Raw genomic sequence first — 57,671 nt, 5'->3', positions numbered from 1 at the left:
GTCGATATGCGGCGTGGCGTACTCTGTCTGGCCGGTAAAGCTCAGGTCCGCATAACCAAGATCGTCAGCCATAATAAAGATGATGTTGGGCTGCCTGAGCGGGGCAGCGTGGGCCCTCTCAGCACCGAATGATACGGTGGCGGCAGCCGTGCTTACAAAGGTACGCCGGGTGAACATGCCCCCTCCAAAACAGAATCATACTCGCATTATGTTTTGTGGCTTTTGTGATCTGCTCGGTTGTATGTCAACTGTCCCATGAATGGAGCGCTCACTTGTCAGAAGATTTGGACGAACGGCTTGATAGAGCGGGCGCGTTTCCCGCGCAGCAGGAACGCAGCAAGCAAATGCGGGACATGCTTATTGAAAGCGGCCTTTCGCTCGCCAAGCGGCTGAGCTACGATCAATTGTCGGTCGCGCGGATTTGCGCTGAAGCGGGTTGCTCCACCGGCGCCTTTTACGCGCGTTTTCCAGATAAAAAGGCTTTTTTCAAAGCGCTTATCGTCAAGCACGCAATAAGCAGCCGCGCGCAATCGCGCCAACGTCTCGGTCAGGTTCCGTTCGACGATCTGTTGAATGAGATGATAGCCAGCTTGGTCCGCGCTTACATGGGCAACGCCGTTTTTCTGCGCAGTGCCATCCAGGTATCGCTCGAAGAACCAGAAGCTTGGGAGCCCTTTCGGCGGAACAGCCATGAGCTTGCAGATTTTTTGATAGAGAGGATCAAGGTCGAACCCAGCATTGTCCAAAGCTCGGTTCACGAGCCGACAATCAGATTCGCGGTTCAGGTCCTTTTAGGCACTCTCAACAATGCTTTGATCAATCGTCCAGGGCCGATTTTTCTGGAAGATCCCGATTTTCCCATCTTGCTGAGAAACGCAGTGCAGACAACCATGTCCCTAGAGCGATTGTAGATGATCCTAAGAAGCCGAAATTAAAGCACGGCAAGGGCGTTGTCCGAAAGGCTGGACGGTCGCTTGGGGGCCCTGCCCGATCATTTCTTCTCCCGCGAATGGTAGCCAGTGTGCTTTTAGCGGACATGCTTGGCGATCAAGCGCTGGCTTTATCCGACCTGGCCATTCCGGCGCTGCGTATTGCGCGGCCACCTTTACTCGCACGGCCCGGTAGCGTGGCAGACGGCTTCCGTACAGCGTGCAAGAGGATTTGTCCGTGTGAGGGAGCCGTCCCATAGGCCGCCGCCCTCGTCAGAATGCCTTGCTGACGCGGAAGCGCATGTGGCCCATATTCTCCCGTGCAGCGCCCCGAACCCCCAGCTCCAGATCCACGGTCCAGAACTGTGGCAGCAGTAGCCGGTTACCGATCAGAAGCTGATACTGCTCCCGCTGCCAGCCGGTGCTGCGAATTCTGTAGGTCGCGGCGCCGGTATAGTCGGCATAATCCAGACTCTGCACGCCAGCGCCCTGGAACTCATGAAGCCACTCGGCACCCACGCGCGGGATCATCCGACCGAAACGCACCTTCGTCGGCAGTTCCAGACGCGCGCCGAGTGCGCCGGTGAGCGAACGGATGTTCCGCTGGTCGAAGCGGAGCGCATAGCGATCGGCTCCGGTTTCACTATAGGCGTCGAGCTTACCGGCAAGCCATTCGAAACGGCCATAGCCCGACCAGCGCAGGGCACCCTTCTGCCGTCGATCCCGGCCGAGACAGCGCCGGACGTCATTGTACCGTCGCGGCTACCGAGCGCGACCCGATCGATCGTCGTCACCAGCCGGCTGGTGCGATAATCGAGGCTGCCATAGCCGATCATGGCGTCGATGAAGGTGCCGTCGACGGGGGCGAAGCTGCCATAAGCGGCAACGACGGCCGTCTCGCTCTCCACCCGCGCGGCCCCGCCATCGATCAGGCTGACGTCGCTTCCATAGCCGAGACCCAGGCCAACCGTCGCCCATGTCGCAACCCGCACGTCCGCCCCACCGGAAAGGCCACCGCTGGAGACGGTGATCTTGGCGCGACCGGACTGGCGATCAAGCGTACCGACTTCAATCGAACCGCCGGTCCACAGCGCCAGCGAGCCGATGGCGCGTTCGCCGGAGCCGGTGTCGTCCCCTTCATCCTCCGATTCAGCCTCTGCGGCCTCACCGCTCTGGCCGGCAGCCTGCTGCGCGGCGCGATGGTTCAGCTGAGCCTGGGTCGGATCGCCATAGGTGCCATCGACGCTGCGGCCGAGGATCGACTGGTGCCGGCCATCGAACGACGTCGCGGCATCATGCACGGTATTGTCGGGCGCACGCTGGTTGAACGCCAGGTCCCGCAGGCTAAGCCCGACGCCAAGCGCGTTGGTCGCCCCATCCCCATTATGCAGTTGTTGGGTGCGCGCCATGAAGTTGGACACCTGCGTACGCGCAAATCGCCGTGCCGTTTCCACCTGCGTGTCCAAAATCGCGCGAACGACCGGGTCGGCAGCGGGGTCGGGACGCGCCGCGCCGATAACCAACGATTCGTTATGCCCCATGGACGCAGCACCGCTTTAGCGGCCCACGCCGGGCCAGCGGCCCCTCGGTTCCGGTCGACTGTCCCGTCTAGTCCGACCGCAACTATGCAGGCCGAAAGAGTCGAAGGCGGCGATCGGCTACGGCGTCATAAACTACCACTCAAGAGCCCGATTGCCGGATCGCCCGAGCCGCGAGGAAGAAGTGGAGCGCAGACCAAAGCGGCAGCAGAACGCTTGTCATAAGCGCATAACGAATGCCGCTTGTGGAGGCAGCGGTGCAGGCGCTTTGCACGGCGGCGACCGTGGAGACGGTTTTGCTGCCGCACAAGGCAGCATAATTTCCATCCGCAAAGAGCGCGTTGGCATAGAGATCGCTGATAAAGCCGATGAGCGCGGGCCCCAAGCCGACCCCGACCAAGGTGGTGACAAAGAAGAAGACGAACGCCGCCGTCGCGCGCATTCTCGGCCCTACCATATTCTGGAAGGCGACAAGCGTCGGCACATTGTGAAAGAAGGCCAGAACGGCGCCGCTGATGAGCAAAACAAGCGCCAGCATGGGATGCGCCACGCTGTAGCCTGCCAGGGTAAACGGCGCGCCGATCAGCACGCCGAGCGCGGGGAGCAGCGCATACCATTGGGCGCCCCATCTCGAAATCAGATCCACGCCGAATCCTGCGATGGCGAGGCCCAGCGTCGCCGCGATGCCGCTCTGGACGGCATAGAACACGCCAACCTGGCTCAAACTCAAATCATGCACACGCATGAAGAAGGGCGCATAAAAGGCACCGGAGCCATACATGCCGAGCGTGACAAGGGCCAACCCGATCAGCATGTGGCGAAACTCGGGCCGGGCGGCCATCATCTTGAGCACCGCCCGCAGCGGTGGCGGTTCGCTCTTTGCCTCTGCAAGATCCGGATCGGACAGGCCGCGTGGCGGCTCGCGCAGTGTCAGTCGGAAGAGAAGCGCCACGATGAGCCCGGGCGCTGCGATGCAGATGATCGCCGCGCGCCAGCCATAGGTCGATCCTATCCACCCCGCCGTGAGCGCACCGATCACGGAACCGACCGGGTTGCCGAGCTTCATGACGGTCATCACGGCCCCTCGCCGCTCCTTGGGAAAATGGTCCGCAAGGAGCGAAACCGCGGGCGCCTGCACGCCGGCCTCGCCGATGCCGACCCCCACGCGCAGCAAAAAGAGTTGCCAGAAATTTGCAGCCATGCCGCAGGCCACCGTCGCGGCCGAAAACAGGGCGACCGATATGGAGATGATATTGATCCGGCTGCGGCGCTCGGCCAGTCGCGCGATCGGCAATCCCATCGTGCTGTAGAGAATGGCGAAGCTGAGGCCGCTCAGGATGCCGAGTTGGAAATCGGAGAGACCCAGGTCGTCCTTGATCGCCTGGCCCAGCGTGGCAACGATGACCCGGTCAATGAAGCCGAACGCACTGACAGCCATGGTGAGGGCGAGTAGCCACGCGCGATAACCAGGCCCGAACTGTGGCTTGCCTGCAGGCTTTGGAAGGCCTTCAGCCTGCATGATATCACCCTCTCGATCTGGCGTGGTCGACGGACCGGACATGGCCTTGCTTCCCCTCGCGCGCGCTTATGCTTTCCAACAGCCGATGTTTTGCGGCTGCCTCGATCATGGCCGCAGACGGATGCCGCGTGCAAGATGCGCTCTCAGCAGCACGACAGGTTCAGACGGTTATGCTGAACCGGATGAATCCCGCCGCATGAGCGGGCGGCGATAGGAAATATCGTCCCTGTCCCACCGCCCATTGCCCGGCGGGTTCGCGAGTTCGCGACGAGGGCCCGTCGGAACGGTCACGCCCATTTCCGGCAGGAATTCCCGCAGGGCAATCCGCCACTCACCATTGCGGCGCTCGAACTGGTCTATGTACCGGCCGCTGCCGATGTTCTGCAGATCCTGTTTCTGGCGCAGCATGTAGATCACATAGCTGCTGACATGCGCCCGATCCCCGTCGAGATCGATGTTCACATTGGTGATGTGATGTTGGTGGCAGACATAACGCTCTTCGTGCCGCTGGTTGCCCCAGTCTACGAACGCGTCTGTCGGCCCCGAAAAATCGTCGAGATAATTGATCTCCGCGTCCGGCCAGAAAGCACTGGCGATGACCGCATCGTCATGACGGTCGAGACCGCGAGTATAGCGGCGGAGGACTTCGCGAATGTCTTCCATGTCGAGCAAGCGCTCGAGGCGCGCCTGAAGATCGGGGGAATCGATATTGGCCATCACGGCATCCTCTCTTGTCACATCGGCACCAGCGCTCGTCGTGTCGCGAGCATCCTGAAAGGCAGCCAAGCCAAGGCTACCTTCTGAAATTTAGTTATCACGTTAATTCAATGTGTCGCTGAGGCCCTCAGGTGTCAAGCGGATATCGCGCGTGGCAGTGCGGAAGCCTGGGCCCGCCTCGCATGGACAGACAGGCTTCGACCAACAGAACGAGAATCTGATAATTATAACCAAATATATCAATATTTTAATTAGCAATCTCGCAATTGTCCGGGCGCGATGACATCTCGACGGTTACAGCTTTGGGGACGCTAAGATCACATCGGCCGGCGATCCTGCCTCCCGGACAATGGCGATCAATCATATTGCCGTCTATCAGTTATCATGTTAACTCAACACCAAGCCCGCAAAGCGAGTCGAGCATGAGGGCTGTGGATGAGGGAGGATGTAAGGCCGTGCGACGGTCCGCTCTGAGCGCGCAGACGCAAGGCCAGCTGTGTGGCCCTGTGACAGGCGGTGAGAACCGGAAAGGCAAGTGTCGACATCATTGATCATTCGTTGCTGCGCGGCTTCAGGCGAAGGCGCGAAAGCGATGGGGCGTGCGCGCGACGCCGGATTTCTGGCCCGCGCTTTCTAGAAATGGAGTGGTTGCGTGAATTCTGAATCCAGTCTGCAGGAGATGATCGATGAGCGTCTCATCACCAAGGTGCTCAGCCGCTATTGGCGCGGTGTCGATCGCTGCGACGTCGACCTCATCATGTCGGCCTTCCATTCCGACGCCATCGATCATCATGCCGGGCACGACCGGCTGGCGCATGATTTCGCAAAAGCCGCGGTCGAGCGCATGCCGCAGGTCGCACCGGGCGGCACCCAGCACCATGTGACGAATATCTCGATCGAAGTGGATGGGGACACCGCCTGGTGCGAGGCCTATTACCATGCCATCCACAATGCCGACGCCCAGCTCAACCAGATGTTCGGGCGCTATGTCCACCGCTTCGAGCGCCGCGAGGGAGAATGGAAGATCGCGGAACGCTGGGCCGTTCTCGACTTTACCCACACCGGACCGCGCACGCCGTTCGGTTCCGAAAATAACCCGGCAACGCTGCGTGGGCGGGCCGACAAAACCGACATTTCCTACCAGCGGTTCAGCTGAGCCGGGGCCGAACCCGCGCCTGAGAACGACTTTGGGCGGTCGCGCTGAGAAAGACGACCGCCCAAAGGACCGCCCGATCAAAGGGCGGCCGCACCGAAAAGAAAAACGAGAGGAGAGATGAGCATGACCAAGAAAGGAAAGGGCATCGTCTGCCGGACCAGTCTGTTCGCGATGGGGATCGCCTTGTCGAGCGCCGCTGGCGCGCAGACACCGCAGGCTTCGACCAGCGGTCAGGCCGAGAGCGCGTCGACGGCCCGAGACGTCGAGACGATCATGGTGACCGCGCAGTTTCGTGAGCAGAACCTGCAGGACACGCCGCTGGCCATCACCGCTGTATCCGGGGCGATGCTCGAAGCGCGCAGCCAGACCAGCATCGCCGATGTCGCCAATCAGGCGCCCTCGGTCACCCTCAAGCCGCAGGGCGCATCCTATGGCTCCTCGCTCGTCGGGAACATCCGTGGCGTCGGCCAGCAAGACTTCAGCGCCGCGCTGGAACCCGGCGTGGGCCTGTATGTCGACGACGTCTATTATGCGACGCTGACTGGTTCCATCCTCGACCTGCTCGATCTTGACCGGGTCGAGATCCTGCGTGGCCCGCAGGGCACGCTGGCCGGCAAGAACTCGATCGGCGGCGCGGTAAAGCTCTACTCGAGGCGGCCGACCGGATCGAACACCGGCTATGTGGCCGCGACCTATGGCAGCCGCAACCGGATCGACCTGCGTGGATCGGCCGACTTCAAGCTGACCGATACCATCAGCGCGCGGATCGCCGGCGTTTCCAAGAAGCAAGACGGCTATATCAAGCGGCTGGATTTTGGCTGCCTGTTCCCCGCTGGCGGCCCGACGACGGTCGTCAATAATGCTGGCGCGACGGTTCCGATCAATCCTGCAGGCGGCATCCCGCGCATGACGGCGTCCGACAACTGCGAACTCGGCCGCGAGGGCGGTGTGGGATACACGGCGGCGCGCGGCCAGCTGCGCTTTCAGCCGAGCAGCGACCTCGATATCAATATCGCCGTCGATTATACCAATGAGGACCGCGTCAATGCCGGCAACGTCCTGCTGGACCGGAGCATCGCCGGGGTTCGGCGCAGCCCGAATTTCACGGATCGGCTCCCCGGCAATCCGCGGGGCGCGACGGATATCAACCCCTTTGGCGGGGTCATTCCTTATGACGCCCGCTTCGTCTGCGGCAACTATTGCAATTACGCCACCTATATCGGCGCGCCGGACAGTTCGACGGGCCCTCAGGGCGCCTTCGCGAACACCGGGGGCGTGAGGGCCGGAACTTATTATGATGGCCGGCTCACCTACGAGGGTTGGGGCATCTCCGGGCAGATCGAATATGATCTGTCGGACGATCTGCAACTGGTCTCGATCACGGCCTACCGGGCCTATCATTCCAAATGGGATGCGGACGACGACCTCTCGCCGCTCGCACATCAGAACAATACCAGCAAGCTGCGTTACTGGCAGTTCACCCAAGAGCTGCGCCTCAACGGATCGTTCTTCGAGGATGCCCTCCAATATACAGTCGGCGGCTTCTACATGAAGCAGTTCTCGAGCATTCTCGCCGGTTCCGATATTCGCTACACGACCGATCCGGCCTTCTTCAACAACGATCCTACCGATGCCAACACCAAGGCGGCGTTTCTCCACCTTGCATGGAAGCCAGTCGATCGGCTGACCCTGTCGGCGGGCCTGCGCTATACCGATGAGTATAAGCGCTATGAATTCGGTCGCCGTCTGCCGGATGGCAGCCCCCTGCCCGCTGGCTCGGCGGTCGGTGCGCTGGATGGCCGCGTGGGCATCTATGATGGCCCGATCAGCACCAATTTCGATTACCGCCTGAATGCGCAATATGAGATCACGCCTGACATTTCGATTTATGGTCAGGTGGCGACAGGCATCAAGGGCGGCGGCATCAATCCCCGCCCCTTCAACTTCGCGCAGGTGCTGCCCTTCGGACCGGAGAAGCAGACGACATACGAACTCGGCTTCAAGAGCGACCTGTTCGACCGGCGGGTACGGCTCAACGCGGCCTTCTTCTTCTCCAAATATTCCGACATCCAGCTCAGCCTGTCGAACTGCATCGCCATCGTGGGCGCTACACTGGGCTCGCCTTGCAACCTCATCACCAACTCGGGCGACGCCGATGTGAAGGGCTTCGAGGTCGAGGCGTCGGTACGGCCGGTCGAGGGCATGATGATCGACGGCGCCGTCAGCTTCGTCGATTTCGGTTACACCAGTTTCCGCACCTTCGGCACGGCGACGGTCGGTGGCCCGGGCAACCCGGCCGGGCCGCAGTTCGGCGATTATCCGCTCTATACGCCACGCTGGAAGTGGAGCATCGGAGCGCAATATGAGATCGATCTTGGCGATGCGGGGTCACTGACGCCGCGCATCGACACCTCGTTCCAGGACGAGATCTACTTCGGCGTCAATCTGCCGACGAGCCTGATCGACAGCTACGTCGTCTCCAATGCCCGACTGACGTGGAGCAACGCAGATGGAGACCTGGACGTCTCGGCTGAAGTCACGAACCTGTTCGACAAATATTATCTGCTGACCGGCTTCGACCGGTCGAGCGGTGCGGCGGGCTTCTCCATCGCGCAGCCCGGCCGTCCGCGGGAATGGGCCGTGACCGTGAAGAAGAGGTTCTGAGCCTCATCGGTACGGGCAGAATGCGGGTGCGGCAGCCATGTCGCACCCGCATCCGCTCGCAGCGAGCCAGCCTGTAGAGGACGCCATTGTCCCGAGCCATCGCGTCGATGGCAAACTGGAGTTGAAGAATGACCGTTGATGTTTCGCCTCTTTATGCGCCCTTGCAGGTGAACGGGCTGACCCTGCCCAATCGTCTGGTCATGGCGCCGATGACCCGCGCCAAAAGCCCCGGTGGCATCCCGACCGATGAGGTCGCAGCCTATTATCGGCGGCGCGCGAAAGGCGGAACAGGTCTTCTGATCAGCGAGGGAACGGTCATCGACCGCCCCCTCTCGCGCAACAATGCCGACCTTCCCAGCATCCATGGCGATGGGCTGGCGGGCTGGCGGAAGGTGCTGGCAGAGGTGCATGACGCGGGCGGGCGGATGTGGAGCCAGTTGTGGCATGTCGGCGCCCTGCCGGACCCACGCGCGCCCGACTGGCCGAACAATTTCGAGGGGCCTTCCGGCCTCACCGCGCCAGACCAGCCGCTCGGCCACGCGATGACCGAGTCCGACATCGCCGATACGATCGCCTCTTTCGCGCGCGCCGCCGCGGATGCAAAGGCCGTTGGCTTCGACGGCATCGAGCTGCATGCCGCGCATGGCTATCTGATCGACCAGTTCTTCTGGGCCGGCACCAACCGCCGGGACGATCGTTGGGGTGGCCCCACGCTGGCCGAACGCGCGCGCTTTGCCGTGGAGATCGTCCAGGCCGTCCGCTCGGCTATTCCTGCAGATATGCCGCTCGGCATGCGCGTCTCTCAGTACAAGATCCAGGATTATGACACGCTGCTGGTCTCCAGCCCGTCCGAGGTCACGGACTGGCTGGGACCGCTCGCGGATGCAGGCGTCGATATCTTCCATTGCTCCCAGCGCAATTTCACCGCGCCAGCGTTCCCCGACAGCGATCTCAATCTGGCGGGATGGGCCAAAAAGGCGACAGGCAAGCCCAGCATCACGGTCGGGTCGATCGGGCTGGAAGAGAGTTTCTACGGGGACACTGCCGAGGCCGGCGTGGCGACTTTGCGGGAACTGGTCGAACGCCTTGAGCGCGATGAGTTCGACCTTGTGGCCATCGGCCGGGCGATCCTGAGCGAACCGCAAATTTCAGAAAAGGTCCGCGAAGGGCGGTTCGGCGAGATTGCCCCGTTCACCCGCGAGGCAATTCTTCAGCTACGTTAAGTCAGCGCGCCGGGAGCGATCCGCCAAACCGTGGGCGGATCGCTTCGGGTGAGCCATGGCAAGGGGCTACTCGACGCCACTGATCGTCGCGGTCAATGCCCGAAGTTCGTTGATGAGACGCTCCAACCTTTCCGCTCCAAAGCGCTCTGAATATTCTGCCATCACCCGCCTGACATCATAGGTCAGCGTCTTGACGAGTTCATGCCCGTCGGGCGTGAGTGCCACCAGAACGCGGCGCCGGTTGTCCGTCTCGCGCGCCACAAGATTGCGCGCCTCGAGTTCCTTCAGGATGCGGGTGACGCTGGGCTTGTGCAACTGACCAATTTCAGCGACCCGGCTCGCATCCGTGGGGCCGTGATCGTTAATGACCCGCATGACCCGACATTGCGGCTCGGTAATGTCATGCTCCCGCATCTTCGGCCGCATCGGCAGTATCACGGCTTCCTTGGCGCTCAACAGAACTGCTGAAAGCGTCTGCTCGTACTTCGGCAATTTAGGAGGCTTGCTCACATATTATCCCGGAATTGGTGAAATTGGATGGAGTCATCGAACGCGACAAATATATCGTGACGTTCCAGCCAACGATAACGAGAACAGTAGTACATGACCGGGGTGCCCGCCAGACCTCAAGGCCCGAGCATCAAAACATCGCTTCGCGACAGAGCTGATGTCGAGAGCCGCGCTGCTGAGCTAATGTTTGATATGCTGCATGACCGCGACCATGAGGAATGGCCCGACGCCCTTGGCATGACCAGACTCCGATTTAGGCGCATCGTTCGGCGGGAAGCCGGCATGAATTTCACGCAGCGTCGCCAACAGGCGCCTTTCCGTTCCGCCTTCCAAGCTGGCGGCGGGCGAGCCTATCACATCCGTGGCGCTGGATCTGGGCGGTGACGCGCGCGCAATTTCTCTACGACGTTAAAGCGCGCTCTAGGCGTGCCAGTCATCCCCTTGTCCAGAACAAGGCGTATGAACGCTGGTGCGCAGTTTCCACATGTGGCGCTCTCCCGCCGACCCCATACCCTGTTCAGTCCACTAGGGGGCCCTAGGATAGTGATATGAGTGGTACCAAATCCGGTCTTCAAATCCTTCTTTTCGAAACCGATACGCATTTCGCCGAGTGGCTGTCGCGTCAGGGACCCGATGCCAAGGGTGCATGGCTTCGGTTTGCGAAGCGGGGGTCGAGCCTTGTCACCTTAACCAAGGCAGAAGCGATCGACACCGCCATCTGCCACGGTTGGATCGACGGACAACTGGATAAGTATGACGAGCACAGTTGGCTGATCCGTTTCACGCCGCGCAAGCCTCGGAGCAAATGGTCTCAGGCAAATCGAACACGTGCACTTAGCCTCATCGCGGAGGGCCTCATGGCTGCGCGCGGGATAGAAGAAGTAGAAGCGGCGAGAGCCGACGGACGATGGGATGCCGCCTATGCCTCTGCCAGCAAGGCTGAGGTGCCGCCCGACCTGCAAGACGCTCTCAACGCGAACACGAAGGCTGCTGCCTTTTTCGCGACGCTCGCGGGCGCGAACCGATACGCCATCCTCTATAGAATCAGCACGGCTAAGCGGGCACAAACGCGTATGCGCAAAATCGCAGAATTCATCGCCATGCTGGAACGTGGTGAGACAATTTACGGATAGCTTGCCGGCTGCACACGGCAAGCTTTGGTGGGCAGAAATCGGACCGCAAAGGTCGGCTGTTGAACCGACCTCATGTAAAATACAGCACGCCGCTATGAACCGGGTGTCACGCTCGCCGCGCCAGGCGCCCTATTTCAGTAACGCTTGCCTCGCTTTTCGAGAATGGCCTTGGTCGTAGTGTGGGTATTGCGCGGTGTCGGCGCAGGCATCTGCTGGATGCGCCGCACGTTGAGGCCGTGGCCCATCGCGCTCGTCACCAACTCTCCGTCACGCATCACGAAGCGTCCGCGCACCAGTGTATGGATCGGGGCACCCTTGGTCTCGTAACCCTGGAAGGGCGTCGAGGAGCCCTTGGACTTGAGCAACGCGGAGTCGACCTTGACCGCCTTCTCCATGTCGACGACGACGATGTCCGCATCGGAGCCCGGCAGCAAGGCGCCTTTGCGCGGATAGAGGCCGAATGCCTTTGCTGGCGCCAGCGAGGTCATGCGGACATATTGCGTCAGCGTCATCCGACCATTGGCGATCTGGGTGAGCATCAGCGGCATCTGTGTCTGCACACCGGTAAAGCCGCAGTCGGCCCTCCAGATGTCATCGTTATGCTTTTCTGCATGGCTGTGCGGCGCATGGTCGGTGGCGATCATGTCGATCGTGCCGTCCGCAACGCCCTGCCAGAGCTGCTCTTGATGGACCTTCTCGCGCACCGGCGGATTGACGCGGATGAGCGACTTCTTCTCGGTATAAGCGCGCTCGTCGAGCAGCAGATAATGGGGGCAGGTCTCGGCCGTGATGTCGACACCGCGGGCTTTCGCCTCGCGCAGCGGACGCAGTTCGTCGCCGGATGAGACGTGCAGGATGTGGATGCGCGCTCCGGTCCATTCCGCGAGAATGGCCGCACGCGAGACCGCTTCCACTGCAACGACCGGCGGGCGGGCGTCGAGATGCGCCAGCGGGTCGCAGCAATCCTGCTCGCGCAGCTTCTTCGAGCGACGCGCCATGATCGAGGCATTCTCGGCGTGCAGCGCGACGCGATAGCCGTGCTTTGCGACGATCTCGAACCCTTCGAGGATCGCACCGCTCGGCGGGGATGGGAGGTTGCCGAAGGTGTTGCCCATGAAGCATTTGAAGCCGGCGACGCCGCCCTCGATCAGCGCCTCGAGCTGGTCGAGATTATCCTCGCCGAGCAGGCCGTAGATGCCGAAGTCGACATAGGCCTTCTTGGCCGATTCCAGCTTCATGTTGAGTGCTTCCACCGTGCCCGTCGGCGGATTGGTGTTTGGCATCTCGAACACGGTGGTGACGCCGCCCATCGCAGCGCTGGCCGTACCGGTTTCCCAGGTTTCCTTGTGCGTGTAGCCGGGATCGCGGAAATGCACATGCGCGTCGATGGCGCCGGGGAGAATGTGCTTGCCGGTCGCATCGACCACCTCGGCGGCCTCGGGCATCGCCTCCCGCGCTCCGATGGCCAGGATGAGGCCGTCCTTGATCGCGATCGAGGCGGGGAACATGGCGCTGTCGGTGACGATTGTGGCGCCGTTGATGACGATATCGGCTTTCATGGCGGGTTCCATGGTTATGAGAGGATCAGAGAGCGGCCCAGCCACCATCGACGGGCAGGTCGATGCCGGTGATCTGGCGCGAAACGTCGGAGGCGAGGAACAGGCAGGCATTGGCCACGTCCTGCGCGCTGCTGATGCGGCGCAGCGCATATTCGGCAGCGTGCTCGGCGATGATTTCCTCTTCGCTGCGCCCGGCTGCCTCGGCCATACCCGGCATCACCTTGGTGCGGAAGCGCGGACCATCAACCATGCCGGGCGCGACGATATTCACGTTGATATTGTAAGGCCCAGCCTCGATCGCCGTCGACTTGGTGATGCCGCGCAAACCCCATTTGGAGGCGGAATAGGCCATGCGGCCGGCGCGTCCATGCATGCCGAAGGTGCCGCCGACATTCACGATCTTGCCATAGCGCCGCGCGATCATGCCGGGCAGGACGGCCTTCATCATCAAAAAGCAGCCGCCCATGTTGAGCTTGATGATTTCATCGAAACCTTCCGGCGTGGTCTCCCAGGCGGTGTCGCCGACAGGCCCGGTGCCGCCAGCGACGTTGACCAGCACATCGACACGACCATGCGCCGTCTCGGCCTGGCTCACCGCGGCTTCGCAGTCGGAGGCACTGGTGACGTCACAGCGGATGACGGTAACGGAGGCCTTTGGCCCGATCTCTTCCTTCAGGGTCTCCAGCGCAGTCATATCACGGCCAAGGATGACGATCTTGGCGCCTTCACTAGAAAAGGCCTGTGAAATTGCAGGCCCCATACCTTTCCCGGCGCCTGTAATCATCACAACTTTACTATCGAGATCGAGATTCATTGCCCGCCCGTGACGTTATTGTTCGAAAATAGACCAGAATCAAAATTGATATTGACTTCTGATATTCGATTCGACTTTAAAGAGGTGCGTTTCGACCGAAGCCGACTTCAAAGACGATATTCGATACATCGGTGCATAAGGGATGTGCCGGTGACCAAGTGGTGCTAAACCAGGGGCATGGTGTAGCCGAAAATCGAACGGAGTCGCTGATGGCGCTACGCAACCAGAGGATCTGGCAGTATATCGATGAGGTCGCGCGCGTGGGTTCGGTCCGTCAGGCGGCCGAGCGGTTGAACGTGACGCCCTCCGCCCTGCTCCGCCGCATTCAGGATGTCGAGCATGACCTGAACGCCGTTATTTTCGAGCGACATACCTCTGGCGTCCGCCTCACTGCCGCCGGCGAAGTGCTGATCAGCTGGATACGGATGCAGACCTCCGAATTGCGGCGCGTCTACTCGCAGATCGAGGAGCTGGAAGGTTTGCAGCGGGGCGAGGTGCGCATTGCCTGCAGCCAGGCAGTCGCCCGCAGTTTCGTCCTGCGTCACATCGTCAGCTTTCGCGAAAAGCATCCCAATGTGAAGTTCAAGCTCTCCGTGACCGATCACAGCACGGCGGTGCGCGCATTGATCGATTATGAAATGGATATCGTGCTGATCTTCCGTCCGCTTCGCTCGTCGGAGCTTCACCCGATCATGTCGATCGGTCAGGGCTTGGTGGCCGTCATGGCGGCGGACCATCCGCTCGCCCAGCATGAGGTGCTGCGTCTGCGGCAATGCGCAGAATATGACGTCGCCATGCCGGACATGGCCTTTGGCGGGCGCGAAATCGTCGAGAACCGGCTGCTCTCAAGCTCGGCCAAGCTCAATGTAGCGGTGGAAGCCAACAGCTTCGACTTTCTGGGCGAACTGGTTGCCGGCGGCGATCTCATCACCTTTCAGATCGACATTGGTGCCGATGTCTGGCGCCATGATCCCCGGTTCGCGGTGCGCCGGATCAGCGACATCGACCGGACCTACGGGCCGCTGGTGCTGGGGCAGCTCAAGGGCCGCCCGTTGCCATTGGTCGCTGCGAAGTTTGCCGAGCAGATGGCGCGCGATCTTCATGAGTGCCGGTCCCTGCCGACCCTGCCGGGGGCGGCGGAATGGTCCATGGATGAGGACGATGACGATGCCGCCCACGGGTTCACGCTCGACGCCTGACCGGCATGGCCGACCAGGCCGTTACTAGAGGGCCTGGCCGTAGATCGCCTTCGCGCTCTCGCGGGAAATCATGCCTTCATCCAGGTCGGCACGGACGCTGTCCGGCCTGCGCTGGGCTGGGTCGCCCAGGCCCGCGCCGCCGGGGATCTGCAGCACCAGCCGCTCGCCGGCGGGTATCACCTGCAGGCCCTTGGCGCGCATCATTTTGCCGCCGGAGGTCGACACCGTGCCCGCCGCGCCGTCATGCCCGCCATCGCGCCCCCTGGCCGGGCGGTCGACCCGTTCGAACATCGCGAGTACTTCGAAGCCGCTGCCATCACGCATCCCGACTTCCACGGTCTGCCCCAGGCCGCCGCGCAACGCGCCGGCCCCGCCGCTATCGGTACGCAATTCCTTGCGCCAGATGACGATGGGCGCACCGCTCTCGGTCACCTCGACCGGCATGGCGCGTACACCGCTGGGGAAGGCAGTGCCAGAGAGGCCATCCTGCCCGGGTCGCGCGCCAGAGCCGCCGGAATTGAAGAAGATCGCATCAAATGGATCGCCCTGTCGGCCATTGCCTTCCGCCGGCAGCCGACCGCGCAATTGCACGGACCACAAACAGGACGAGCCCTCGGCCGGCACCCGGTCGGGGATGGCCTGCGAGAGGCAACCGAACACCACATCCGGCAGCATCTGCCCGATGACATGCCGCGCCGCGACCGGCCAGGGGCGCTGGACATTGAGGATGGAGCCTTCCGGTGCGGTGACCTCAAACGGCTCCAGCGCGCCGAAATTGTTCGGCACTTCCGGCGAGATCACGCAGCGCAGGCCGAAAACGGTGTAAGCGCGGCAATAATTCAGCACGACGTTGATGCCGCGCGGCAGGCAGCCGTCCGTGCCCTCATAATCCATCGAGAGGGTGTCGCCATCGATGGTGAGCGTCCCGACGATGGTCACCGGCGCATCATAGCCATCGATCACCAGCGTGCTGGACCACTGGCCATCCGGCAGCTTGGCGATTTCCGCGCGCGTCGCCGCCAGCGAGCGCTCGATGATGTAGTCCGCGACCTGTGAAAGATCCGCCATGCCGAATTCCCCGAGCATGGCGCTCAGGCGACGGGCGGCTGCCTCGTTGCTGGTGATGTAGGAGAGCACGTCGCCCTTCACCTGCAGCGGCATCCGCACATTCTGGCAGAGAATGTCGATGAGATCCTGGTTGATACGCCCCGCGTCGGCCAGCTTCATCAACGGAATCTGCAAGCCTTCCTCGTAGATCGAGCGGCCATCCGGCCCCTGCCCAAGGCCGCCGATATCGACCTGATGGCAGCACACGCCGAACAGCCCGACGACCCGCCCCTCATGGAAAGCCGGGGAGACCACGGTGACGTCGTGGAGATGTCCCGCCGTCAGCCAGGGATCGTTGGTGATGAAATGGTCGCCCTGCTTCATCGTCGCGACCGGGAATTTGGCAAGGAAGTGCCGCACGCCTTCGGCCATGGAGTTCACATGCCCTGGCGTGCCCGTGACCGCTTCTGCCACCAGTCGTCCGTCCAGATCGAACAGCGCGGCGGAAAGATCGCCGGCGTCGCGCACCGTGGTCGAGAAGGCTGTGCGCATCAGCGTCTGGGCCTGCTCTTCGACAATCGAGATCAGCCGCGTCCAGATCACCTGCATCCGCAGTTCGGTCAGCGCATCGCTCATCGGGCGTCTCCTGTCTCGCGGCGCGTCAGCACCAGATAGCCGCGTTCATCCATCTGGCCATCGAAGCGGGGCGAGACCACGGTGGTCGTCTCACGCTCTGCGACCAGCGCCGGGCCGGAGAACCGCTCGCCGGGCTGCATCGTCTCGCGGGCGTAGAGCGCGAAATCCATCGCCTGACCGGTGGTGGGATCGACCACGCGCCGGCTGCCGACCGTCGTGGCGGTGCGGGTTGCGACCGCCGTGCCGGATGCTTCCGCGCGGAAGCCGCTCGCGCTCACATTGACGCGCCAGGTCAGCATTTCGATGGGAAGGTCGAGCACCATGCCGCCATATTGCGCGCGATATGCCTGCTCGAAGCTGGATTGCAGCACGACGATGTCGGCCTCGCCGAGCCGGCGGGCCGGAATCTCGAACGGGATTTCATAGCCCTGTCCCTGATAGCGGGCGAAGCAGACGCGGCGTTCGCTCTGGTCCGCTCCTGTCGCGCCGGCGCTGACCAGGCCGCGCGCTTCCGCCGCCATTTCATCCAGCAGAGCATTGAGGCGGGTCAGATCGGCCTGATCGAGCCGCATGGTGAGGCTGCGGGCAATCTCATAGGAAACCGGCGCGCGCAGGAAGCCCACAGCCGATCCCACGCCGGCGCCCGACGGGATGATCACGCGCCCGATGCCGAGCTTTTCGGCAAAGCTCACCGCATGGAGCGGCGCAGCGCCGCCGAAGGCGATCAGCGTGCGCTCGTCCAGCGTCATGCCCTGCTCGACGGCGTGGACACGCGCTGCGCTCGCCATTGTCTCATCGACAATCTCGCTGACGCCCACTGCCAGCGTCTCCGCCTTGCCATCCCACAGACCGAGCCCGGCCAGCGCGGCGTTCGATTTTTCGGGGTGCAGCGTTACCTTGCCGCCGGCAAAGCGGCTGGGGTCGATGCGGCCGAGCGTGATATCCGCGTCGGTCACGGTCGGGCGCTCGCCGCCACGTCCATAAGCGGCCGGGCCGGGCTCCGATCCCGCGCTATGCGGCCCTACCGTCAGGCGCCCGGCGCTATCCACCGCGGCAATCGATCCACCGCCGGCACCGATCTCGACCATTTCCACCACGGGGATGCGCAACGGCAAGCCGCTTCCCTTGCGGAAGCGGTGGGCGCGTCCGACCTCGAACACCTGCGATGTCTGCGGCGCACCATCGTTGATGAGGCAGATCTTGGCGGTCGTGCCGCCCACGTCGAGTGCCAGCACGCGGTCCTCACCGCATTCGCTGGCCACGGACGCGGCGAAGATTGCGCCGCCCGCCGGGCCGCTCTCCACCAGCCGCACGGGAAACCGCGCGGCGATATCCACGGTGGTCAGGCCGCCGGAAGACAGCATCAGGTAGAGCGGGCAGGCAAAGCCCATCTCCGTCAACCGCGTTTGCAGCCGGCGCAGATAGGCATCGACCAGCGGCTGCACATAGGCATTGGCCGTGGTGGTGGAGAAGCGCTCATATTCGCGCATCTCCGGCGAGACCTCGCTGGAGAGCGAGAGAGCCACACCCGGCATTTCCTCGCGCAGAATTTCCGCCGCGCGCAGCTCGTGCGCCGGGTTCACATAGCTGTGCAGGAACGCGACGGCGACGCTCTCCACACCCTCGGCGCGGAACTGGGTAGCGGCGGCGCGCACGGCCTCTTCATCGAGCGGCAGCAGCACGTTGCCAAGCGCATCCATCCGCTCCGCCACGCCGAGCCGCCACTTGCGCGGCACCAGCGGATCGGGCTTCTCCATGCCGATGTCATATTGGTCGAACCGGCTTTCAGTGCCGAGCGCCAGCACGTCGCGGAACCCGTCGGTAGTCAGCAGCGCAAGTTTGACGCCGCGTCGTTCGATCAGGGCGTTGGTCGCCAGCGTCGTGCCGTGAACGACCAGCGAGACATCCGCCGGCCCAATGCCGGCCTCGTCCAGCAGCAGGCTCACCCCGTCAAGAAGAGCGCGCTCGGGCGCGTCATAGGTGGTCAGCAGCTTGGTCGAATGGCGACGATCGCCAACCTCCAGAACGACATCGGTGAAGGTTCCGCCGATATCGGCACCGATCTTCGCGCCGATCCCCGCAGCGGCGGGGGAGGCAGCCTCAGTTATAGACGTCATGGGGGTTCTTGGAGAGCTGGCTGTAGAAACGGGCGAGGTGATCGGCAACGCGCACCGGCTGGTAGCTGGGGCCGTCTGCGCCAACGAGTTCCGGCAGCGGCGCTACCGTCACATTGCGGTCGGGATTGGCGAAATAGGGCACAGAAAAGCGCTCCACATCCGTGCGATTGCGCACGCGGTGATAGTTGGAGATGAAGCGGCCGTTCGACCACCACATCATCATGTCGCCCACATTGATCGTGAACGCGCCACGCAGCGGCGGCGCCTGAATCCATGCGCCGTCGCGCCGCTTGACCTCAAGGCCGCCGACCTCGCCCTGCGCCAGGATCGTGAACGGCCCTTCGTCGGTGTGCGAAATCATGTTGGACACGTCGCTGTCCGCCGCGTTCGGCAACACCGGATAATAGTTCATGCTCAACTGCGAGGGTGGATGCTTGAACCAGCCATCGAACCGATGCTCGTCCAGACCCAGACCGATCGCAAAGGCACGCAACAACTCGCGGCCAAGGGTCACCATGGCATCGAGATAGGCCTCACCCGCCGCCTGGAACTCCGGCATGTCAGCGGGCCAGCGATTGATTTGATCGAAGATGCGCGCATGCTCCATGTCGTCCGGATCGGCCGGCCACTCATGCTGCATCCGATATTGCTCGAACATGCGGGTGTTGCGAGAGAGCGGCTGTTGCGGGGGCATGGGAATGTAACCGCGATACCAGTCCGGTGTGGCGAATGCCTCAGCCCGCTCCGCCATGGGCTTGGCGAAGAAATCCGCAGCAGCTTTGAACACGGCGTCGATCACCGCCTGCGGGACCCCATGGCCAGTCAGATAGAAGAAGCCGATATTCTCGCAGGCAAAGGCGATTTCTTCGGCGACAGCCTTGCGAGCGGCCGGGTCGCCGGACAGGAAAGGCGCGAAATCCACGATGGGAATCTCGTCCAGCGACACGGCAGCTGCTGCTGCAATATCGTCCTCGCTTCTTTCGCTACGGCTCATATCTGAACACTCCAATGGCTGTCCGTGACTCGTTTAGGACAACGCGGATGGGGCTAGCGGTGCTTTTTAGGTACGGGCCTGTCGCCGAATGATCAACTTCCCGCGCAGCCGATTTGCGGTAGGCATGTAAAAGAAGTCCCCCTGCGGATGATGCCACGAATGACTAACATGAAGAATGCCCCCGATCTGACCGGAAAGACCGCGCTGGTGACCGGCGGCACGCGTGGCCTCGGCCTTGGCCTGGCACGGGCGCTGGGGCGGCAAGGTGCAAAGCTGGTTCTGGTCGGTCGCGATCCTGACACCGGAGCGAAGGCCGTCGCCGCGCTCGCCGCGGAAGGCATCGATGCACAGGCCGTTGCGGCAGATGTCTCCGACGGAGCCGGTTTGCGCGATGCCGTCGCACCACTTGGCGCCATAGATCTTCTGGTCTGCGTGGCCGGTGTGGGCGTGCCGCGCCGTCCCGTGTGGGAGGCGACACCGGAAGACTATCGCGCTTGCTTCGATATCAATGTGCTGGGCGTGATGAATGCCATGGCTGCCGTGATGCCCAGCATGGTGGAACGAGGCGAGGGCCGCGTGGTCACCATTGGCGGGACCTATGGCCATAAGGGCAACGCCGGCTTTGCCATATATTCGGCGTCCAAATGGGCTCTGCGCGGCCTCGTCAAATCCGCCGCGCTCGATGCCGCGCCTTATGGCGTGCGGGTCAACCTCATCTCTCCGGGCGGCGTGGAGGGCGAGCGCCTGTCGCGCATGTTCCGTGAATCCGCGCAGCGCAATGGCGAGCCGGAGGACGCGCCGCTCAAGCGCTTCCTCGCCACCACGGTGCTGGGCCGTCTCGTCACCGAGGAAGATGTCGCAGCGGCGCTCTTCCATCTTGTCGGGCCGGCAGGCAACATGATCACCGGGCAGGACATCGTCGTGGATGCCGGCACCGTCATCTAAAACAGGGGAACGCAAGAGCATGGCCGATCTCAAGGGCTTCCATCGCGATACGCAGGCGCTGCACGCCGGGCGCAATCCGGAAGCCAATTTTGGCGTCGTCAATCCGCCGGTCTACCACTGCTCCACGGTCCTGTTCGAGTCCGTGGATGCGCTGCTGGAAACGCGGCGGGACCGGGCTTCGGGCGCGTTCGAGGGCTTTACCTACGGACGCGAAGGCACCGCGACCACACGCGCGTTCGAGGATGCGATCACCCTGCTGGAAGGCGGCTATCGCGGCATCACGACGAGTTGCGGCCTCGGCGCGATCTGTGCTTCGCTCACGGCCTTCCTCTCTGCTGGAGATCATCTGCTGATCGTGGACAGCCTTTACGGCCCGGCACGCGATTTCTGCGAAAGCTTTCTGCGAAAGTTCGGGGTCGAGGTGACCTATTATCGCCCCGACGTCGGCCCCGCCATTGTCGATCTCTTCCAGCCAAACACTCGCGTCGTCTATATGGAGAGCCCCGGCTCGCTCACCTTCGAGATGACGGATGTGCCCGCCATTACCAGAGAATGCCGTGCGCGCGGCATCTGGACGATCTTCGACAACACGTGGGGATCGCCGATCAATTTCCGGCCGCTCGAACATGGCGTGGACGTGTCGATCAACGCCGCGACCAAATATATTTCCGGCCATTCCGATCTGATGCTCGGCATCGCCGTGACGACCGAAGCGGCCTTCATTCCGGTCAAGAAAACGGCCTCTGCCTCGGGCTATTGCGGCGGGCCGGACGATATCTACATGGCGATGCGCGGCCTGCGCACCCTGCCACTGCGGATGAAGCAGCATCACGCCTCCGGTCTTGCCATCGCGCAATGGCTGCAGGCTCGGCCGGAGGTTCACCGGGTGATGCATCCCGCGCTCCCGGATGATCCCGGTCATGCGATCTGGAAGCGCGACTATGACGGCGCTTCGGGCCTGTTCGGCTTCGTCCTGGAAGCATGCAGCGAGGCACAGTTCGCGGCTTTCATGGACCATATGGATCTCTTCAAGCTCGGCTATTCCTGGGGCGGCTATGAGAGCCTCGTGGTGCCGACCTATCCCAACACGCTGCGCTCGGCGACCGAGTGGTCCGCGCCTGGCCCGGCCGTGCGCATCCATGTCGGGCTAGAGGCGGTCGACGATCTCATCGCCGATCTCGAGAGCGGCTTCGCCCGGCTTCATGCCGCAGCCTGATTTTGATGGAACACCCCATGACCCTGATCGACATTACCGCCGGCCCGTTCAGCTTCGTCGCCAAGCTGGAAGAAGAGCTGGCGCCCGTGACCGCCGCGCGCTTCAAGGCAATGCTGCCTTATGACGAAAGGCTGATTCACGTCCGCTGGAGCGGTGAGGGCGTGTGGATTCCGCTTGGCGATGCCACATACGATCTGCCCTGGGAGAACCCCACGCGCTATCCGGCGCCGGGCCAGTTCATCTTCTACCCCGGCGGCTACAGCGAATGCGAGATCCTGCTCGCTTATGGTGGCGTGGCCTTTGCCAGCAAGCTGGGGCCGCTGGCGGGCATCCATTTCCTCACGATCATCGAAGGACTGGAGCATCTGCCCGAACTCGGCCGCACCGTCTTGTGGGAAGGCGCCCAATCCGTCAGCTTCCGGGTGAGGGGCTGATCGCATGGCGCCGCGCATCGAAAAGCTCCTGATCGACGGCCAGTGGACGGAAGCGAGCGGCGGCGAGACGTTCGAGACGATCAACCCCGCCGACGGCAGCCTGCTGGCTCATATCGCGCGCGCTACGGCGCAGGATGTCGACCGCGCTGTCGCCGCTGCGCGCGCGGCGTTCGAGCAGGGGCCATGGTCGCGCTTCTCTCCTGTCGACCGACAGGCGTTATTGATGCGCCTTGCGGACCTGCTTGAGCGCGACGCCGAGCATTTCGCGCGGCTCGATACACTGGAAATGGGCTCCCCCATCCGCCACACGCGCGGATCGGTGGCGATGCTCGTCGATCTGCTGCGCTATTTCGCCGGCATTGCCCGTTCAATCGAAGGTACGACCAACGCCCCTTCCGATCCCGGCTTGTTCGCCTGTACCGTCAAGGAGCCGGTCGGGGTTTGCGGCGCGATCATCCCCTGGAACGGCCCACTCTGGGCTTCCGTGCTCAAGCTTGGTCCAGTGCTCGCGAGTGGCTGCACGCTGGTTCTCAAGCCTGCCGAAGATGCCAGCCTCGCACCGCTGCGCCTTGCTGAGCTCGCGCTGGAAGCCGGCGTTCCGGATGGCGTGTTCAATGTGGTCACGGGCTTCGGCACGGAGGCCGGCGCCGCCCTCGCCACCCATCCGGGCGTCGACAAGATCGCCTTTACCGGCTCGGTCGAAACCGGCCAGCAGATCATTCGCGCCTCGGCTGGCAACCTCAAGCGCCTGTCGCTGGAGCTGGGGGGCAAGTCGCCCAACATCGTCTTTGCCGATGCCAATCTCGAAGCCGCAGCGCGGGCCGCAGTCGGTGCCGCCTTTGCCAATTCCGGCCAGGTGTGCAGCGCCGGCACAAGGCTGTTCGTCGAGCGCCCGGTGCATCGCGCGTTCGCCGCCGAGGTCGCGCGCATCGCAGCCGATCTCAAGATCGGCAATGGCCTCGATCCGCAGACCGATCTCGGCCCGCTCGTGTCGGCGCGGCAGCTAAGTCGGGTTTCTACGCATATGGAGGATGCGCTGGCCGAGGGCGCGCAGGCCCTGTCCGGCGGCGCGCGACTCTCCGGCGCGGATTATGATCAGGGCTTTTTCTTCCCACCCACGGTGCTGGTCGATGCGCATGACGAGATGCGCGCGGTGCGGGAGGAGATTTTCGGCCCCATCCTTGCCACGCTCCCCTTCGATAGCGAGGATGAGGTCATCGCCCGCGCCAATGCCACGCAATTCGGCCTTGGCGCGGGCGTGTGGACGAGCAGCGTCGGCCGTGCGCATCGCCTGTCGCGCGCGCTCAAGGCCGGCTCGGTGTGGGTGAACTGCTATAACCGCATTGATCCTGCCGTGCCCTCCGGGGGCGTCAAGGCCAGCGGTCAGGGCCGGGAATATGGTCGACAGCATGTCGAGGAGCATTTCCAGCTCAAGTCCGTCTGGATCGATACGGCGGTCTGACGGTGCTGCAGGCCGTCCCCTCCTACCTTCGTAGCCATGGGACGCTTTCGCTGCGCTTCGAGCAACGCGCCGGCAAGACGGTGTTGCGCCGCCGGCAGGAGGGCGGCTGCCTGCGTGTGCGCGTGCCGCGCGGCCCGGCAGTCGAGGCGGTGGTCATTAACACATCCGGCGGCCTGTGCGGCGGAGACAGCATCGACCAGCGCGTGGCGTGGGCCGAGGATACCGCATCGCTGCTGACCACGCAGGCCGCCGAGAAGGTCTATGGCAGCACCGGCCCCGCCTGCACCGTTGCCACGCGCCTTCATGTCGGTCCCCGCGCCAGCGCAGAGTGGCTGCCGCAGGAAACCATCCTGTTCGATGGCGCCCGGCTGGAGCGCATGACCGACATCGCATTGGAGGCCGACGCTGCTTTGCTCTGGTGCGAATCCGTCGTGTTCGGCCGCCTCGCACGCGGCGAGCAGTTTTCAACCGGCCAGCTGTTCGATCGCGTTCGGGTCCGTCGCGGGGGCGCGTTGATCTATGCCGATGTGCTGGCCCTCGGCGAGGCGCCGGCTGCCCAGCTCGGTCGCCCGGCGCTGGGCGACGGCGCCCGTGCCAGCGCGGTGCTTCTGGCCATTGGCGGCGATGCGGTCACCCGCCTCGATGCGGTGCGCGCCATGCTTGAGGATCATCTCGATGTGCTGGCCGGCGCGAGCCTGTGGAACGGCATCCTCGCCGTCCGACTGCTCGCTCGGGATCCGCCGGCGCTGCGTCGCTGTCTGGCGGCATCGCTCAAATTGCTGCGGGGCCGGCCCGATCTGCCCGGTCTGTGGAGGTGCTGAGATGCAATTGACACCTAGAGAGAAGGACAAGCTGCTGCTCTCCGTCGCTGCCATGGTGGCGCGGCGGCGGCTGGAGCGCGGGGTGAAGCTCAATTATCCCGAGGCCATCGCCCTGATCAGCGACTTCGTGCTGGAGGGCGCGCGCGACGGGCGCAGCGTCGCCGATCTCATGGAAGCCGGCGCGCATGTGCTCACCCGCGAGCAGGTCATGCCGGGCATCGCCGAGATGATCCCCGATGTGCAGATCGAGGCGACCTTTCCCGATGGCACGAAACTGGTGACAGTCCATGACCCGATCCGCTGACGCCCCGGCCCACCCCCGCGCGCCGGCCGAGATGATTCCCGGCGAACTTCTCCCCGCCGATGGCGAATTGGAGCTGAATGCCGGTCGTCCCGTGCTGCGCCTGACCGTCGCCAACACCGGCGACCGGCCGGTGCAGGTCGGCAGCCATTATCATTTTGCCGAGACCAATCCGGCGCTCGATTTCGACCGTGCTGCCGCGCGCGGGCACCGGCTGGATATTCCCTCTGGCACGGCGGTGCGCTTCGAGCCCGGGCAGAGCCGCGAGATCGATTTGGTGCCGGTGGCCGGCGCGCGCACGGTCATCGGCTTTCGGCAGGACGTGATGGGAGCACTGGACTGATGGCATATCGCATGACCCGCGCGGCCTATGCCGACATGTATGGCCCCACCACCGGCGACCGCCTGCGCCTCGCCGATACCGATCTCATCATCCGCATCGAGCGTGACCTCACCGACTATGGCGAGGAAGTGAAGTTCGGCGGCGGCAAGGTTATCCGCGATGGCATGGGCCAGAGCCAGGTCACCCGCGCTTCCGGGGCGGCCGATACCGTCATCACCAATGCCGTGGTGCTGGACTGGACCGGCATCTACAAGGCGGACATTGCGCTGCGCGATGGGCGCATCGCCGCCATAGGCAAGGCCGGCAATCCGGACATCCAGCCGGGCGTCGATATCGTCATCGGCCCTGGCACGGAGATCATTGCAGGTGAGGGCAAGATCCTCACCGCTGGCGGCGTCGATGCCCATATTCACTTCATCTGCCCGCAGCAGGTGGAGGAGGCTATCGCCAGCGGCGTCACCACCATGATCGGCGGCGGCACCGGCCCGGCGACCGGCACCAACGCCACCACCTGCACCCCCGGTCCCTGGCATATCGAGCGGATGCTGATGGCCGCCGAGGGCTTGCCGGTGAACCTCGGCTTTGCCGGCAAGGGCAATGCCAGCCAGCCCGATGGCCTCATTGAGCAGATCCGCGCCGGTGCCTGCGCGCTCAAGCTGCATGAGGATTGGGGCACCACGCCTGCGGCGATCGACTGCTGCCTGAGCGTCGCGGATGCGATGGACATTCAGGTCATGATCCACACCGACACGCTTAACGAGAGCGGATTCGTAGAGGATACGATCGCCGCCTTCGCAGGGCGCACGATCCACGCCTTCCACACCGAGGGTGCAGGCGGCGGCCACGCCCCGGACATCATCCGCCTCGCCGGGCTGGCGCATGTGATCCCGTCGTCAACGAACCCGACCATGCCCTTCACCGTCAACACCATCGACGAGCATCTCGACATGCTGATGGTGTGCCATCATCTCGATCCGTCGATCCCGGAGGATCTCGCCTTTGCCGAGAGCCGGATTCGCAAGGAGACGATTGCGGCCGAGGACATCCTGCACGACCTCGGCGCGCTTTCGATCATCTCGTCGGACAGTCAGGCAATGGGCCGCGTGGGCGAGGTCATTACCCGCACCTGGCAGACCGCGCACAAGATGAAACGCCAGCGCGGTCCGCTTACCGGCGACGATGCGCAGGCGGACAACGCACGGGCGAAGCGCTATGTCGCCAAATACACCATCAACCCCGCGCTGGCGCAGGGCCTCGCGCATGAGGTCGGCTCGGTCGAGGTCGGCAAGCTGGCCGATTTGGTGCTGTGGCATCCGGCGTTCTTTGGTGCCAAGCCGGAGCTGGTCATCAAGGGCGGCATGATCGTCCATGCGATGATGGGCGATGCCAATGCGTCGATCCCGACGCCGCAGCCGGTTCATGCCCGGCCGATGTTCGGCAGCTACGGCCGCGCCATGGCCGCAAGCTGCATCACCTTCGTGAGCGCCGCCTCACTGGACACCGATCCTGCGGCACGCCTCGGTCTCTCGCGGACGCTCAGCGCGGTGCGCGCCACCCGCGGCATCGGCAAGCGCGATATGAAACTCAACGATGCCCTGCCGCATATCGAGGTCAATCCCGAGACCTATGAGGTACGGGCGGATGGCGAATTGCTGGCCTGCGAGCCTGCGTACGAGTTGCCCCTCGCCCAACGCTACTTCCTCTATTGAAAGGGTCGGGACGCAATATGCTCCGTATCACCGCCATCCAGCCGGGCCACAGCCATGACGCCACCGACACGGTGCTGCTCGATCATGACCAGCGTCGTCGCCGCCGCATCGTCTATCGTACGCGGGCCGGCCGCGCGATCCTGCTCGATCAGCCCAATGTCGTCCATCTGCGCCATGGCGATGGGCTGCTGCTGGACGATGGCACGCTTGTCGCCGTCAAGGCACTGCCCGAGCGACTCACCGCCATCACCGCCCCGGACCTCCCCGCGCTGGTGCGCATTGCCTGGCATCTGGGCAACCGCCATCTGCCGACCCAGCTCGATGGCGAACGGCTGCTGATCCGCGAGGATCATGTCATCGCCCATATGGTCGAGGGGCTGGGTGGCACGTGCCAGGCGGTCGAAGCCGCGTTCGATCCCGAAGGTGGCGCCTATGAGGGTGCGCCCGGCCATGCTCACGCCCACGATCACGGTCGCGATCATCACAGTCACGGGGATCACCACCACGACCATCACCATCATCACAGCCATGGATGACGGCGCCCTCTTCGATTTGCTGAGCTGGATGTCGCCCGCCTGGCCCATCGGCGCCTTCGCACATTCCGGCGGCATCGAGTGGGCTGTGGAGGCCGGGCATGTCACCAGCCGCGACGAGACGGTGGCGTGGATCGGCGACTTGCTGGAGCATGGCCCGCTGTTCAACGAGGCGGTGTTTTTCCTCCACGCCCTTCGCGCCGCGCTGGCGGGTGATGTCGCACGGCTGACCGAAGTGGCCGAACTGGCGGTTGCCGCCCAGAGCGGCTTCGAGCGCCATCTGGAAACCACGGCGCAAGGTGCGGCCTTTCGCCGCATCGCGCTTCAGTCGACGCAGCCTTCCGCCTTTGCAGCGCTGATCGCCCATGTGCCGGATGGCGCGCTCGCCTATCCTGTAGCGGCGGGCTGCCTCTTCGGCTGCCAGGGCATATCGGAGCGGCATGGTCTTGTGGCCTATCTCCATGGCTGCGTCGCCAATCTCGTTTCCGCCGCCCAGCGGCTCGTGCCGCTCGGTCAGACCGATGGCCAGCAGGCCCTGCTTGCCCTGCGCGAGCCGATCCGTGCGCTGGCAGCGGAGGTGATGGCGCTGCCCGACAGCGATCCCTTCCTCGCCCTGCGCGGCTGCACGCTCGTCGCCGAGATCGGCTGCATGGCGCATGAAACCCAATATACGAGGCTGTTCAGGACATGACGACAATGGAACAGGATGGCGCCATGCAGGCGCAGACCACCGGCGCCCTGCGCGTCGGCATTGGCGGGCCGGTTGGCTCGGGCAAGACGGCGCTGATGGACGCGCTCTGCAAATCGCTGCGCGAGCGCTATCGGATCGCCGCCATCACCAACGACATCTACACGCGCGAGGATGCCGAGTTCCTCACCCGCGCCGGCTCGCTGGAGCCTGAACGCATTCTTGGCGTCGAGACCGGGGGCTGCCCGCATACCGCGATCCGCGAGGATGCGTCGATGAACCTGGCGGCGGTGGACACGCTGGAAAAGCGCTTCCCGGGCCTGCAACTGGTGCTGATCGAGAGCGGCGGTGACAATCTTGCCGCCACCTTCAGTCCCGAGCTGGCGGACCTGACGATCTACGTCATCGACGTGTCGGCGGGCGACAAGATCCCGCGCAAGGGCGGACCGGGCATCACCCGCTCGGACCTGCTCGTCATCAACAAGATCGATCTCGCGCCCCATGTCGGTGCCAGCCTTGAGGTGATGGACCGGGATGCGCGCAAGATGCGCGGACAGCGCCCGTTCGTCTTCGCTAATGTGCGGGCGGGCCAGGGCGTCGCGGAGATCGAGGCATTTATCATCGAACATGGAGGGCTGAACGGATGATCAGACATTGCAAAACGGCGCTCGTCGCCATGATCGCGCTGATGCTGCCGGCGGCGGCACAGGCACATCCCGGCCATGAGGTCGCCAGTCCGCTGGTCTCGGGCCTGCTGCATCCGCTCACCGGCGCCGACCACCTCGTCGCGATGGTCATGGTCGGACTGTGGGGCGGCATGTTGGCGGGCCGTGCGAAATGGGCCGCACCGGCCGCCTTCGTGGGCGCGATGGTGATCGGCTTTGGCTATGCGCTGCTCGGCCAACCAGCCGGCCTTGCCGAAGGCGGCATTCTGCTCTCCATCCTCCTGCTTGGTCTGGCGCTGGCCCTTCGGCTGAAGGCCTCATGGGCTGTCGCGGCGGCAGTGACGGGTGCTTTCGGCTTTGTGCACGGCATGGCGCATGGTCTTGAGGCTCCGGCTGGGGACGTCGCCACGTTCACGTTCGGCTTTATCGCGGCGACAGCGGCGCTGCACGCGCTGGGCGTCGTGATCGGAAGCCGCGTTCCCGCACAGGCCTTGCGGGCGATGGGTGCGATGGGCGCCGGTTTCGCGGTGTTTCTGCTCGCGGCCTGATCGCGCTCAGGCGATCAGAGCCACTTCGGCACGTCGGGCTTTTCGAAGGCGATGAGGGCGTCAATCAGCGCGTCTGGATCGCCTTCGACGACGATGCCGTTGCGATGCTCAGGCGGGAGGAATTTCTGCCCGATCATCGTGTCGATAAAGGTCATGAACGGCTCGTGGAAGCCGCCGACATTGTAGAGGCCGACCGGCTTGTCGATCTCGCCAAGCTGGTTGAGCGTCCAGGCCTCCATGAACTCCTCCAGCGTCCCGATGCCGCCGGGCAGGGCGATGCAGGCATCCGCGACGCTGAGCATCCGCTCCTTGCGCACCCGCATCGTCTCGACGATCTCGTGCAGGGAGAGCTTGGGGTGAAGGTGCCCCCGATCGAACAGCCGCTGGTTGATCACGCCGTGAACATGGCCGCCGCCCGCCAGCGCGGCATCGGCCAGGATGCCCATCAGCCCCTTGTGCGTGCCGCCATAGACGATGCCGATGCCGCGCCGGGCCAGCGCTGCGCCCAGATCGGCCGCCGCGCGTTCATAGGTGTCGCCAAGGCCCGGATTGGATCCGCAGAAGACGGCAACGGTACGGATGTCGCGCTTTGGCTGGCTCATTGATGTGCTCGCATGTTCGAATGGTCGATGCGCGAGCCTATGTTTCGAAATCCGTCACGGCAAGCGCTGATGGGTTCTGATTCCAGCAACGCAGCGGGCGCCAGTCGGCAACACGCGCGCGCGAGCGGTTGAGGCAAAACGGACGTGATCAGGGCACCAGCACCGCACAGACGACCCACGGGAAGCCAAGCATGACACCAGCACAAAATGATCTCATCACCCTGAGCGCCAAGGGTACGCCGCTCGGCGCACTCCTGCGCCGCTACTGGCAGCCCATCGCATTGCTGGAGGAGCTGGAAGGGCCGCGGCCCGCCAAGGCCGTAAAGGTGCTGGGGCAGGACATGGTGCTGTTCCGCGACGAGCAGGGCCGCCTCGGCCTGCTCGATCGCGATTGCCCGCATCGCGGCGCCGATCTCGCCTTCGGGCGGCTGGAAGATGGCGGCCTGCGCTGCCTGTTCCATGGCTGGCTGTTCGATGTCGATGGCAATTGCATCCAGACCCCCGGCGAGCCGGCCGGCTCCAGCCTGTGCAGCCGCGTCAAGCAGCGCAGCTACCCGGTGGTCGAGCGTGCCGGTATGATCTTCGGCTTTCTGGGCGAGGGCGATGCGCCGGCCTTCCCCGGCCTGGATTGCTTCGCCGCGCCGGACAGCCATGTCTTTGCCTTCAAAGGCTATCTGGATTGCAACTGGCTGCAGGCGCTGGAGGTCGGTGTCGACCCGGCTCATGCCAGCTTCCTCCACCGTTTCTTCGAGGACGAGGAGGCGGACGCTTATGGCAAGCAGTTCCGCGGCCGCTCGGCAGACAGCGACCTCACCATGATCCAGGTGCTGCGCGAGTTCGAAAACCCGGACATCACGATTACCAAGACGGATATCGGCTTCCGCCTCACCGCCTTGCGCTCGCTGCCCGAGGGCAAGACGCATGTGCGCATCACCAACCTGTTCTTTCCGCAGGCCTTCGTCATCCCGCTTTCGGAGACGATGACGATCACGCAATGGCATGTGCCGATCGATGATCACAGTTGCTACTGGTACGCCGCCTTCACCAGCTTCACCGATGCGGTGGACAAGGAAGAGATGCGCCGGCAGCGGCTCACGCTTTATGAGCTGCCGGACTACAAGCCCCGCCTCAATCGCCAGAACGACTATGGCTATGACGTGGTGGAGCAGCGCAGCCGCACCTATACGGGCATGGGCGAGGACATCAACGTGCACGACCAGTGGGCGGTGGAGTCCATGGGCCGCATCCAGGATCGCACCCGCGAGCATCTCGGCACCACGGACAAGGGCATCGTCGCCTATCGCACCATGCTCATCCGCGAGATCGGCAAGCTGCAGAAGGGCGAGCGCCCACTGCTCGATCTGACAGCGGAGGAAGCGCAGCAGGTGCGTGATCCGGGCACTGTCGATGGCGTCGCGCCCGCCGGTGCGGACCTTGAGGCCTATTGGCGCGAGGTGGACCGCCGCCGTCGCGATGCCGCACCCTGGGCCTCCCAGCCGGCTCCTGTTTCCGCAGAATGAGCGACTTCATCGCCACCCATGGCCTGTGGAGCAACGAAGCCCGTCGCCAGGCCGCCGATGTCCTCAAGCGCATCGAGGCCGACGGGATCAATACCGTCCGCCTCGTCTTTGCAGACATGCACGGGATCACGCGCGGCAAGACGTTGCTGGCCGGCTCCCTCGCGGGCGCCTTCGAGGATGGCTGCGCGATCACCTCGACGCTGCTGCTCAAGGATACATCGCACCGCACAGTGGTGCCGGTTTTCGCGGCCGGCGCCGGGATTGGCGATGCCGATCTGCAGGGCGGCGGCGATGTCATCATGGTGCCCGATCCGGCCACCTTCCGCGTTCTGCCCTGGGCACCCGGCACCGGCTGGATGCTGTGCGATCTCTATCATCATGATGGTCGCCCGGTCGTCGCCTCCACCCGCCGGCTCGCCCGCGCGGCGGTGGACCGGCTGGCGGCGCGCGGCTTTGAGTATGTGAGCGGGCTCGAAGTGGAGTTCTACCTCACCCGGCTGGAAGACGCGGCGCTTGGCCTGGGTGATGCCGGCCAGCCCGGCCGCCCCCCGCAGGTCTCGTTGCTCCACCAGGGCTATGCGTATCTCACCGAGCAGCGTTACGATCAGGTCGAGCCAATCGTCGAGATCCTGCGCGAAAACTGCCTCGCGCTCGGCCTGCCGCTGCATTCACTGGAAGTGGAGTTCGGCCCCAGCCAATGCGAGTTCGTCTTCAAGGCGGGCACCGGCATTGGCCCGGCGGACGACATGATTCTGTTCCGCAGCGCCGCCAAGCAGATCGCCCGGCGCCATGGCTATCATGTCAGCTTCATGTGTCGTCCCCAATTGCCCGAGGCGATGGCGAGCGGCTGGCATCTCCACCAGTCCTTGCGCAATATCCGCACCGGCGAGAACGCCTTCGCGCCCTCCGACGGGTCGGATGGCCTTTCCGGCGTTGGCCAGCAATTCCTCGCCGGGCTGCTCGCCGGCGCAGCCGGGGCCGCGCCCTTCTCCACCCCCACCATCAATGGCTACAAGCGCTACCGGCCCAACAGCCTTGCCCCCGATCGCGTGGCCTGGGCGGAGGACAATCGCGGCGCCATGCTGCGCGTCCTCGCCAGAGGCGCCGCAAAACTGCGCCGCATCGAGAACCGCGTGGGCGAGCCGGCCGCCAATCCCTATCTCTACCTCGCCTCTCAAATGGTCACCGGCCTTGCCGGAATCGAGGGCGGCATGGACCTGCCCCCCCCGGTGGACTCACCCTACGCTGCGCAGGTCGAAAAACTCCCCCAGACGCTCGATGCCGCGCTCGACCGGCTGGACACAGACCCCCTCCTGCGCGCCGCCGTCGGCAATGATTTCGTCGACCACTTCCTCCTCATCAAACGCGCCGAAGTCGCCCGCTACAACCAGACCGTGACGGACTGGGAACATCGCGAGTATTTCGATTTGTTTTGAGGGGAAGCGGATCACGGGACGGCATCCCTGCCGTCTATGCGTGAAACAGGTCGCCTGAAAAGCGTTCCTCGCAATGCACGTCCGGGTTTGCGAAACAAACCAAAAGGCGGAAACAGCTGAGTTCCCGCAGGAATGGTCTTTGCCGATCTTCACCGTTCGTGCCGAGTAGAGTCCGAGTATCGGCGCAGGTGCGTATCGAAGCATCGCAGAGCAGGGGCTGGTCCTTTGATACCTCGCTTCGACAGGCTCAGCCGCTACTCAGGCCCCCGGAATGCCGTCACTATGTTTGCCGTGTCCGATCAGCCCGCTTTTAAGCGTTCATGGGGAGCGGCGCCCGGCAAGTTTGAGATGGTTAAAGGACCTCACTGAACCGTCGGCTGATGCTTGATAACATGATGCAAAATGGGCAGGTAACCTTGGTCATCTAAAAGCCCGCTAGAACTGCCGATGATGGTTGGGGCGCTACATCGGGGGCATCTGGCCGTCCAACGCCTCACTCGATTCTGCTTCTCGGGAACAGTCCATTCATCAAGCCATTCACGGACTTCGCTTACATCAAATGTTGCGCAGCAGGAGAAGCAGCCAGCGTATTTGCTCGCTTCGACCTCGCGGCGGTTGCCAACGCTGTGTGCGACTGCTTCCGCCACAAGTTTCGCATCTGCGCTCTGCTTCATCGGAATACCATCGCGGAAATGACGAACGTCAGCAATGCCGTCGTTTCTGGACAGGCGGGTCTCCCACCATACTTCTATGAGGCGGCGTCCGCCCGTCTCCTCCCATTCACCGGCTAAGCCTCACCCCAAAAAAAGTGAACGCCTCGGTGCAGATTGCGAACCCGGCTTGTGGGCACCGGGCGTCTCCTTATCCTGCCTCCTCATGCCGGAGCGCTCGTCCGGCCGCATGATGAGGGACTTAACGATGCTGCCGCCGCGAACGCAAGGAAACTGGAGCACCATAGCGCTGGTCTATCTCATCGGCCTGATGAGCATGGCGCTGGTCGGCATTCTCTCTCCGCTGGCGCTGCGCATTACCGAGGCGATGGATGCGCCCGCTGCCGCGATTGGCCTCACCATTGCGCTCTTCTCCCTGCCCGCGACGATCGTGGCGACGGTTGGCGGCGGCATTGTCGATCGCCTTGGGCCGCGCCTGGTGCTGCTGCTCACCTCGCCGGTCTTCGTGCTGGCGGACGTGATCCTGTGGTTCGCGCAGGATATCTGGCTGTTCAACCTGGGCGTGCTGATGGCGGGCGTGGGCTATCTCGGCATCCTGAACGGCGGCGCGGCAATGCTGATGGGCTCGCTGGAGGGCGGCACGCGCACCCGCGCGCTCACCTTGTGGTCTACCTATGCGCCGACCGGCTTTTCGCTCGGCCTGCTGATGGCAGCGCCATTCACCACCAGTGACAGCTGGCGGCTGGCGATTGCCTTCCACGGCGCGATCATGCTCGGATGCGCGGCGCTGGCCTTCATCCTCCCGCATGTCGCGGCAATCCGCAAGGAAGGGCAGAGCGGGCGTGAGAAGCTGGCTGCCCTGTTTGCCGGCCTGCGCCGTCCGCCGATCCTGATGCTCGGCTTTGCCATGGCGATGCCGGCGATGATCTCCTACGGCACCAGCCTTGCCGCGCCAACCTATCTGGCGAAGGTGCATGGCGTGTCGCTCGCCGCGTCCGCGAGCATCGTGGCCATTGCCAAGATCGCCGCCGTGCTGCTGGGCGGCACGATTACCGGTGCGCTGCTCTCGCGGGATTTCCCGATGCGGCGGCTGCTCGGCATCGTCGTGGTCATCGGCATCGTCGCGCAGATCGCTTTGTTCCTGCCGTCCAGCCCGATGATCATCGCCATTGCAGGATTGATGGCTTGGCTATTTACTTATGGCGCCGCCACCGGAATCTGCATGGCGACTATGCCGGCGCTCGCGACCGGAACGGTCGGCGGCGGTACAGTGGCAGGTTCGGTCAACCAGTTCGTGTCGCTGGCCTCGTTCCTCACCCCCACCGTCTATTTCGCGCTGACGCACTGGTCAGGCTATGTCGGCGTCGCGATCGTCGGCCTGCTGGTCTGCTTCATTGCGTTGCCCCGCGTGCCGACGGCGCCCAAAGCGGCCGCGTCGGCGGCTTGATCAGACCGCCGTGTCGCCGCCGTCCACCGGCAGGATGGCCCCGGTGAGATAACTGGCGGCAGGTGACGCGAGGAAGCAGACCAGCGCCGCAGCCTCCTGCGCTGAACCATGCCGCCGCAGCGGAATGCGCGCCTCGATCTGCGCGCGCTCATCCGCGGCATTTTCCCGCGTAGTCCAGTATGCGTCAGTCAGCGGCGTATCGAGCCAGCCTGGCAACACCGCATTCACGCGGATGCCGTCCGGCCCCAGTTCGGCAGCGAGGCTGCGCACCAGCCCCGCAACACCGGCTTTGGTCGCCTGATAGCCATGAGTGAAGGGCTGCCCGCGCAGTGTTGCGGTGGATGAGAGCAGGGTGATGCTCGCATTGGCCGATTGGCGCAGCTCCGAAAGCGCCGCTTGCGCCGCGAGGAAAGGCAGGCGCAGGTTGATCGCTGCCGCCCGGTCCCACATCGCCGCGGTCCAGCGTTCGATGGGTGCACTCTCCATGGCGCTGGCGGCGATCACCAGCGCATCGAGCGTGGGGAGGTGGGTGAGCGCTTGCGCGACGGCGTACGCTGGAGCCTCAGGGTCGGCGAAGTCGATGGCGACGTAGGGATAGACACCTTCAGGCGCTGCTCCTTCATCCGCCAGCGCCACCTGATGTCCAGCCCGCGCAAATTCCCCTGCAATCGTGCCGCCCAGTCCGCGCGCGCCGCCGATGATCATCATGCCCGCCATATCTGCGCACTCCCGCAACCGAAAGGCGTAGCCAAGCACGGCCGCGCGGTGCCGCCCATGGCCGGATCGGCAACGGGGGAGGCATCAAAAAGCAACTCTCGGCAACGCCCCGCGCGCGTAAAAGAGCAAATATGACCCAAGCCCTCTCCGCAGGGGCGTCCGCGCCCGCATTCGACCGCGCCGATCCGCGCGCCGTGCGGCGTGCGATCCGCGCGGGGGCATTCACCGATTTCACCAACCACGTCGCGCGCGACTTCATGCAGGGCAATCTTGTCGCCGTCCCGGCCGCCTATGCCGATGATTTCGAGGCCTATTGCCGCGCCAACGCCCAAGCGCTGCCGATCCTCGGCCGCAGCGAGCGGGGCGTCCGTGCGATCCCCGCGCTCGCCGACGATCTCGACATCGCCCGCGATACCGGCGGCTATATGGTGTTTCGCGATGGCGAGTTGGTCGAGACCCGGCGCGATGCCTCTGCCGTCTGGGCGGACGATCTCGTCGCCTTCGTGCTCGGCTGCTCCTTCTCCTTCGAAGCCATTCTTCAGCGCGCCGGTGTACGCCTGCGCCATCTCGATGAGGGCAATGTCTCGGCCATGTACGAGACGGATCGCGAGACGACCCCCGTCGGCCCGTTCGGTGGGAAGCTCATCGTCTCGATGCGCGCGCTCAGCCCCGCCGATGCCATCCGCGCGACGCTGCTCAGCGCCCGCTATCCGCAATGTCACGGCGCGCCGGTTTCGCTCGGCCTGCCTGGCGATCTGGGGATCGCCGATCTTTCGCACAGCTATGGCGGCCACGGCCTCACGACCCTGAACCCCGGCGAGTTGCCGGTCTTCTGGGCGTGCGGCGCGACGGGCCAGAATGCCGTGCGCAACGCCCGTCTGCCGCTCTGCATCACGCACCACAAGGCGCACATGGTCGTCACAGACCTGCCGCTCCCCAAGGACTGACCCTCATGAACATCGATCAGATCGTCTCCGATTATTACGAAAACGGCTATGTCGTCCTGCCCGGCCTGCTGGCGGGTCCGGTGCTGGACAATCTGCGCGCGCTCACCGACCGCGTCGCCGCCAAGGCGGAGACGGTGGAGGCCGATGACGCCTGGTTCGATTTCGACACGGACGTTCAGGGCAACCGCACCATCCAGCGGATCAAGAAGCCCAACCGCATCGATCCCTATTATGCCGAGCAGGCGGGCAATGCGGATATTCTGGCGGTCCTCACGCGCATCATTGGAGCCAATGTCCGCCTCTCGCACACCAAGATCAACATGAAGTCCGCCAATGGCGGCGCCGCGCTGGAGTGGCATCAGGACTGGGCCTTCGCGCCGCACACCAACATGTCCACCTGCGTCGCCTCGGTGATGCTGGATGGCGCGAACGCCTCCAACGGCGCGATGCAAGTCATCCCCGGCAGCCACAAGGGGCCGCTGCTCGATCATCATGACGAGGAGGGCTATTTCTGCGGCGCGGTCGATCCAGCGGCCTTCGACATGACGAAGGCTGTATTGCTGGAAGGTCCGCCCGGAACCGTCAGCTTCCATCATCCGATGACGCTGCACGGCTCGAGCGTGAATCGCTCGGGCGATCCGCGCCGCATCCTCTTCTATGAATATGCCGCCAGCGATGCCTTCCCGCTCTTCTACAAGGTGGATTGGGACGAGTATGAATCGCGCCTCGTCTGCGGCCCCTCGACGCGAGAAGTGCGCTTCGAGCAGAATTATGTGCGCCTGCCCTTCCCTTCGCGCGCGGGCAGCTCGATCTACAAGATTCAGGCCGGCTCGAAGCGCAAATTCTTCGCGGACGCGCAGTGATGGCGGGCAGAACCCCCATCGCTTTCGTCACCGGTGCCAGTGCGGGCACGGGGCGGGAGATCGCGCTGGCGTTGGGCGCGCAGGGCTATGATGTCGCGATGGTCGCGCGGCGCACCGCCGCCATGGAGGAAGTCGCCGAGCAGATCCGCACGAATGGCCGCCGAGCGCTGGTGCTGACCGCAGACGTGCGCGATGCGCCCGCGCTGGAGGCCGCGCTCGATAGCTTCCTGGGCTGGTCGCAAGGCGTAGTGGACGTCATCGTCAATGCCGCCGGCCACACCGGCCCGCTGTCACCGCCCATCGGCGAGTTTGGCATCGAAGAGTTCGACAGCACCATCGCCACCAATTTGCGGGCACCGTTCATCGTCATGAGCCGCCTGCTGCCGGTGATGCGTGCGGCGGGGCATGGGCGCATCGTCAACATCGGCGGTAATCACGGCATGCGCGGCCGGGCCGGTCGCTCGAGCTACTCCGCCTCCAAATGGGGCCTGCGTGGCCTCACGCGCAGCGCGGCGCTGGAAGCGGGACCGGACGGCGTGACCGTCAACTACGTCGCGCCCGGCCCCATCGCCGTGCCGCGCATGAAGGCCAATTGGCGCGCCATGGCCGAGTTGAAAGGCCTGTCGGAAGAGGAAGCCCTGCGCGCCTATGTGGCGGACATGGGCATCCCGCTCAATCGCCCCAGCGAGATGGCGGACATCGTCGCCATGGTGCTTTACCTTGTCGGCGACGGCGGCCGCAACGTGACAGGGCAGGAACTGGTCGTGGACGGCGGCGCGACGCTTTGAGGCTTGGACCATCCGATCAATCGATGATGCGGTGAGTCCAGTTTGTCGATCATCCCGGCAGCGCTTTTGCAAGACTGAGTTCCAAATCGGCTGGACGCCCCGCCGTTCGTCCTGAGTAGCTACTGAGCTTGTCGAAGCGGCGTATCGAAGGACCGCTACGTGCGCTGCGATGCTTCGATACGGCTCTTCGATCCGCCCCAGCGGCGCTACTCAGACCCTACTCAGCACGAACGCGGAAGACCGGCGAAGAGCGCTCCCCAACGACTTTTAGTCATGGCGCTAGCGTTCCGCGAGACCCAATAGCGGACGACCGGGCAGGCAAGGATTTGTCCGCGTCGGGCCAACCCCGTTGCCCCGCCAGCACCTCCCCGGTGCCACAATCCCCCCGCGACACTGTCCCGTAGCGAGCTAGAACGGCAGGATGTACAAGGAGTGACTCCGCCGATGATGACCCGCCCCCTGCGCCCTGCGCGCTCGCACCGATCAGATCGATTGGCCCGCCTTGCGCTGTGGTCCGTACTGCCTCTGGTGGTGCTAGCCCGGCCGGCGATGGGACAGGAGACCGCGCGCGCGCCTGAACACACGGCGCAGCACGCTGCCAGCCCGGTTGATCTGGGCGATATCGATGGCGATGGCGGCGTTTCGACTTTCTATCAATGGACCGGCGAAATCCCCGCACCTGGCCAGATGCTGCGGCAAGAGCCGTTGCCGGCGGATCGCAGGCAGCCGGAAAGCGGCCAAGCACTGCGCATCCTCTATTCCTCTATGAGCGGCGTGGGAGGTCAAGGGCCGATCGTCGTTTCGGGCATGCTATTCCTGCCCAAGGGAAGCGCACCGAACGGCGGTTGGCCGCTCGTCTCGTGGGCGCATGGCACGACCGGTTTTGCCGATGTCTGCGCGCCCTCGTGGAATGGCACGTCGCTGCGCGATCAGGGCTATCTGCAGCGCTGGCTGGAGGCGGGCTTTGCCGTCGTCGCGACCGACTATGAAGGGTTGGGGACAGATGGCGTCCACCCCTATCTCATCTGGCGTTCCGAGGGGCATGCCGTGCTGGACGCCGCCCGCGCCGCCTCCGCCGCTTATCCCGCTGTGCTGTCGCGCCGTGTGGTACTCGTCGGTCAGTCGCAAGGTTCGGGCGCGGCGATTGGCTCTGCCTATCTGGCAAAGAGCTATGCGCCACAGCTAGACCTGCTCGGCACCGTCGCGACCGGCCTCGTCATGACCTTCGATACGCCGGAGGCCGCCGGGCAGGCAGCAAAGGGCGAGAAGATGACCGATCCCCGTGCGATGGACCCGGGCTTTGCCATGCTGCGCATCGCCGGCACAGATCGCGCGCTCAATCCCGATCTTGATCCGGCTGATTTCGTCACGCCCGCGGGCTATCCGCTGCTGCGCCTTTCGCGGCGCGGCTGCCTGCGCGACCTGATGGCCAAGGCGGAGGAGATGGGACTCAAGGACGGGCAGACGGTCTTCGCAGCGGATCTCGCGCCGCTCGACAGCAAGATGGACGCCGCCTTCGCCTTTACCGACGGGCGCATCCCCGGCCCGCTGTTCGTTGGCACCGGCCTTGCCGACGACATGGCCGGCACGCAGGGACAGTACAACGCCGTGCGCGCCATGTGCGCGGCGGGGACGCAGGTACATTGGCACACCTATCCGGGTGAGGACCACAGCACCGCCGTCACGGTTTCGGCTGCCGACTCCATCCCCTTCGCGCAGAATCTGCTCAAGGGCCATGTGCCAGCCTCTAACTGCGCAAGCATCCAGCACCCTGGGCCAGTCCAACAGCGCAAGGGCGCTTATATCGACTGAGCGACGGGCGACTTCACAAGCCCTTTCCCGGCGGGCGAGCCCGCTTTTGCGCGTGATTACTGCGCGCGCAATTTGGCGTAACCCCTATCCTTAGCCCCCTCCAGTCAAGGAGAGGCGTTGGGTGAAGGACAGTCGCGCGCCGGAACCGCCTCGGCTATACATCGCGTACCGCCATTTCTGCCAAGCAGGCGCCCCGGGCCTACGCCGATCAAGTCGGCCCACGACTTTCGCGCATGACAAAGCAGAACGGCGGAAGCATCGCTGCTCCCGCCGTCCGCGCGACCCGAAGGGCTATTTGCCCTTCGTCTCAAATCCTGTCGTCAGTAGCGATACTGGAAGGTCAGCCCCACCGTGCGCGGGCGGTAGGTCTGGTTGTAGTAGAGCGGCGAGCCTACCGAGTCGTGATTGCGTGCCAGCAGGTCGTTCGAGTTCAGCAGATTGTCGACGAAGACGGAAAGGTCCACGCCGCTGAACCGCGCGCCGGCACGGGCCGAGACGAAGTTGCGGCCGGGCAGGTCGGTCAGGCCGGCATCATAGCCATAGGTGCCGGGCACCGCGCCGCGAAAAGTGTGGCTGGCGAAGGAATATTCGCCACGCACATAGCCGTCCACACCTGCGCTGAGCTCCCGTTCGTAGCTGCCATAGACGCGGCCGGTCCAGGCCGGTCCGCCGATGTGCTGCCCGTCGGCCTTGAGCACCAGCCCATTGCCGCCGAGCACGTCGCTGTCATAGGTCAGATCGACATAGGCCACGTTGCCGCCAATGTTCAGGCCGCGGGCCGCGCGCAGATCCAGCGAGAGTTCGCCGCCCTTACCCGTGGCGTTGCCGAGATTGTAGATGAAGGAGAAGGCGCAGGTCGGCAAACGCACGGATTGCTGGATGTTCTTCCACTTCATCACATAGGCACTGGCACCGACCTGGAGCGCACCGCCGAACAGCGAGTTCTTGGTGCCTGCCTGATAGGACCAGAGGTTATCCGACTCATAAGCAGTCGGGCTCTCGGTCAGGCCGAGCGTGGCAAGATCGCCCGTGCACAGGTCGCTGACGATCTTCGCCTGAGCACCACCGGGGCGGAAACCCTTGGTCGCCGAGGCATAGATCATGTTGTTGGGCGCGAACTTGTAGGAGATGCCGAAGTTCGGCGTCCAGGCGTGTTCCTTCATGCTGGCCGTCGTGACGGTGCGCACGCCCCGTGAGGTCGGACCATCGGTGATGTTGGTGAAGTCGAAATCAACATGGCTGTAGCGGATCGCAGCGGTCAGCGTCAGCTTGTCGGTTGGCTTGAAGTCCAGGCTTGCGTAGCCGGCGATCTGTTCGTCCTTGGCATCGACCAGGTTCACATAGCTGTAGACGCCTTGATATTGCTGGAAGCCGTTCACCAGAACGCCAGGAATACGGCCAGAGCCAGTGTAGTTGGCGAATTCCTGTTTGCTCTTCGAGTAATAGACGCCGGCCGTCCAATCGAGCAGCGCATTCTCGTAGGACTGCAGACGCGCTTCCTGAACGAAGTTCTTCTGACGCATGTTCAGGTACACGCCCATGTTGTTCAGGTCCTTGTTGGCGTAGGTGCCGAAAGGACTGCCCGAGCGCAGGACCGAGAAATAAGTCGCGTAGTTCAGCGTCTGCTTCTGCTTGCGATCGAAGTAGGACGTGTTGGTGATCAGGTCGATATTGGGCGCAACTTCCCATTCGACCTTCAGGGCCGGTAGATAGAAGGTGTCCGTGCTCGGCTCGAGGGCGTAGACGCCGCTGTGGTAGTCATTCTTCTCGGCCAGCCCATAGCCTTCCCAGAAGTCATCACGCGAACGGCTGTGGACGCGCTGATAATAGAAGCTCGGGGTGATGGTGAGCGTCTCGGTCGGCTTCATGCCCAAAGCGGCGCGGAAGACCGCTGCGTTGCCGGAGTTGATGTCCTTGGCTTTCACCACGTCAGTGCCCTGCACGACCTGATCGATGTAGCCGCCGGTGTCCTGATACCAGCCGCTCAGGCGAAAGGCGACCTTGTCGCTGATCGGCGCCCCGAAAGCGAGACCGGCTTCGTAGCTCGGCGAGCCCTCCTGCGTGAAGGAAACCTGCGCGCGACTGTAAATTTTAAGCGAGTCATAGTTCGGTTCCGGCGTGATGAAGCGCACCGCACCACCCTGCGCACTGGCGCCAAACAGGGTGCCCTGCGGGCCGTACAGAACCTCGACACGGTCGAGATCGAAAATCCGGGGATAAGGGTTGCCGCCATAATAACCAACGTTGCGGATCTGGATCGGCGTTTCGTCGATGTAGATCGCGGTGGTGGCGGAGCCGACGTCCGAGGAAAGGCCGCGGATCGCGATGTTGCTGCCATTATTGGCGGTAGAACCGGCGCTCGACGTGAAGTTCAGCGCGGGAGTCAGGCGGGAGAGGTCGTCGATGGTGCGCACGCCCTGCTGATCCATCAGCCGCTTGTCATAGCTGGTGATCGAGAGCGGAACCTCATTGATTGCCTGTTCGCGCCGCGTTGCGGTGACGACGATGACGCCCTGATCGTCAGCCGCATCGGCTGGGGCAGCATCGGCTGCGTCAGCAGCATGGGCCGTGCCGATGCACGTCGCCAGCGCAGCGACTGCGCAGGATATGGAAAGGGCACTGAATGTGCGCCCGCTTCGCGTCGACCCGATTTCGTTCTTGATGAGAGACATGACTCCGACCCCTTTTTCTCGATACTTGCGAGTAACCTCTCTTGCGCCACGCACCGTCCAGATGTCCTCGCGTGTAACCTCCCTGCTGTTGACCAGCATTTCTGGGCACCGCGTTCCCCGGCGCACGCACATCAAGACAAAGTTTTGCCCGCTGCACCATTGCAAGAAGCGAACCGACCTGTTGCTAAATGTGTAAGAGGAGGGTCCGGCGTTGTTGCAAGCGGCGTCGAGCGATCTCTTTTTTGCACCGCCTGGAGCGCCCAGGCGCTTTAGAGTGATTGCAGATCAAGGCCGTTGGGTTTTGGGTGAGCACAGGCAGAATGGGAAACCCGTCATGACACTGCGGACACTGCTGGCGGGACGCGTCCTTGTGGATGCGCAAGGCACGCTGCTCGGACCGAGCCGGATCAGCATCGGTACCGATGGACGGATCGTGACGGTCGAGCCGGTGCCCGCGGAGTTGTTAAGTCCGGAGGAGGCCGGGCGCCTGATCATGCCCGCACTGTCCAACGCGCATGATCATGGCAGAGGCCTTCGGACCCTCGCCTTTGGCGCGCCCGATCAATCTCTGGAAAGCTGGTTGCCCGACCTGCGCCGCCACCCTCGAGTCGATCCCTGGCTCAACGCTGTCGTGGCGCTCGGCAGGATCGCGTTGAGTGGTGTCGCCGCCGTAAACCATTGCCACAATACGCAGGACGGGCGCGCCTTGCTCGCTGAGGCGGAGGCTGTGTCGCGGGCCGCGCGCGACGTGGGAATCCGCGTCGGGTTTGGCTGGCCATTCTTTGACAGAAACCCCCAAGTCTACGGCGATCTGGCCCGTCTCGCGGCTTTCTATCCTGAAGAACAGCGCGCGGGAATTCTCGCGTCCGCTGATGGAATGCGGGATTGTGCCACGAATTTCTCATGGTTCGAGCAAGCCAAGGCACTCGAGCACGACTATTTCACGCTTCAGTACCATCCGGTGGCGCCGCAATGGACAAAACCCGAGACGCTCGAGGCGATCGCGCGTGCATCAGCAGCGGACGGACGACGGGTGCACACACATATGTTGGAAACCGAGCTTCAACGGGATTGGTCGCGGGCCAATTGTCCGGGGGGTGTCGTGAGCTGGCTAGACAGCCTGGGCCTGCTCAATGAGCAGCTCACTGTCGCACATGCAATCTGGCTCGATGATCGCGACATCGCGCTACTCGCCGAACGCGGCGTCATCGTGAGCGTCAACCTTTCCTCCAATCTGCGTCTCCGGTCGGGCATGCCTCAGATCGGCCGTCTGCTCGATGCCGACGTTCGTGTCGCGTTCGGGCTGGATGGCATGGCTCTGGATGACGACGAGGATATGCTACGGGAGCTGAGGCTGGCATGGCATGTAGGCGCTCGCGAGACGAAGTGGGGCATGGGCCGCGACCCCGGCAAAATCCTGAAAGGCGTTTTCGACTGGGGGAGGCAGTCTATCCTCGGCGCTGCTTCGACGCCCGCCCATACGGTCGCAGCAGGCCAGGATGCGGATCTTTTGATCCTTCGCTTCGGCGTTCTGGCCGCCGATTGCGTCATGCCTGATCCCGATCCTGTCCGCCTTGTGCTCGGACGGGCCAGAGCCGAGCATGTCGAATGTCTGCTCATCCGCGGTCGCCCCGTCGTTCAGGGAGGGCAATGCACCGGGATCGATCTGCGCGCACTAGAAGCGCGCCTCGTCGAGGAAGCGCGAGACGCCTTCGCCCGGTCACCGGCGTCTGAGCGAGACATCGCGCAGGCAAAGTCGGCCATAGGGCGCTACTATTGCTGCGAATAGATACATCGATGCTGGTTCAAGCGAGCCCTGCGGCAGCTTCCGAGGCGCAACAGGACGCTCGTCAATTATAGCTCACCGTAACGGCAAAGCTGCCGGCGTAATCTCCCGAGGCTGTGCTACTCGGCACCGTGAGAGTGCCCCCTACGCCCAACGTGAGGGAGCCCGATGTATTCAGTGTCTGTGCGCCGCTGGCGGATGGCGAAAGTGTGACGCTGAGCGTGCCCCCGCCGCTCCCGCTCATTGTCAGGCTGCCCGGCGTTGTGACCGTGATTGCCGTGCTTGCCTGTCCGCCAATGGAAACCTGCGCGCGACCGCTGGTGAGGCCGGGAAGCAGGACGGGGCTTCCCGTTCCGATGGACCGGGCACCATTCACGTTGCTGATCGAGACAGTGCCGCTACCGCTCGCAGGCGGCCGGATCGCGCCGAACGCCAGATCGCTGCTCTTGGTGAGGGTCAGCGACTTGCGAATGGTCGCGATTGCGTTTCGGGAAAGCGAGGATGCGGAGGGGATTGTCGGCGATTTCGCGACGCCCACGCCCCATGAGGCTGACGCGCTCGTACTGGTAGAGGCGTTATCGCCAAGAATCGGCAGGGTCATTCCAACGAGGAAGGTGCGGCTGCTCGTTGAGGAGAAGCCGGTCAGGGGAAAGGTGATCGAGCCATCGGGATTCGTGGTGACAGCGCCCACCGTTCCGGTGCCGGAAGCCACAATGAAGTTTTTGACTGCCTGAGCCCGGCCACTGATCGTCGTCAGCGAAAAGAGGCGGACGATCGCGGTCGCGCTCGTGCACGCGCTGCCACCCGAGCACCGGATGGTGACGGTCGCGGCCGACTTGGTCCCCGAGGCGATATTTCCCCCGCTGCCCGCCGCCGAGGAGACCGCGCCGCTCGTCGTAATGGCGAAGGCGGTGTTGCCGCTCGCCGCCGCCGCCACATTGCCGAAGTTCGGCGTGTTCGTTGTGATAGTGTTGACTGTGAAAGACTGGGCCAACGCCGGCCCTTGCGGAAGCGCCACCCAGAGCATTGCCGCACAAGTCGCTGCCAGTGTGCGCAGCCGCCGCGCCAGCGCCGGCTGCCTGGTGGGCCAAGCGCTGCGCGCCGCCCCAGATGCGGTCGCATGTCTCAATGCCTTGTCCCTTCGAAAATGACGGTTGCGCTCGCGTCCGGAGCCATGCCTCCCGCTTCCGGAATGGTGACGGAGACCGGCGCGGCCATGGCCATGCCCAGCCGCCCGGCCTGCTCGCGATCGAGTTGCAGATCATAGGTGCCAGGAGGCAGGCTCTCGAAATAAATGCTGCCGTCGAACTCGGAAACCGCCTCCTTCCGCGTGCCATCCTCACCCACAAGCGCAGCGCGCACGGACGACAGGCCCACGAGCTTGCCAGTCGGTTGCCGCAAGACGATGTGGACAAGCGCTTCCCCTACCGGCTTGAACGGATAAGCCAGCACCGCCACCTTGCCCCGGACGGGCGCAAATTCCACAATTTGGGGAGGGACGGCGACATAGGGCAAATCCACATCATCCAGCCCTATCGTGACTCGGGCGGAGGGGCCATATCCCAGGCCCGTCACCAGCGCTCGGCCGTTCGCGTCGGTGACCTCCTCCCTAGTCCCACCTTTCAGTTTGAGCCCGGATACAGGCAATTCGCCCGGATCTCGTCGACCGTTGCCATCGGAATCGAAGAAACTTTCGAACGCCAGATTCCCACCCGATGCCGCCCCGGAGCGCCGCACAGCGTAGCGCCCGCTCAACGGATTGGGGGCCAGACTGAAGCTTAGCTGGATGCCGACGCTCCAGTCCCCTCGGGGTCTGGAATAATCCGCGCTGAAGGTAATATCGGCTATCGGCAAGCGGACACTCAATCCCGCTTCCGCCGTCGTATCCCAGGTCGTTACAAATGATTGTCCGGCCGCGAGCCGCAGGGAGGAGCCTTCTCCCACGCTTCGGTCGACAGCCAGGTTGAAGGATCGGGCCTGAAGAGAGGGCTGCACATCATAGTCAAAGCCGCCCCGAACTTGCCATTCATAGCCCGGATTGAAAGAAGCCGAGACATTTCCGGTCAATCGGTTTTGAGCCCCTGGCCCGGCCACGCGGTTATAATCCCAGCTGGCAGAGACCAGCGCACGGGCAACGGGAAGCGACATGCTCAATGTCCCATAGACGGCGCTCTGTCCGTCCACATAGGCGTCTTGACCGATCCGCAAGGCCACCGGAATGATCGAGCGGTTTCCGGTCTTCAGGCCAAAGTCGAAAGTTGCTTCGGTTCCAGATCGCAGAGCGCGCCCGTCACCACCATGGGGGGCGGCGTCATCGACAAAGCCATTTCGGAATTCAGCGCGTCGTATCGTCGATGCGATCCCGAACGGCTTGCCCGCGATGCCCACGGCAGCAGCATATCCGCTCAGACCGTCTCGCGCTGCATCGCCCTGAACAGCCAAGCCGAATACCGAACCTCGCACGCCGGCCGAGAGGAGGAAGCGCGCGGCATCCTGCGTGGGCGAGTAGCGCGCGAGACCGACCGCGCCTGTCCAGCGCTCGGAAAAGCCGTACAGCACATTCAGCGTACCGACGAGCCGCCCAGCGCCCACGGATGGCTCCTGCGAGCCGTCGAAGCCAATGAGGGTCTTGCCCTGCTCGCCAATGCCGAAGTCGATGATCATTTCTCCGGGAGCGGCCTGTCCGCTGCCGACGGAAATGACCCGGGTGGTCTCAGTGCGGCTGCCATTGGGGCCATAATCCACAATCCGGATGACATTGAGGCCGCGAACCAGCGGGACATCGTCAAATTCGTAGCGTCCTTCGACCGCCGTCGACTGCGCACCGCTCAGAATGTCGTTCACATAGATCTGGACGTCATGCCCACGCGGGAGTTCGCCGCGAATATCGACGCGCTCGAAGATGCTCGCCTGCTCCAAAGGCCGGGTTGAAAACGCAAAGCCGCGCGCGGCAACACTTCTGGGCCCCAGTGAGAGGGCCGGCAGGAATGTGTCGCCCAAGGAAGCACTGGTCGCCTGCAGGGGGCCTAGCAAGCCGCCCTTCGGCTCACGCCGCTCAAGAAGCAACCGCGCCAGAGCTGGCTTCCCATGATCGTCGGACGCGAGATAACCTTGAAATCCGGCGTTCAAGAATGCGGCCGAAGCACGCACATCGAACCGCCTTTGAAAGGGTTGCCCCCGCGTATCGGAACCCAAATCCATGGTTACATCGAAGGCGGGAAAAGACAGCATGCCAGCTGGCGCCGCCACCGAAAGAACCGGCTCCAGGACAGCGCCAGAATGCGCGATGCCCTCTCCCTGCGCCATCCGCTCAGCCCGCATCTGCACGGGCAGCTTTTCTCGAGCCTCGAGATTGAGCTTCAATTCCGACACATCCAATGTCATTCGAACCGGGAGCAGCCGTTCCATCAGGGAAACGGTCAGGTAGATGTCGCCGCTGTCTTGCAGCGCGTCACCCGGCTTCAGAATGATGCGCGCAGTGCCCGCCCGCGCCTCACCCAACGCAATATCAAGGAAGATGGACTGGCGAGCCTGGCCCACCTGCCCCGTCAATCTCCCATCTGCCGGTGAAACCTGAACATCCAGATCGAGAAGGCGCGTCAGCGCGCCGACGGGGATGAGAACGATATCCTCGCCCACCTGAAGTGCGGGAAGCGCATCCGATAAAGATGCCCGGTCAAGGACAACCTCCAGCAGCAAAAGTTGATTATCGTCAGCGGCCAGTTCGCCGTTGTCCGCCCAAAGAGGAGTAGGCTGAGCAGTGGCGATCATGAGCATCAGTCCAATCCACAGGCTACGGCAAGGAGATCTGGCTCTGCGCAAGTATCTTCCCCGGAGCTGTGTCTTGGTCGGTGAACACAACGCTGATTTGCTCGCCTCGCTGCGGATGAGAGCGCAAAGCGATCTTTACCTGTCGCCGCTCTATCTCAGGATAGACACCGATCCCGCGCACGACACCCAACGGCTCGTCCTCGCGGCGCGCCTTCGCCTTCCGGATTTCGATATCGCCGAAAAGGGAATTCGGCCCACGCCTCACCAGGTCAAAAGTGACGACTGGCGTAGGACTTTTAAACTCAGACCCCGACCCAGGGCTCTCCATCGTGAACCGTGTGTTTTCGATCGCGGCCTCAACCTGGGGCGTGCCGATGCGCAGGATCACAGGGATGGAAATCCCAAGAACAGATGCGATGCGGAACGAAACAGCACCGGGCTCAGCATTCGCAGCCTGATCGGCGGTTAGGCCCGTGTCAGGTGGCGGCACCGCCGTCACCGTCAGATGCGTGCGATATTCGCCGGCGGGCCAGTCGCCGGTGCCACCTGCACGAAGACGGATTGTCTGCCCCGTCCCCGGCTTGAGCAGCACGCGCCTGGGCGTCACCAGCATCATGGAACGCGCGGATTGAAGCTTGACACTGAGGTCTCTCACCTCCGGCGCGCCGTCTGCTTCATCCGTTGGGCGGATCTGGCCGGTGGGCAACATGACCTGGTCGACAAAGCTTATGTCATATACCCCTTCGGCAGTGCCCTGGTTGAAGAGGAATATGCTCGCCGTCCGCCCCAGCCTATCAAAGGTGATCCGCTTTGGATTGATGTTGAGGCTGGCGCTCCCGCCGGCCTGCTCTGTCGTCGCAGGCTGGGCAGAAGAGGAAGTGCAAAAAGCGGATGGAAAGGCGCCAGCGACCAACGCGATAGCGATAGCGATGCTCTTGCGTTGGTTCGCAGATCGCGTGACACGCTTCACGACGCCTGGCAGAGTCATCACCGGCGTCTCCAGCTCATTCATATTGCGCCAGGACCAGCAAAGGCCCGCCGTCGGACCCATAGCTGTCGCGTAGCGCTTTCAAAAGAAACGGCGGAACAGACAGAAGCCCATCGCCGCTCAGCCGGCCCATGAGGACATCCTCGAACCCCGAGGGACCGGCTTCAAAGGACGGGAAATTATCATCGCTCAGCGTCGCAATCGGTACCCTGAGCGAACCCCCTGTGCCTGGCTGGACGAATGCTTGTGAGACCAGGAGAGAAAACGTCTGGTTGCTGCCCCCGGCGATTTGAATAGGAGCGGCCATGGAAAGCCCGGCGTTTTGGTCGCTCTCTGTTGACTGCGGCCCTGGCGACAAGATCATGACCCGGAGGCTCGACTGAAGAACCAGCACCGGCTGCAGGACAATGTCCTTCGCCGATTGCCTGATCGAAGCCGGCTCCACGATCGAAACCTGGCCTTTCGCGGTCGCTTCAGCCGCGTTCACCTGTGAGGCTGGAATCGCCGCGCAAAGGCACAGCGCTCCCAGCGCAGGAGCGGTCGCCCGCAACAGGCGCGCTCCCATCCGGATGGATGATGAGACCGTCACGAGACGCTCCTGTCACGGGTCAGTTGTAGGCGACGGTCGCCGTGAAGGTGCCCGAGTAATTGCCAGAGGCCTGCGTATTGGGCAGGGAGAAGCTACCGCCGACGCCGAAGGTCGCGGTGCCAGCTGTGCCGATGGAGCTGGACAATGTGCCTGTTGCGGCACTCGGCGTCAGCGTGACGGTGATCGTGCCGCCGGGCGTACCGGTCATGGAGAAGCTGGCGGGCACCGAAATCGAGAAGGTCTGCCCCCCTTCACCCGAGACCGTATAGGCTGCGCGCGACGTCGTGCCACCTGCGGCAACGGCGTCGCCGGAACCAGACAGGCTGCGGTTGCCCGTCGAGGCATCGACAGTGACCGTGTTGGTCCCTGCTACCGAGGGTTTCACGATAGTGCCGAACGCAAGGTCGCTGGTTTTTGCGATCGAGATCGGCTGAACGATCCGGGCTGTACCCGTGGTCGACACAGATGCTGAGGACTGAGCATGGCCTGCCGCGGGAATAGAGGCCAGGATCGCAATCGTCGCGATAGACTTAAAGTTTGCGGACATGAGGTTGTCTTTCTCTTGTTTGATATACTTATGAATTTAATCGGAAAATATAGACCAAACGCGCCTTACAGGCCCGCGGGCGGCAGCGTTTCGCGGATCTTGGGATTGCAAGCGGCTGCGTCTGGCGAACCAGTCGCAAGCAACTGGATCAAGTGATGATCGGTACGGGTGCTTGCTGGCCGTCGCCAAAGACGGGCCCTTGCCCGACGAGGGCGGAAAGGATCTGGAATGCGCGAGGACGACAGGTCCACAATAGTTCTCCGTTTCGGTAACCCCGCTATCCCTGTGAGGGACCGGAGGCTTTGCGTCCCATCGTCGCCGATGGTTTGCCGTTTCGACCGAGAATCTCGGGCGCTATTAGGTAAATTTTGATTTAACTATTATACGCTACACAGTCAACGCCTATGTGGTGAACGACCAGATGGAGAATTGTGCGACTACTCCCATGTTGAACCGCCGATCGAGCAGCCCGATTAGGAGAGCGTTTGTTTTCAATGAAATAAACGCGAGGTTTGGATCATCAGAGCCTAAGCAACACGCCAAGAACTTCGCGGACTGAAGCGAACCGACGATGCGGTTAGCTCGCGCCAAACCGAATTCCATGAGGATGTATTTCGTTGCCGTCGCTATGATCCCGACGAATTACACATCCGGGCTAAATGCCAAGGCCCGTCTCGCGAAAAGCGCCGCTTGGGCTCCTCTCCCCTCGCTTCGCTTGTCAGGGCGTGGAGCGCGCGACGCGGCCAAGCGTCGGCCCTCATCGAAGCGCTTCTGCGGTGGGGCGCTGCCTCAGGATGTCGGCGCAATGCCGGAGAGCAACGAAAGGCAGGCTTGAAAAGGTCTTCGTGCTACCGACCCACCGCTATGTCAGAGCAACCGCCTCAACCGGCAGAGCGCACGAAATTCTGGCTGATCTGCTGGCCGGACCGCGCCAGTCTGCGTACCTCGGGCAGCCGGGACGCTTCATATCGCACGAGCGCGGCTTTGGGGTCGGTCCGCAAGGCCACCGGGTCAAGGTAGCACGCGAGGGTGAGAGCATCTTGCGCGGCGGTTGCAAAGCCATTGCCTGTCATCGGCGTGCAGACATGGGCAGCGTCGCCAACCAGACACATGCGGCCGGCGACGAGGCGGTCCGGACAATATTCCACGACCGGTGTGCCGAGCACCGCTTTGCGGGCGATACATTCCAGGATCGCGTCGCGCCAGGGCGATGGCCAGTGCCGGCGCGCCAGTGCGGCCAGCTCGTCGAACAATTCATCCGGCATGTCGCTCGGGCGCAGCGAATGCCGCACCAACGCGCCCTCGACCGCCCCTGTTCTACGCAGGATTGCGTTATGTCCGGCGTCGTACCAGCCCCAGCCGACCCGGCGGTGGCCCCGCTCGGGACTGCCATCGGCGGCTGTCAGCGGAAAGCCGAGAAGCACATAGGGCCCGGACTCGAGAAACTCCAGATTGGGCGGATAGCGGACAGACAGCGCCGACTCTTCGGCAAAGCCGACCCAGGCCAGATACTCCGCGAAGACCGCATCGGGGCGCTCCGGACTGACCTGCCGCCGCACAACGCTCTGATAGCCGTCCGCGCCGACCAGCAGCTTGCCGTCGAACCGCCGACCATCGGCGGTCCTTGCCCAGGCCCGATCCTCCGTCTCTCCCGTCGCTTCCACACGGGCATCCTGCAGGACGACAATGCCGGCCTCGTCCGCCGCTGCGCGCAGACCGCGATAGACCAATTGCCATGCCTGGACGCCCGTGGCGAGCGCGCCCGTAGCGTGAGGGCGCCCGGTCAACTGCTCAAGCAAGCCATAGCCGACCTGCAGCGCGGCCCCGGTGCGGTCGGTATCGGTCGAGCGCTCCAGCAGCGTGATCGAGAAGCCATGTCGCGACAAGGCGAGGCCGGTCATGAGGCCAGCGAGCGAGCCGCCGACGATCAGAATGTCGCTCATCCGCTCCGAGGTCGCCGACATCAGCTTTTCGGCGTGACCCAGACCTCGACAGGCGCAACGAACTTGCCGGGCGCCGGTTTGCCGACCTGCACGCGATCGATCGTCACCAGCTCGCCGCTCTCCAGATTAAAGCTGGCCCAGGGCTTGGGCATGCGACCGAAGGTCATTTTCTGAACGGGCTGGCCGGTGGCCGAATTCATAATGGTTGCGATGACACTCATGGCCCAGCCGATAGCCACCATGGCGTGCTGCGGTCCAGTGATATTGAAGGCCGGACATGGTGGTGAGAGGTGTCCTCTCGCCCCCACGCCTGCATCACACGAACCTGATCTAGAAATCCGCACGCACCCCAATGCGGAAGTTACGGCCGATCACATCGTACAGCGCCGGGTTGGTCACGCCGAAGCTGGACGGAATGCGATTGGGCGGGTTCTGATCGAGCAGATTGTTGATCGCGCCGAACAGCTGGAACCTGCGCTTGCCGTTCTCGAACACGTTGAGATGCGCGTTCAGATCGACATAGGCGTAGGCCGGAACATGATTGATGTTGATGCTGTTGACAGCAGTTGCGCTGTATCCGGCGTCGCCGGGAGCAATCTTGGTATTGTCGTACTTGCCCGCCGAAATGTAGCGCACCCGCATCGATCCGCCGAGATGCTCATTCTCCCAGCCGAGCGTGGCCGATCCCTCGAAATTGGGCAGGCCCGACTGACCGGAGACCGGGAAGCCATTCTGCCCGGCATAATCGATCGCACGGACGGTATCGACGGTGATGAGATCGAACACGAAGGTGCCGACGGTGCGAAGCGAGATGTCGCCACTGCCGAGCGGTTTGCGGATCAGCGCTTCGACATCGATGCCCCGGGTCTTGATGGTGTTCAGGTTGAGGGCTGCCGATTCGACGCGCGCGAGGGCGTTGGCGCTGTTGCGCGTGATGAGCGCGCAGAATTCCGAAGCGCCGTTCGAACAGCTATCCACGATGACCTGCGCACCAACCGTCGCGATCGCGCCGCTGATCTTGATGTCGAAATAGTCTGCCGACAGGCGCAACCAGCCGAAGTTCAGCACCGCGCCCGCCGTCAAGGTGTTGCCGACCTCGGGCTTCAGGGCAGGATTGCCGCCGCCGAAAATCTGCGTCAGCGAGCTGACCCCGCCATTTTGCGGGTCGGTCAGGAAGGCGAAGGATGCCGAGCGGGGGTTGTTGAGCTCGAAGAAGTTGGGCGCGCGGATATCGCGTGAGCGGGTCGCGCGCAGGCGCAACCAGTTGGTGGGGTCCCACACGCCGCCGGCCTTCCAGCTCCAGACCGAGCCACTGGTCGAGTAGTCCGTCAGCCGAACGGCGCCATTGACGCTCAATCCCGTGGCCAGTGGCAGGCTGGCTTCGACAAAGCCTTCCTTCACCTTGGTCGCCGGCCCCGTGATTGCGCCGGTGTTGTTGGTATGGAAGCGCAGTGCCGTGGACACCGGGTCGGAGGTCCCTTCCACATCATCCACGCGGTACTCGACGCCCGCGGCCACGGCGAGCGGCCCCGCCCAGAGATCGGCCAGTTCACCCTGAACGCTGGCCGAAGCGACATGCTGGGTCAGCAGGGTCGACTGGAAGGCGGTGCCGAAGGAATAGCCGACATTGTTGGGGTTGTAATTGTTCTGGCCAAGAATGTTCAAAGGCAGACAGCCCTGCACCAGCGGATTGGTCGGGTCGGTCAGGGTGGAGCGGCACACGATATTGCCATTGGGCACCCCCGTCAGGAACGCGCCCTGGTCGACAGCGTCGGCCGCCCGCTGGAAATTATCGGTAATCAGCGAATTATAGCCATATTGCTGATATTTGGTTCGGCCATATTGATAGTAGAAATCGGCGGTCCAGCCATTGCCGAGTTGGGCGGTCAGGCCGCCGACAAAGCGCATGGTGTTGCGGTTGGTCTCCCCGCGCTGCGGCCCGAAGTCACTGGTGATGCGCCCCAGCGTGACCGAGGTGACGCCAGCCCCGTCCATCGCGGCTGCCAGTTGCGGGGAGATATAGGCATTGTCTCGCCGGATCGTGGGCGCGGTGCCAAGGAAGAGGCGGCCCTGCGACGACAGGTTGCTGGCCTTGATGTCGGCATAAGAGGCTTCGACGAACAGGTTGATATCCGGCGTCACGTCAAAATCCGCGCGGCCATATAGCGAGTAGCGCTCGACCGGCGAATAGAGCGGGAAGAATTGGTAGAAAGCGTGCTGCGGGTCGATGCTGCCGCCTGACTGGAAGATCGGCGCGCCATAATATGTTCCATAATCATGCCGGAAGATGTTGCCATTAGGCGCGATCTCGGTCCCCGCCAGCGGCCCGGTGTGGATGAGGCCATTGAAACTCGCGACCGACGGACGCATGTCCGGCAGGATCAGCTGGCGAGCGAGGCCGTTGAGCTGGGGCACCGGATTGGCCACCGGACCATATTCTTCCGCGCACCATGTTCTGGTGTAGCAGTCGCCTACGCCCCGGTTCTTCACGTAATCACCGCCGATGATCACATGGCCGCGGCCGCCCGCAAATGCCTTGCCCGCACCGAGTGACAGCGAGGTTTCGCTGGCGTCGCCGCGCTGGGATATGCCCTGCTGGGCGGTCAGGCGAATGCCCTGAATGTCCTTGGCCAGGATCAGGTTCACGACGCCGGCCACGGCATCCGATCCATAAGCCGCCGAGGCGCCGCCCGTCACGACTTCCACCCGTTCAACGAGCGAGGTCGGGATCATGTTGAGATCGACCGCGCCAGCCGGGCGCGTGAAATTGCCCTGCGTGGTGCCGCCGACAAATCGCCGGCCATCGACAAGCACCAGCGTGCGCGTGCCGCCAATGCCGCGAAGGTCCATGGTTTGTGCGCCGGCACTGCCGATGAAGATGGCGGTGGTGGCGGGCGTGGATTGAGCACGGAAGGCCGGCAGATCATTCAGCACATCGGCGACGTTGGTCGCGGCTTGGGCCTGTATCTCCTCCGCGCCGATCATGGTCACGGGCGTCGGCGCCGTAAAACCTGAGCTTTGGATGCGCGACCCGGTGACGATGATCGCCGGCGCTTCGGCCGATGCGTTGCTCTCGCGCCCCTCGTCCTGCTGAGCCAAGGCCGGTGTTGCGAGCAGCAAACTTGCGGCCAGTGATGCAAGGCTTCCCTGCCACATGCGCGACGTGCTGGAGCACTGATATGCCATTTGTTCCCTCTCCCTGTTTTTGGCGATCGACCGTTGACGTAACACCTTGATTCGTTGATTACTCAATAGATGCGATTATAACAAGCGAAAACGGGGAGGTTTCGATGAGTTCGTTTGATGATTTCGGTATTCCACACGCCGATATGTCAAATATGTCCCGTCGCTCGGTGCTTGTCGGGAGCGCACTGGGTGTCGGCATGGCCGCCTCTCCGCTTTGGGCGATGGGGAATGTGGACGAGGCAGCTCCCCATGCCCAGACTCGTCAGGGCGCCGTGCGGGGTGCCCGCGAAAATGACGTTTGCGCCTTCAAGGGCCTGCCTTACGGCGCCCCGACCGATGGCGATCGGCGCTTCCGCGCGCCGGCGCTCCCGCAGTCCTGGCAAGGCATCCGCGACGCGACGACGTTCGGTGATCGTTGCCCGCAGTTGACCGCACCGCCAACAGCGGCCTTTTCATCATGGACAGAGCCAGAGGGCGAAAGCGAAGACTGCCTCAAGCTCAACATTTGGACACCTGCACCGGACTCGGGTCGCCGCCCGGTCATGGTCTGGTTCCACGGCGGCGGCGTCTCCGTCGGGTCCGGTTCCATCAACGTCTATGATGGCGGCAATCTGGCGCGAAAGGGCGATGTCGTCGTCGTCACGGTCAACCACCGACTGAACGTCTTTGGCTATCTCTATCTCGGCGAGGGCGAGGATGCGCCGGCGAATGTCGGCCAGCTTGATCTCGTCGCCTCCCTGCAATGGGTCCGCGACAACATCGCCGCCTTTGGGGGAGACCCCGAGAATGTTATGATCTTTGGGGAATCCGGCGGGGGATCCAAGGTGGCGGCCCTGATGCACATGCCGGCGGCGTCTGGTCTTTTCCACAAGGCAGCTTTGCAGAGCGGATTCGGCACCGTTGTGCAGAGCCCCGACGAAGCCCGGGCCATTGCGACCGCCTTGTGCCAGGAATTGGGAGTGGAGCCCGGCGATCTGCGCGCCCTTCGTGCCCTATCCTATAGCCAGCTTCTCAAGGCCCTCCAGTCTGCGGCAGGTGGACATCCGATGCGTGGACCCAGCATCGTCGCCGACGGTCAGGTCCTTCCCGTCCGGCCATTCGACAAGCGCTTCCCGGCGCAATCTGCCCATATCCCCCTCCTTGTCGGCCACACGGCAAGCGAAACGACCGTGCTGTTCCCACCGGAAGGCGCGTTCAGCTTCTCATGGGAAGAGGCGGCCGCCGCGCTGGCCTCGCAGTTCGCCGATCCGGCCGCCCTGATCGCCGGGTTTCGCGCGCTTGATCCCGAGAAATCCCCCAGCCAAATCTATTTCGCCATCACGACCGAGGCGGGCATGGGGCGCGGCGCGCGAAATGTGCAGGACCTGGCGGCCGGCCGCGACGGGGCAAATGTCTTCGCCTATCTTCTTGCTTGGAAAACACCCGTGGAAGGCGGGAGGCTGGGGTCCCCGCACAGCCTGGACCTTCCGCTGGTGTTCGATACTGTCGCGTCATCCCCATCGATCCTTGGCGAATATCCGCGGGCGCCCCAGAGGGTGGCGGACGCCATGAGCGGTGCCTGGCTGGCATTTGCGCGGCACGGCAGCCCCAATGCGCCGGGCCTGACGGAATGGCCACCCTATCGGCCTGGGCAACATATGACGATGATCTTCGACACGGAAAGTCGGGCCGTCGAAGATCCACTTGGCCCTGCGCAGCGGCTGATCGACGGTGCGGTTCACTGAGCAACCCGCGACAGAGCAACTGCTCTGCTTGCATCAGCTCAATAACGAAAGATGCGAAAGCAATTGACTTTCGTTGTCAGGCCCTGCGAAAGTCGCTCCATGGCTATTGAGTATGATGTTCTGGTCGTTGGGGGAGGCATAAACGGCGCTGCGATTGCGCGCGATGCGGCGGGCCGTGGCGCGCGTGTCATGCTCGTCGAGCAGGACGATCTTGCCGCGCATACCTCCTCGGCCAGCACTAA

General features: G+C 63.6%; 48 protein-coding genes, 1 pseudogene and 1 riboswitch (2 of these 50 running past the window's edge). Of the genes and pseudogenes, 28 read left to right on the top strand and 21 right to left on the bottom strand.

The window, feature by feature from the left end; translation table 11 throughout:
- Positions 1-177, bottom strand: partial view of a sulfatase-like hydrolase/transferase gene (locus M2336_RS05155; protein ID WP_264574232.1) — the 5' end (the start) only. It extends 1,206 nt beyond the left edge of the window; the window shows 177 of its 1,383 coding nt (coding positions 1-177); its start codon is at positions 175-177; the stop codon falls past the left edge of the window.
- Between the two features lie 95 nt (positions 178-272).
- On the opposite strand from M2336_RS05155, the gene M2336_RS05150 reads away from it, so the two are divergent.
- Complete coding sequence (locus M2336_RS05150; protein ID WP_264574231.1) at positions 273-911, top strand: TetR/AcrR family transcriptional regulator; 639 nt, start codon at positions 273-275, stop codon at positions 909-911.
- 291 nt (positions 912-1,202) lie between these two features.
- On the opposite strand, the pseudogene M2336_RS05145 reads toward M2336_RS05150, so the two are convergent.
- From M2336_RS05145 to M2336_RS05135, 3 genes and pseudogenes are all read right to left on the bottom strand, one after another.
- Positions 1,203-2,338, bottom strand: a pseudogene (locus M2336_RS05145) (autotransporter outer membrane beta-barrel domain-containing protein).
- A 271-nt stretch (positions 2,339-2,609) separates the two neighbouring features.
- The gene (locus M2336_RS05140) at positions 2,610-3,986 is read right to left on the bottom strand and encodes a spinster family MFS transporter (RefSeq protein ID WP_264592597.1); all 1,377 of its coding nucleotides are present in this window, start codon (positions 3,984-3,986) and stop codon (positions 2,610-2,612) included.
- A gap of 168 nt (positions 3,987-4,154) precedes the next feature.
- Positions 4,155-4,703: a nuclear transport factor 2 family protein gene (locus tag M2336_RS05135; protein WP_264574229.1), complete on the bottom strand. Its 549-nt coding sequence runs from the start codon at positions 4,701-4,703 to the stop codon at positions 4,155-4,157.
- 652 nt (positions 4,704-5,355) lie between these two features.
- On the opposite strand from M2336_RS05135, the gene M2336_RS05130 reads away from it, so the two are divergent.
- From M2336_RS05130 to M2336_RS05120, 3 genes are all read left to right on the top strand, one after another.
- Positions 5,356-5,859: a nuclear transport factor 2 family protein gene (locus tag M2336_RS05130; RefSeq protein WP_264574228.1), complete on the top strand. Its 504-nt coding sequence runs from the start codon at positions 5,356-5,358 to the stop codon at positions 5,857-5,859.
- Between the two features lie 123 nt (positions 5,860-5,982).
- On the top strand, positions 5,983-8,523 hold the full coding sequence (locus M2336_RS05125) for a TonB-dependent receptor (RefSeq protein ID WP_264574227.1): 2,541 nt from the start codon (positions 5,983-5,985) through the stop codon (positions 8,521-8,523).
- Between the two features lie 128 nt (positions 8,524-8,651).
- On the top strand, positions 8,652-9,746 hold the full coding sequence (locus tag M2336_RS05120; protein ID WP_264574226.1) for an NADH:flavin oxidoreductase: 1,095 nt from the start codon (positions 8,652-8,654) through the stop codon (positions 9,744-9,746).
- A gap of 66 nt (positions 9,747-9,812) precedes the next feature.
- On the opposite strand, the gene M2336_RS05115 is transcribed toward M2336_RS05120, so the two are convergent.
- A complete protein-coding gene (locus tag M2336_RS05115) occupies positions 9,813-10,256 on the bottom strand; it encodes a MarR family winged helix-turn-helix transcriptional regulator (RefSeq protein WP_181560786.1) in 444 nt (147 codons plus the stop codon).
- 548 nt (positions 10,257-10,804) lie between these two features.
- Between M2336_RS05115 and M2336_RS05110 the strand changes: the two genes are divergently transcribed.
- A complete protein-coding gene (locus M2336_RS05110) occupies positions 10,805-11,389 on the top strand; it encodes a YdeI/OmpD-associated family protein (protein ID WP_264574224.1) in 585 nt (194 codons plus the stop codon).
- Between the two features lie 134 nt (positions 11,390-11,523).
- On the opposite strand, the gene allB is transcribed toward M2336_RS05110, so the two are convergent.
- Together allB and M2336_RS05100 are read right to left on the bottom strand one after the other, a co-directional pair.
- On the bottom strand, positions 11,524-12,948 hold the full coding sequence (allB, locus tag M2336_RS05105) for an allantoinase AllB (RefSeq protein WP_264574223.1): 1,425 nt from the start codon (positions 12,946-12,948) through the stop codon (positions 11,524-11,526).
- Between the two features lie 25 nt (positions 12,949-12,973).
- Complete coding sequence (locus M2336_RS05100) at positions 12,974-13,732, bottom strand: SDR family NAD(P)-dependent oxidoreductase (protein ID WP_264574222.1); 759 nt, start codon at positions 13,730-13,732, stop codon at positions 12,974-12,976.
- A 239-nt stretch (positions 13,733-13,971) separates the two neighbouring features.
- On the opposite strand from M2336_RS05100, the gene M2336_RS05095 reads away from it, so the two are divergent.
- The gene (locus M2336_RS05095) at positions 13,972-14,961 is read left to right on the top strand and encodes a LysR family transcriptional regulator (RefSeq protein ID WP_181560790.1); all 990 of its coding nucleotides are present in this window, start codon (positions 13,972-13,974) and stop codon (positions 14,959-14,961) included.
- 24 nt (positions 14,962-14,985) lie between these two features.
- Here M2336_RS05095 and M2336_RS05090 read toward each other — a convergent pair whose 3' ends face one another.
- Genes M2336_RS05090 through M2336_RS05080 form a run of 3 tightly spaced genes read right to left on the bottom strand, consistent with a single transcriptional unit; the run spans position 14,986 to position 19,755 of the window.
- Positions 14,986-16,644: a hydantoinase B/oxoprolinase family protein gene (locus tag M2336_RS05090; protein ID WP_264574221.1), complete on the bottom strand. Its 1,659-nt coding sequence runs from the start codon at positions 16,642-16,644 to the stop codon at positions 14,986-14,988.
- Positions 16,641-18,761 (bottom strand): hydantoinase/oxoprolinase family protein, encoded by a 2,121-nt coding sequence (locus tag M2336_RS05085; protein WP_264574220.1) that lies wholly within the window; start codon positions 18,759-18,761, stop codon positions 16,641-16,643. Before M2336_RS05085 ends, M2336_RS05090 begins: the two co-directional genes overlap by 4 nt.
- Positions 18,745-19,755, bottom strand: coding sequence for an isopenicillin N synthase family dioxygenase (locus M2336_RS05080; RefSeq protein WP_264574219.1), 1,011 nt, complete (start codon positions 19,753-19,755; stop codon positions 18,745-18,747). Before M2336_RS05080 ends, M2336_RS05085 begins: the two co-directional genes overlap by 17 nt.
- 159 nt (positions 19,756-19,914) lie before the next feature.
- Here M2336_RS05080 and M2336_RS05075 point away from each other — a divergent pair, with 159 nt between their 5' ends.
- From M2336_RS05075 to M2336_RS05020, 12 genes are read left to right on the top strand one after another with little or no spacing between them, the layout of a single operon-like run.
- Positions 19,915-20,700 (top strand): SDR family NAD(P)-dependent oxidoreductase, encoded by a 786-nt coding sequence (locus M2336_RS05075; protein ID WP_264571427.1) that lies wholly within the window; start codon positions 19,915-19,917, stop codon positions 20,698-20,700.
- A gap of 19 nt (positions 20,701-20,719) precedes the next feature.
- Complete coding sequence (gene metC, locus M2336_RS05070; protein ID WP_264574217.1) at positions 20,720-21,916, top strand: cystathionine beta-lyase; 1,197 nt, start codon at positions 20,720-20,722, stop codon at positions 21,914-21,916.
- 17 nt (positions 21,917-21,933) lie between these two features.
- The gene (locus tag M2336_RS05065) at positions 21,934-22,350 is read left to right on the top strand and encodes a DUF3830 family protein (RefSeq protein ID WP_264574216.1); all 417 of its coding nucleotides are present in this window, start codon (positions 21,934-21,936) and stop codon (positions 22,348-22,350) included.
- Positions 22,351-22,354: 4 nt separating this feature from the next.
- A complete protein-coding gene (locus M2336_RS05060) occupies positions 22,355-23,812 on the top strand; it encodes an aldehyde dehydrogenase family protein (protein ID WP_264574215.1) in 1,458 nt (485 codons plus the stop codon).
- A gap of 2 nt (positions 23,813-23,814) precedes the next feature.
- The gene (locus M2336_RS05055) at positions 23,815-24,633 is read left to right on the top strand and encodes an urease accessory protein UreD (RefSeq protein ID WP_264574214.1); all 819 of its coding nucleotides are present in this window, start codon (positions 23,815-23,817) and stop codon (positions 24,631-24,633) included.
- A gap of 1 nt (position 24,634) precedes the next feature.
- Positions 24,635-24,937 (top strand): urease subunit gamma, encoded by a 303-nt coding sequence (locus tag M2336_RS05050; protein WP_181560798.1) that lies wholly within the window; start codon positions 24,635-24,637, stop codon positions 24,935-24,937.
- Between the two features lie 31 nt (positions 24,938-24,968).
- Entirely contained in the window at positions 24,969-25,277 is a 309-nt protein-coding gene (locus tag M2336_RS05045; RefSeq protein ID WP_264574962.1) for an urease subunit beta, read from the top strand.
- Entirely contained in the window at positions 25,277-26,986 is a 1,710-nt protein-coding gene (gene ureC, locus M2336_RS05040; RefSeq protein WP_264592596.1) for an urease subunit alpha, read from the top strand. The genes M2336_RS05045 and ureC overlap by 1 nt, the downstream gene beginning before the upstream one ends.
- A gap of 17 nt (positions 26,987-27,003) precedes the next feature.
- The gene (locus M2336_RS05035; protein ID WP_264574212.1) at positions 27,004-27,522 is read left to right on the top strand and encodes an urease accessory protein UreE; all 519 of its coding nucleotides are present in this window, start codon (positions 27,004-27,006) and stop codon (positions 27,520-27,522) included.
- Positions 27,437-28,210: an urease accessory protein UreF gene (locus tag M2336_RS05030; RefSeq protein ID WP_264574211.1), complete on the top strand. Its 774-nt coding sequence runs from the start codon at positions 27,437-27,439 to the stop codon at positions 28,208-28,210. Before M2336_RS05035 ends, M2336_RS05030 begins: the two co-directional genes overlap by 86 nt.
- Positions 28,211-28,215: 5 nt before the next feature.
- Positions 28,216-28,854 carry an urease accessory protein UreG gene (ureG, locus tag M2336_RS05025; RefSeq protein ID WP_264572313.1) on the top strand — a complete coding sequence of 213 codons (639 nt, stop codon included), beginning with the start codon at positions 28,216-28,218 and terminating at the stop codon, positions 28,852-28,854.
- Positions 28,851-29,420, top strand: coding sequence for a HupE/UreJ family protein (locus tag M2336_RS05020; protein WP_264574210.1), 570 nt, complete (start codon positions 28,851-28,853; stop codon positions 29,418-29,420). The genes ureG and M2336_RS05020 overlap by 4 nt, the downstream gene beginning before the upstream one ends.
- Before the next feature lie 14 nt (positions 29,421-29,434).
- Here the strand turns inward: M2336_RS05020 and M2336_RS05015 are convergent, their stop codons facing one another.
- The gene (locus M2336_RS05015; protein ID WP_181560801.1) at positions 29,435-30,022 is read right to left on the bottom strand and encodes a TIGR00730 family Rossman fold protein; all 588 of its coding nucleotides are present in this window, start codon (positions 30,020-30,022) and stop codon (positions 29,435-29,437) included.
- Between the two features lie 191 nt (positions 30,023-30,213).
- Between M2336_RS05015 and M2336_RS05010 the strand changes: the two genes are divergently transcribed.
- The 3 genes from M2336_RS05010 (at position 30,214) to M2336_RS05000 (ending at position 35,096) form a co-directional block, all read left to right on the top strand.
- Positions 30,214-31,542, top strand: a complete 1,329-nt coding sequence (locus M2336_RS05010) for an aromatic ring-hydroxylating dioxygenase subunit alpha (protein ID WP_264574209.1) — start codon at positions 30,214-30,216, stop codon at positions 31,540-31,542.
- On the top strand, positions 31,539-32,978 hold the full coding sequence (locus tag M2336_RS05005; protein ID WP_264574208.1) for a glutamine synthetase family protein: 1,440 nt from the start codon (positions 31,539-31,541) through the stop codon (positions 32,976-32,978). The genes M2336_RS05010 and M2336_RS05005 overlap by 4 nt, the downstream gene beginning before the upstream one ends.
- Positions 32,979-33,896: 918 nt before the next feature.
- Entirely contained in the window at positions 33,897-35,096 is a 1,200-nt protein-coding gene (locus M2336_RS05000) for an MFS transporter (protein WP_264574207.1), read from the top strand.
- On the opposite strand, the gene M2336_RS04995 is transcribed toward M2336_RS05000, so the two are convergent.
- A complete protein-coding gene (locus tag M2336_RS04995) occupies positions 35,097-35,813 on the bottom strand; it encodes an SDR family NAD(P)-dependent oxidoreductase (protein ID WP_264574206.1) in 717 nt (238 codons plus the stop codon).
- 131 nt (positions 35,814-35,944) lie between these two features.
- Between M2336_RS04995 and M2336_RS04990 the strand changes: the two genes are divergently transcribed.
- The 4 genes from M2336_RS04990 (at position 35,945) to M2336_RS04975 (ending at position 40,223) form a co-directional block, all read left to right on the top strand.
- A complete protein-coding gene (locus tag M2336_RS04990) occupies positions 35,945-36,760 on the top strand; it encodes a D-glutamate cyclase family protein (protein WP_264574205.1) in 816 nt (271 codons plus the stop codon).
- Between the two features lie 5 nt (positions 36,761-36,765).
- Complete coding sequence (locus M2336_RS04985; protein ID WP_264574204.1) at positions 36,766-37,623, top strand: phytanoyl-CoA dioxygenase family protein; 858 nt, start codon at positions 36,766-36,768, stop codon at positions 37,621-37,623.
- Complete coding sequence (locus tag M2336_RS04980) at positions 37,623-38,411, top strand: SDR family NAD(P)-dependent oxidoreductase (protein WP_264574203.1); 789 nt, start codon at positions 37,623-37,625, stop codon at positions 38,409-38,411. The genes M2336_RS04985 and M2336_RS04980 overlap by 1 nt, the downstream gene beginning before the upstream one ends.
- 444 nt (positions 38,412-38,855) lie before the next feature.
- The gene (locus tag M2336_RS04975; protein ID WP_264574202.1) at positions 38,856-40,223 is read left to right on the top strand and encodes a lipase family protein; all 1,368 of its coding nucleotides are present in this window, start codon (positions 38,856-38,858) and stop codon (positions 40,221-40,223) included.
- Between the two features lie 320 nt (positions 40,224-40,543).
- Here the strand turns inward: M2336_RS04975 and M2336_RS04970 are convergent, their stop codons facing one another.
- The gene (locus M2336_RS04970; RefSeq protein ID WP_264574201.1) at positions 40,544-42,895 is read right to left on the bottom strand and encodes a TonB-dependent receptor; all 2,352 of its coding nucleotides are present in this window, start codon (positions 42,893-42,895) and stop codon (positions 40,544-40,546) included.
- A gap of 274 nt (positions 42,896-43,169) precedes the next feature.
- Between M2336_RS04970 and M2336_RS04965 the strand changes: the two genes are divergently transcribed.
- A complete protein-coding gene (locus M2336_RS04965; protein ID WP_264592595.1) occupies positions 43,170-44,684 on the top strand; it encodes an amidohydrolase family protein in 1,515 nt (504 codons plus the stop codon).
- A 61-nt stretch (positions 44,685-44,745) separates the two neighbouring features.
- Here the strand turns inward: M2336_RS04965 and M2336_RS04960 are convergent, their stop codons facing one another.
- From M2336_RS04960 to M2336_RS04925, 8 genes are all read right to left on the bottom strand, one after another.
- A complete protein-coding gene (locus M2336_RS04960) occupies positions 44,746-45,675 on the bottom strand; it encodes a DUF4402 domain-containing protein (RefSeq protein ID WP_264574199.1) in 930 nt (309 codons plus the stop codon).
- Between the two features lie 131 nt (positions 45,676-45,806).
- Positions 45,807-48,458 carry a hypothetical protein gene (locus M2336_RS04955; RefSeq protein ID WP_264574198.1) on the bottom strand — a complete coding sequence of 884 codons (2,652 nt, stop codon included), beginning with the start codon at positions 48,456-48,458 and terminating at the stop codon, positions 45,807-45,809.
- A gap of 16 nt (positions 48,459-48,474) precedes the next feature.
- A complete protein-coding gene (locus M2336_RS04950) occupies positions 48,475-49,464 on the bottom strand; it encodes a hypothetical protein (protein ID WP_264574197.1) in 990 nt (329 codons plus the stop codon).
- Positions 49,457-50,029, bottom strand: coding sequence for a hypothetical protein (locus tag M2336_RS04945; protein WP_264574196.1), 573 nt, complete (start codon positions 50,027-50,029; stop codon positions 49,457-49,459). Before M2336_RS04945 ends, M2336_RS04950 begins: the two co-directional genes overlap by 8 nt.
- Positions 50,030-50,048: 19 nt before the next feature.
- Positions 50,049-50,576 (bottom strand): DUF4402 domain-containing protein, encoded by a 528-nt coding sequence (locus M2336_RS04940; protein ID WP_264574195.1) that lies wholly within the window; start codon positions 50,574-50,576, stop codon positions 50,049-50,051.
- 264 nt (positions 50,577-50,840) lie between these two features.
- A riboswitch (cyclic di-GMP riboswitch) is annotated at positions 50,841-50,917 on the bottom strand.
- Positions 50,918-51,457: 540 nt separating this feature from the next.
- Positions 51,458-52,540, bottom strand: a complete 1,083-nt coding sequence (locus tag M2336_RS04935; protein ID WP_264592594.1) for an FAD-dependent monooxygenase — start codon at positions 52,538-52,540, stop codon at positions 51,458-51,460.
- A complete protein-coding gene (locus tag M2336_RS04930) occupies positions 52,540-52,740 on the bottom strand; it encodes a hypothetical protein (protein WP_181561543.1) in 201 nt (66 codons plus the stop codon). The genes M2336_RS04935 and M2336_RS04930 overlap by 1 nt, the downstream gene beginning before the upstream one ends.
- A 109-nt stretch (positions 52,741-52,849) precedes the next feature.
- Positions 52,850-55,705 carry a TonB-dependent receptor domain-containing protein gene (locus M2336_RS04925; RefSeq protein ID WP_264574193.1) on the bottom strand — a complete coding sequence of 952 codons (2,856 nt, stop codon included), beginning with the start codon at positions 55,703-55,705 and terminating at the stop codon, positions 52,850-52,852.
- Positions 55,706-55,809: 104 nt separating this feature from the next.
- Here M2336_RS04925 and M2336_RS04920 point away from each other — a divergent pair, with 104 nt between their 5' ends.
- Both M2336_RS04920 and glpD read left to right on the top strand, forming a co-directional pair.
- On the top strand, positions 55,810-57,429 hold the full coding sequence (locus M2336_RS04920; protein ID WP_264574192.1) for a carboxylesterase/lipase family protein: 1,620 nt from the start codon (positions 55,810-55,812) through the stop codon (positions 57,427-57,429).
- Positions 57,430-57,528: 99 nt separating this feature from the next.
- Positions 57,529-57,671, top strand: the 5' end (the start) of a protein-coding gene (gene glpD, locus M2336_RS04915; protein ID WP_264574191.1) for a glycerol-3-phosphate dehydrogenase. It continues 1,375 nt past the right edge of the window; only the first 143 of its 1,518 coding nucleotides appear in the window; it begins with the start codon at positions 57,529-57,531; the stop codon falls past the right edge of the window.

The sequence above is a fragment of the Sphingobium sp. B1D7B genome, assembly GCF_025961965.1.
Taxonomy (GTDB): Bacteria; Pseudomonadota; Alphaproteobacteria; order Sphingomonadales; family Sphingomonadaceae; genus Sphingobium.
The sequence above is the reverse complement of the archived record's forward strand: the minus strand, read 5'-3'. Positions and strand labels throughout refer to the sequence as shown.

What these genes read in the sequence shown, in the direction of transcription:
- M2336_RS05010 (WP_264574209.1), top strand. Translation starts at nt 30,214, where the DNA reads ATGACACCAGCACAAAATGATCTCATCACCCTGAGCGCCAAGGGTACG.
- M2336_RS05050 (WP_181560798.1), top strand. Translation starts at nt 24,635, where the DNA reads ATGCAATTGACACCTAGAGAGAAGGACAAGCTGCTGCTCTCCGTCGCT.
- M2336_RS05060 (WP_264574215.1), top strand. Translation starts at nt 22,355, where the DNA reads ATGGCGCCGCGCATCGAAAAGCTCCTGATCGACGGCCAGTGGACGGAA.
- allB (WP_264574223.1), bottom strand. Translation starts at nt 12,948, where the DNA reads ATGAAAGCCGATATCGTCATCAACGGCGCCACAATCGTCACCGACAGC.
- M2336_RS05095 (WP_181560790.1), top strand. Translation starts at nt 13,972, where the DNA reads ATGGCGCTACGCAACCAGAGGATCTGGCAGTATATCGATGAGGTCGCG.
- metC (WP_264574217.1), top strand. Translation starts at nt 20,720, where the DNA reads ATGGCCGATCTCAAGGGCTTCCATCGCGATACGCAGGCGCTGCACGCC.
- M2336_RS04940 (WP_264574195.1), bottom strand. Translation starts at nt 50,576, where the DNA reads ATGTCCGCAAACTTTAAGTCTATCGCGACGATTGCGATCCTGGCCTCT.
- M2336_RS05045 (WP_264574962.1), top strand. Translation starts at nt 24,969, where the DNA reads ATGATTCCCGGCGAACTTCTCCCCGCCGATGGCGAATTGGAGCTGAAT.
- ureC (WP_264592596.1), top strand. Translation starts at nt 25,277, where the DNA reads ATGGCATATCGCATGACCCGCGCGGCCTATGCCGACATGTATGGCCCC.
- M2336_RS05075 (WP_264571427.1), top strand. Translation starts at nt 19,915, where the DNA reads ATGACTAACATGAAGAATGCCCCCGATCTGACCGGAAAGACCGCGCTG.
- M2336_RS05035 (WP_264574212.1), top strand. Translation starts at nt 27,004, where the DNA reads ATGCTCCGTATCACCGCCATCCAGCCGGGCCACAGCCATGACGCCACC.
- M2336_RS04920 (WP_264574192.1), top strand. Translation starts at nt 55,810, where the DNA reads ATGAGTTCGTTTGATGATTTCGGTATTCCACACGCCGATATGTCAAAT.
- M2336_RS05100 (WP_264574222.1), bottom strand. Translation starts at nt 13,732, where the DNA reads ATGATTACAGGCGCCGGGAAAGGTATGGGGCCTGCAATTTCACAGGCC.
- M2336_RS04980 (WP_264574203.1), top strand. Translation starts at nt 37,623, where the DNA reads ATGGCGGGCAGAACCCCCATCGCTTTCGTCACCGGTGCCAGTGCGGGC.
- M2336_RS04955 (WP_264574198.1), bottom strand. Translation starts at nt 48,458, where the DNA reads ATGCTCATGATCGCCACTGCTCAGCCTACTCCTCTTTGGGCGGACAAC.
- M2336_RS04995 (WP_264574206.1), bottom strand. Translation starts at nt 35,813, where the DNA reads ATGGCGGGCATGATGATCATCGGCGGCGCGCGCGGACTGGGCGGCACG.
- M2336_RS05080 (WP_264574219.1), bottom strand. Translation starts at nt 19,755, where the DNA reads ATGAGCCGTAGCGAAAGAAGCGAGGACGATATTGCAGCAGCAGCTGCC.
- M2336_RS05000 (WP_264574207.1), top strand. Translation starts at nt 33,897, where the DNA reads ATGCTGCCGCCGCGAACGCAAGGAAACTGGAGCACCATAGCGCTGGTC.
- M2336_RS04975 (WP_264574202.1), top strand. Translation starts at nt 38,856, where the DNA reads ATGATGACCCGCCCCCTGCGCCCTGCGCGCTCGCACCGATCAGATCGA.
- M2336_RS05065 (WP_264574216.1), top strand. Translation starts at nt 21,934, where the DNA reads ATGACCCTGATCGACATTACCGCCGGCCCGTTCAGCTTCGTCGCCAAG.
- M2336_RS04970 (WP_264574201.1), bottom strand. Translation starts at nt 42,895, where the DNA reads ATGTCTCTCATCAAGAACGAAATCGGGTCGACGCGAAGCGGGCGCACA.
- M2336_RS05020 (WP_264574210.1), top strand. Translation starts at nt 28,851, where the DNA reads ATGATCAGACATTGCAAAACGGCGCTCGTCGCCATGATCGCGCTGATG.
- M2336_RS05135 (WP_264574229.1), bottom strand. Translation starts at nt 4,703, where the DNA reads ATGGCCAATATCGATTCCCCCGATCTTCAGGCGCGCCTCGAGCGCTTG.
- M2336_RS05125 (WP_264574227.1), top strand. Translation starts at nt 5,983, where the DNA reads ATGACCAAGAAAGGAAAGGGCATCGTCTGCCGGACCAGTCTGTTCGCG.
- M2336_RS05005 (WP_264574208.1), top strand. Translation starts at nt 31,539, where the DNA reads ATGAGCGACTTCATCGCCACCCATGGCCTGTGGAGCAACGAAGCCCGT.
- M2336_RS05015 (WP_181560801.1), bottom strand. Translation starts at nt 30,022, where the DNA reads ATGAGCCAGCCAAAGCGCGACATCCGTACCGTTGCCGTCTTCTGCGGA.
- M2336_RS05090 (WP_264574221.1), bottom strand. Translation starts at nt 16,644, where the DNA reads ATGAGCGATGCGCTGACCGAACTGCGGATGCAGGTGATCTGGACGCGG.
- M2336_RS04990 (WP_264574205.1), top strand. Translation starts at nt 35,945, where the DNA reads ATGACCCAAGCCCTCTCCGCAGGGGCGTCCGCGCCCGCATTCGACCGC.
- M2336_RS04925 (WP_264574193.1), bottom strand. Translation starts at nt 55,705, where the DNA reads ATGGCATATCAGTGCTCCAGCACGTCGCGCATGTGGCAGGGAAGCCTT.
- M2336_RS05120 (WP_264574226.1), top strand. Translation starts at nt 8,652, where the DNA reads ATGACCGTTGATGTTTCGCCTCTTTATGCGCCCTTGCAGGTGAACGGG.
- M2336_RS04930 (WP_181561543.1), bottom strand. Translation starts at nt 52,740, where the DNA reads ATGAGTGTCATCGCAACCATTATGAATTCGGCCACCGGCCAGCCCGTT.
- M2336_RS05140 (WP_264592597.1), bottom strand. Translation starts at nt 3,986, where the DNA reads ATGCAGGCTGAAGGCCTTCCAAAGCCTGCAGGCAAGCCACAGTTCGGG.
- M2336_RS05110 (WP_264574224.1), top strand. Translation starts at nt 10,805, where the DNA reads ATGAGTGGTACCAAATCCGGTCTTCAAATCCTTCTTTTCGAAACCGAT.
- M2336_RS05030 (WP_264574211.1), top strand. Translation starts at nt 27,437, where the DNA reads ATGCTCACGCCCACGATCACGGTCGCGATCATCACAGTCACGGGGATC.
- M2336_RS05085 (WP_264574220.1), bottom strand. Translation starts at nt 18,761, where the DNA reads ATGACGTCTATAACTGAGGCTGCCTCCCCCGCCGCTGCGGGGATCGGC.
- ureG (WP_264572313.1), top strand. Translation starts at nt 28,216, where the DNA reads ATGGAACAGGATGGCGCCATGCAGGCGCAGACCACCGGCGCCCTGCGC.
- M2336_RS04935 (WP_264592594.1), bottom strand. Translation starts at nt 52,540, where the DNA reads ATGTCGGCGACCTCGGAGCGGATGAGCGACATTCTGATCGTCGGCGGC.
- M2336_RS04985 (WP_264574204.1), top strand. Translation starts at nt 36,766, where the DNA reads ATGAACATCGATCAGATCGTCTCCGATTATTACGAAAACGGCTATGTC.
- M2336_RS04950 (WP_264574197.1), bottom strand. Translation starts at nt 49,464, where the DNA reads ATGAATGAGCTGGAGACGCCGGTGATGACTCTGCCAGGCGTCGTGAAG.